At 69.5% G+C, this 53,676-nt stretch carries 48 protein-coding genes; 23 read left to right on the top strand and 25 right to left on the bottom strand.

Annotated elements, in window-relative coordinates; translation table 11 throughout:
- The first annotated feature begins 65 nt into the window (after nucleotides 1-65).
- Nucleotides 66-1,319 (top strand): hypothetical protein, encoded by a 1,254-nt coding sequence (locus tag ACNFOC_RS08990; protein WP_416958488.1) that lies wholly within the window; start codon nucleotides 66-68, stop codon nucleotides 1,317-1,319.
- Between the two features lie 24 nt (nucleotides 1,320-1,343).
- Here the strand turns inward: ACNFOC_RS08990 and ACNFOC_RS08985 are convergent, their stop codons facing one another.
- Complete coding sequence (locus ACNFOC_RS08985) at nucleotides 1,344-2,705, bottom strand: Nramp family divalent metal transporter (RefSeq protein ID WP_416958484.1); 1,362 nt, start codon at nucleotides 2,703-2,705, stop codon at nucleotides 1,344-1,346.
- A 212-nt stretch (nucleotides 2,706-2,917) separates the two neighbouring features.
- On the opposite strand from ACNFOC_RS08985, the gene ACNFOC_RS08980 reads away from it, so the two are divergent.
- Entirely contained in the window at nucleotides 2,918-4,291 is a 1,374-nt protein-coding gene (locus ACNFOC_RS08980; RefSeq protein ID WP_416958483.1) for a M14 family metallopeptidase, read from the top strand.
- On the opposite strand, the gene ACNFOC_RS08975 is transcribed toward ACNFOC_RS08980, so the two are convergent.
- The 5 genes from ACNFOC_RS08975 to ACNFOC_RS08955 all read right to left on the bottom strand — a co-directional run bounded on the left by ACNFOC_RS08975 (nucleotide 4,292) and on the right by ACNFOC_RS08955 (nucleotide 8,923).
- On the bottom strand, nucleotides 4,292-4,954 hold the full coding sequence (locus tag ACNFOC_RS08975; protein ID WP_416958481.1) for a hypothetical protein: 663 nt from the start codon (nucleotides 4,952-4,954) through the stop codon (nucleotides 4,292-4,294).
- An 89-nt stretch (nucleotides 4,955-5,043) separates the two neighbouring features.
- Nucleotides 5,044-6,519 (bottom strand): GntP family permease, encoded by a 1,476-nt coding sequence (locus tag ACNFOC_RS08970; protein ID WP_416958479.1) that lies wholly within the window; start codon nucleotides 6,517-6,519, stop codon nucleotides 5,044-5,046.
- Nucleotides 6,520-6,688: 169 nt separating this feature from the next.
- Nucleotides 6,689-7,099 carry a RidA family protein gene (locus ACNFOC_RS08965; RefSeq protein WP_416958477.1) on the bottom strand — a complete coding sequence of 137 codons (411 nt, stop codon included), beginning with the start codon at nucleotides 7,097-7,099 and terminating at the stop codon, nucleotides 6,689-6,691.
- A gap of 10 nt (nucleotides 7,100-7,109) precedes the next feature.
- Nucleotides 7,110-7,880 carry an IclR family transcriptional regulator gene (locus ACNFOC_RS08960; RefSeq protein ID WP_416958476.1) on the bottom strand — a complete coding sequence of 257 codons (771 nt, stop codon included), beginning with the start codon at nucleotides 7,878-7,880 and terminating at the stop codon, nucleotides 7,110-7,112.
- Nucleotides 7,877-8,923 carry a sugar kinase gene (locus tag ACNFOC_RS08955; protein ID WP_416958475.1) on the bottom strand — a complete coding sequence of 349 codons (1,047 nt, stop codon included), beginning with the start codon at nucleotides 8,921-8,923 and terminating at the stop codon, nucleotides 7,877-7,879. The genes ACNFOC_RS08960 and ACNFOC_RS08955 overlap by 4 nt, the downstream gene beginning before the upstream one ends.
- Before the next feature lie 138 nt (nucleotides 8,924-9,061).
- Between ACNFOC_RS08955 and ACNFOC_RS08950 the strand changes: the two genes are divergently transcribed.
- Nucleotides 9,062-10,345: an amino acid deaminase gene (locus ACNFOC_RS08950; RefSeq protein ID WP_416958473.1), complete on the top strand. Its 1,284-nt coding sequence runs from the start codon at nucleotides 9,062-9,064 to the stop codon at nucleotides 10,343-10,345.
- 59 nt (nucleotides 10,346-10,404) lie between these two features.
- The gene (locus ACNFOC_RS08945; RefSeq protein ID WP_416958471.1) at nucleotides 10,405-12,027 is read left to right on the top strand and encodes an N-acyl-D-amino-acid deacylase family protein; all 1,623 of its coding nucleotides are present in this window, start codon (nucleotides 10,405-10,407) and stop codon (nucleotides 12,025-12,027) included.
- Nucleotides 12,028-12,071: 44 nt separating this feature from the next.
- On the opposite strand, the gene ACNFOC_RS08940 is transcribed toward ACNFOC_RS08945, so the two are convergent.
- Nucleotides 12,072-12,920, bottom strand: a complete 849-nt coding sequence (locus tag ACNFOC_RS08940) for a trypsin-like serine peptidase (RefSeq protein ID WP_416958469.1) — start codon at nucleotides 12,918-12,920, stop codon at nucleotides 12,072-12,074.
- Nucleotides 12,921-13,099: 179 nt separating this feature from the next.
- On the opposite strand from ACNFOC_RS08940, the gene ACNFOC_RS08935 reads away from it, so the two are divergent.
- From ACNFOC_RS08935 to ACNFOC_RS08910, 6 genes are all read left to right on the top strand, one after another.
- A complete protein-coding gene (locus ACNFOC_RS08935) occupies nucleotides 13,100-14,311 on the top strand; it encodes a pyridoxal phosphate-dependent aminotransferase (RefSeq protein WP_416958467.1) in 1,212 nt (403 codons plus the stop codon).
- A 132-nt stretch (nucleotides 14,312-14,443) separates the two neighbouring features.
- Nucleotides 14,444-14,848: an SCO4983 family protein gene (locus ACNFOC_RS08930; protein ID WP_406122682.1), complete on the top strand. Its 405-nt coding sequence runs from the start codon at nucleotides 14,444-14,446 to the stop codon at nucleotides 14,846-14,848.
- Between the two features lie 192 nt (nucleotides 14,849-15,040).
- Nucleotides 15,041-16,120, top strand: a complete 1,080-nt coding sequence (locus ACNFOC_RS08925) for a hypothetical protein (protein WP_416958464.1) — start codon at nucleotides 15,041-15,043, stop codon at nucleotides 16,118-16,120.
- A gap of 17 nt (nucleotides 16,121-16,137) precedes the next feature.
- The gene (locus ACNFOC_RS08920) at nucleotides 16,138-17,355 is read left to right on the top strand and encodes a toxic anion resistance protein (RefSeq protein ID WP_416958462.1); all 1,218 of its coding nucleotides are present in this window, start codon (nucleotides 16,138-16,140) and stop codon (nucleotides 17,353-17,355) included.
- A complete protein-coding gene (locus tag ACNFOC_RS08915; RefSeq protein ID WP_416958460.1) occupies nucleotides 17,352-18,893 on the top strand; it encodes a vWA domain-containing protein in 1,542 nt (513 codons plus the stop codon). The genes ACNFOC_RS08920 and ACNFOC_RS08915 overlap by 4 nt, the downstream gene beginning before the upstream one ends.
- A complete protein-coding gene (locus tag ACNFOC_RS08910) occupies nucleotides 18,880-19,488 on the top strand; it encodes a hypothetical protein (protein WP_416958458.1) in 609 nt (202 codons plus the stop codon). The genes ACNFOC_RS08915 and ACNFOC_RS08910 overlap by 14 nt, the downstream gene beginning before the upstream one ends.
- Before the next feature lie 6 nt (nucleotides 19,489-19,494).
- Here ACNFOC_RS08910 and ACNFOC_RS08905 read toward each other — a convergent pair whose 3' ends face one another.
- The 7 genes from ACNFOC_RS08905 to ACNFOC_RS08875 form a co-directional block, all read right to left on the bottom strand.
- Nucleotides 19,495-20,661 carry a hypothetical protein gene (locus ACNFOC_RS08905; protein ID WP_416958456.1) on the bottom strand — a complete coding sequence of 389 codons (1,167 nt, stop codon included), beginning with the start codon at nucleotides 20,659-20,661 and terminating at the stop codon, nucleotides 19,495-19,497.
- Nucleotides 20,658-21,449: a PP2C family serine/threonine-protein phosphatase gene (locus ACNFOC_RS08900; protein WP_416958454.1), complete on the bottom strand. Its 792-nt coding sequence runs from the start codon at nucleotides 21,447-21,449 to the stop codon at nucleotides 20,658-20,660. The genes ACNFOC_RS08905 and ACNFOC_RS08900 overlap by 4 nt, the downstream gene beginning before the upstream one ends.
- Nucleotides 21,450-21,452: 3 nt before the next feature.
- Nucleotides 21,453-22,214 carry a vWA domain-containing protein gene (locus ACNFOC_RS08895; RefSeq protein WP_416958452.1) on the bottom strand — a complete coding sequence of 254 codons (762 nt, stop codon included), beginning with the start codon at nucleotides 22,212-22,214 and terminating at the stop codon, nucleotides 21,453-21,455.
- A gap of 32 nt (nucleotides 22,215-22,246) precedes the next feature.
- On the bottom strand, nucleotides 22,247-23,155 hold the full coding sequence (locus ACNFOC_RS08890; protein WP_416958450.1) for a hypothetical protein: 909 nt from the start codon (nucleotides 23,153-23,155) through the stop codon (nucleotides 22,247-22,249).
- A gap of 80 nt (nucleotides 23,156-23,235) precedes the next feature.
- Nucleotides 23,236-23,697 (bottom strand): hypothetical protein, encoded by a 462-nt coding sequence (locus tag ACNFOC_RS08885; protein ID WP_416958448.1) that lies wholly within the window; start codon nucleotides 23,695-23,697, stop codon nucleotides 23,236-23,238.
- Nucleotides 23,684-24,667 carry a serine/threonine-protein kinase gene (locus tag ACNFOC_RS08880; RefSeq protein ID WP_416958445.1) on the bottom strand — a complete coding sequence of 328 codons (984 nt, stop codon included), beginning with the start codon at nucleotides 24,665-24,667 and terminating at the stop codon, nucleotides 23,684-23,686. Before ACNFOC_RS08880 ends, ACNFOC_RS08885 begins: the two co-directional genes overlap by 14 nt.
- A gap of 252 nt (nucleotides 24,668-24,919) precedes the next feature.
- Nucleotides 24,920-26,743 (bottom strand): phosphoenolpyruvate carboxykinase (GTP), encoded by a 1,824-nt coding sequence (locus ACNFOC_RS08875; protein WP_416958443.1) that lies wholly within the window; start codon nucleotides 26,741-26,743, stop codon nucleotides 24,920-24,922.
- Between the two features lie 327 nt (nucleotides 26,744-27,070).
- On the opposite strand from ACNFOC_RS08875, the gene trhA reads away from it, so the two are divergent.
- The 4 genes from trhA to ACNFOC_RS08855 all read left to right on the top strand — a co-directional run bounded on the left by trhA (nucleotide 27,071) and on the right by ACNFOC_RS08855 (nucleotide 30,361).
- Nucleotides 27,071-27,784, top strand: coding sequence for a PAQR family membrane homeostasis protein TrhA (gene trhA, locus ACNFOC_RS08870; RefSeq protein ID WP_416958441.1), 714 nt, complete (start codon nucleotides 27,071-27,073; stop codon nucleotides 27,782-27,784).
- Between the two features lie 145 nt (nucleotides 27,785-27,929).
- Nucleotides 27,930-29,516, top strand: a complete 1,587-nt coding sequence (locus ACNFOC_RS08865) for a DHA2 family efflux MFS transporter permease subunit (protein WP_416958440.1) — start codon at nucleotides 27,930-27,932, stop codon at nucleotides 29,514-29,516.
- A gap of 5 nt (nucleotides 29,517-29,521) precedes the next feature.
- A complete protein-coding gene (locus ACNFOC_RS08860; protein WP_521984875.1) occupies nucleotides 29,522-30,145 on the top strand; it encodes a TetR/AcrR family transcriptional regulator in 624 nt (207 codons plus the stop codon).
- Nucleotides 30,146-30,151: 6 nt separating this feature from the next.
- Entirely contained in the window at nucleotides 30,152-30,361 is a 210-nt protein-coding gene (locus tag ACNFOC_RS08855; protein WP_416958436.1) for a hypothetical protein, read from the top strand.
- Nucleotides 30,362-30,595: 234 nt separating this feature from the next.
- Here the strand turns inward: ACNFOC_RS08855 and ACNFOC_RS08850 are convergent, their stop codons facing one another.
- The 5 genes from ACNFOC_RS08850 to ACNFOC_RS08830 form a co-directional block, all read right to left on the bottom strand.
- Entirely contained in the window at nucleotides 30,596-33,010 is a 2,415-nt protein-coding gene (locus ACNFOC_RS08850; protein ID WP_416958434.1) for a galactose oxidase early set domain-containing protein, read from the bottom strand.
- Nucleotides 33,007-34,209 carry a glycosyltransferase gene (locus ACNFOC_RS08845; protein WP_416958432.1) on the bottom strand — a complete coding sequence of 401 codons (1,203 nt, stop codon included), beginning with the start codon at nucleotides 34,207-34,209 and terminating at the stop codon, nucleotides 33,007-33,009. The genes ACNFOC_RS08850 and ACNFOC_RS08845 overlap by 4 nt, the downstream gene beginning before the upstream one ends.
- A complete protein-coding gene (locus tag ACNFOC_RS08840; RefSeq protein ID WP_416958430.1) occupies nucleotides 34,209-35,855 on the bottom strand; it encodes an ArnT family glycosyltransferase in 1,647 nt (548 codons plus the stop codon). The genes ACNFOC_RS08845 and ACNFOC_RS08840 overlap by 1 nt, the downstream gene beginning before the upstream one ends.
- The gene (locus tag ACNFOC_RS08835) at nucleotides 35,852-37,120 is read right to left on the bottom strand and encodes a glycosyltransferase (RefSeq protein ID WP_416958428.1); all 1,269 of its coding nucleotides are present in this window, start codon (nucleotides 37,118-37,120) and stop codon (nucleotides 35,852-35,854) included. The genes ACNFOC_RS08840 and ACNFOC_RS08835 overlap by 4 nt, the downstream gene beginning before the upstream one ends.
- A 193-nt stretch (nucleotides 37,121-37,313) precedes the next feature.
- Nucleotides 37,314-39,344 (bottom strand): thioredoxin domain-containing protein, encoded by a 2,031-nt coding sequence (locus tag ACNFOC_RS08830; RefSeq protein WP_416958426.1) that lies wholly within the window; start codon nucleotides 39,342-39,344, stop codon nucleotides 37,314-37,316.
- A 147-nt stretch (nucleotides 39,345-39,491) separates the two neighbouring features.
- Here ACNFOC_RS08830 and ACNFOC_RS08825 point away from each other — a divergent pair, with 147 nt between their 5' ends.
- Nucleotides 39,492-42,695, top strand: coding sequence for a tetratricopeptide repeat protein (locus ACNFOC_RS08825; RefSeq protein WP_416958425.1), 3,204 nt, complete (start codon nucleotides 39,492-39,494; stop codon nucleotides 42,693-42,695).
- A 19-nt stretch (nucleotides 42,696-42,714) separates the two neighbouring features.
- Here the strand turns inward: ACNFOC_RS08825 and ACNFOC_RS08820 are convergent, their stop codons facing one another.
- Nucleotides 42,715-42,990: a hypothetical protein gene (locus tag ACNFOC_RS08820; protein WP_416958423.1), complete on the bottom strand. Its 276-nt coding sequence runs from the start codon at nucleotides 42,988-42,990 to the stop codon at nucleotides 42,715-42,717.
- Nucleotides 42,983-43,843 carry a mycothiol conjugate amidase Mca gene (gene mca, locus ACNFOC_RS08815; RefSeq protein ID WP_416958486.1) on the bottom strand — a complete coding sequence of 287 codons (861 nt, stop codon included), beginning with the start codon at nucleotides 43,841-43,843 and terminating at the stop codon, nucleotides 42,983-42,985. The genes ACNFOC_RS08820 and mca overlap by 8 nt, the downstream gene beginning before the upstream one ends.
- 147 nt (nucleotides 43,844-43,990) lie before the next feature.
- Between mca and ACNFOC_RS08810 the strand changes: the two genes are divergently transcribed.
- The gene (locus tag ACNFOC_RS08810; RefSeq protein ID WP_416958420.1) at nucleotides 43,991-44,389 is read left to right on the top strand and encodes a DUF4307 domain-containing protein; all 399 of its coding nucleotides are present in this window, start codon (nucleotides 43,991-43,993) and stop codon (nucleotides 44,387-44,389) included.
- Nucleotides 44,390-44,557: 168 nt separating this feature from the next.
- Complete coding sequence (gene greA / locus ACNFOC_RS08805; RefSeq protein ID WP_416958418.1) at nucleotides 44,558-45,058, top strand: transcription elongation factor GreA; 501 nt, start codon at nucleotides 44,558-44,560, stop codon at nucleotides 45,056-45,058.
- Between the two features lie 135 nt (nucleotides 45,059-45,193).
- Here greA and ACNFOC_RS08800 read toward each other — a convergent pair whose 3' ends face one another.
- From ACNFOC_RS08800 to ilvA, 3 genes are all read right to left on the bottom strand, one after another.
- Nucleotides 45,194-46,051, bottom strand: coding sequence for an ABC transporter permease (locus tag ACNFOC_RS08800; protein ID WP_416958416.1), 858 nt, complete (start codon nucleotides 46,049-46,051; stop codon nucleotides 45,194-45,196).
- A complete protein-coding gene (locus ACNFOC_RS08795) occupies nucleotides 46,048-47,064 on the bottom strand; it encodes an efflux ABC transporter ATPase subunit, DrrA-related (RefSeq protein WP_416958414.1) in 1,017 nt (338 codons plus the stop codon). Before ACNFOC_RS08795 ends, ACNFOC_RS08800 begins: the two co-directional genes overlap by 4 nt.
- Before the next feature lie 184 nt (nucleotides 47,065-47,248).
- A complete protein-coding gene (ilvA, locus tag ACNFOC_RS08790) occupies nucleotides 47,249-48,478 on the bottom strand; it encodes a threonine ammonia-lyase (protein ID WP_416958412.1) in 1,230 nt (409 codons plus the stop codon).
- A gap of 163 nt (nucleotides 48,479-48,641) precedes the next feature.
- Here ilvA and ACNFOC_RS08785 point away from each other — a divergent pair, with 163 nt between their 5' ends.
- From ACNFOC_RS08785 to ACNFOC_RS08775, 3 genes are all read left to right on the top strand, one after another.
- Nucleotides 48,642-49,139 (top strand): MarR family winged helix-turn-helix transcriptional regulator, encoded by a 498-nt coding sequence (locus tag ACNFOC_RS08785; protein ID WP_416958410.1) that lies wholly within the window; start codon nucleotides 48,642-48,644, stop codon nucleotides 49,137-49,139.
- A 199-nt stretch (nucleotides 49,140-49,338) separates the two neighbouring features.
- Nucleotides 49,339-49,842: a sigma factor-like helix-turn-helix DNA-binding protein gene (locus ACNFOC_RS08780; protein ID WP_384159273.1), complete on the top strand. Its 504-nt coding sequence runs from the start codon at nucleotides 49,339-49,341 to the stop codon at nucleotides 49,840-49,842.
- 61 nt (nucleotides 49,843-49,903) lie between these two features.
- Complete coding sequence (locus tag ACNFOC_RS08775) at nucleotides 49,904-50,152, top strand: hypothetical protein (protein ID WP_416958408.1); 249 nt, start codon at nucleotides 49,904-49,906, stop codon at nucleotides 50,150-50,152.
- 81 nt (nucleotides 50,153-50,233) lie between these two features.
- Here the strand turns inward: ACNFOC_RS08775 and ACNFOC_RS08770 are convergent, their stop codons facing one another.
- Complete coding sequence (locus tag ACNFOC_RS08770) at nucleotides 50,234-51,388, bottom strand: cystathionine gamma-synthase (protein WP_366489460.1); 1,155 nt, start codon at nucleotides 51,386-51,388, stop codon at nucleotides 50,234-50,236.
- Nucleotides 51,389-51,529: 141 nt separating this feature from the next.
- On the opposite strand from ACNFOC_RS08770, the gene ACNFOC_RS08765 reads away from it, so the two are divergent.
- The 3 genes from ACNFOC_RS08765 to ACNFOC_RS08755 all read left to right on the top strand — a co-directional run.
- Nucleotides 51,530-52,648, top strand: coding sequence for a hypothetical protein (locus ACNFOC_RS08765; protein ID WP_416958406.1), 1,119 nt, complete (start codon nucleotides 51,530-51,532; stop codon nucleotides 52,646-52,648).
- Between the two features lie 73 nt (nucleotides 52,649-52,721).
- Entirely contained in the window at nucleotides 52,722-53,390 is a 669-nt protein-coding gene (gene msrA, locus ACNFOC_RS08760) for a peptide-methionine (S)-S-oxide reductase MsrA (protein WP_416958404.1), read from the top strand.
- Nucleotides 53,383-53,676, top strand: a 294-nt coding sequence (locus ACNFOC_RS08755; RefSeq protein WP_416958402.1) for a DUF4304 domain-containing protein, incomplete at its 3' end; no start/stop codon positions are given. The genes msrA and ACNFOC_RS08755, both read left to right, overlap by 8 nt.

Below are 53,676 nucleotides of genomic sequence, written 5' to 3'. Positions count from 1 at the left end.
CCTTTCACCCCTTCCCCTTCCCCTTCCCCTGCTGCCAACTCCCTTACGCGAAACGGTGGTCCGCCATGCCCGACGCCCAACACAGCGACCTCCTCGACCCGTTCGAGGAACGGCTCACCGCCGGCCTGCACGACGCGGGCAACGCGTTCGAGACCGACCGCGCCGCACTCGTCACCGCCGGTGCCCTCAAGGGACGACGGCGCCTGCTGCGACGCCGGAACGCCGCCGTCATGGGCGGCGCGGCCGGTATCGCCCTCGTCGGCGTGGGCGGCGCACTGCTGCTGCCGAGCGGAAACCCCGGCAAGGCACAGGCCGCGCACGCCACCACCGCGAAGTCCACGGCCACGTCCGCCCCCACCCCCGTCTCCGGCGACGCCCTGATCCGTACGCTCGAAAAGCTGCTCCCGGAGGGCCAGTTCACGAAGGTGGAGGCCCGCGGCACGGACGACGGACTGTCGCCGTACGTCCATCTCGTCTACGACGACGGCAACGGCGCGTCGGCCGTCGAGGTCGGCCTGGGCCGGGTGCAGCCGGGGAGTGATCAGGCGCGGCAGACGACCCGGTGCCCGGGGAAGGCGTTCACGAACTACGACGCGTGCGGCACTAGCCGGCTGGCGGACGGGTCGGTGGTCATGGTCCTTCAGGGGTACGAGTATCCGGACCGCCGGGTGGACACCAAGTTGTGGAACGCCGAACTGGTCACCCCGCAGGGGCAGCACGTCAGCATCAGCGAGTGGAACGCCGCCGCCGAGAAGGACGCGCCGATCAGCAGGAGTCAACCGCCGCTGTCTCCGGCCCAGTTGAGGAAGCTGGCCGCCGCCACGGCCTGGCGGGACGCGATCGACGCGATGCCGGTGGACCCCAACTCGCCGGTCACACAGCCGAGTCCCAGCGAGACAGGCGCCACCCTGTCCGTCACCTCCACCCTGCGGACCCTGCTGCCGAAGGGCCTCACCGTGTCCGAGGCGGGCGACACCGACGACTCCGGGTTCGGCTATCTCGTCGTCGACGACGGCAAGGGCAAGACCCTCGTACAGGTCAACGTCCAGGCGGACATGTCGGATGTCGAGGGCGATCTGTTCGGCGCCGACGCCGAGGTGCTGTCCGACGGCACGAAGGTCGCCACGCATCAGGGGCCGGGCGAGAAGGGCGGTTCCGGTGTCGTGATGTGGACCGTCGACACCATCAGGACCGACGGGCGGCGGGTGGTGATCAGCGCCTTCAACTCCGGTGGCCAGGAAACCGCCGCGACCCGCAAGGCCCCGGCGCTGACCATGAAACAGCTCCAGGAGATCGCGCTCAGCCCCAAGTGGCTCTGATCCGCCGGGAGTTGTTCTCACGGGTCAGAAGAAGTCCGCCCACGGCTGGTCCCAGACCTGCTTCACGCACAGCACCAGGAACAGCACGCCCGCGATCACCAGCATCGCGTTGCTCAGCAGCCCGTTGCGCCATTCCCCGGGCGTACGGGAGGAGTTGAGCAGCCACATCAGGGTCAGCGCGAGGAAGGGCAGGAAGGCGGCGCCCAGCACGCCGTAGAGGATGACCAGGCGGAAGGGCTGGCCCTGGAAGAGGAGCACCATGGGCGGGAAGGTCAGCCACAGCAGATAGGCGCGGAAGGGCCACGACCTCTCGCGTGCGCCGGAGGCGATCTCCTCGCCAGAGGCGATCTCCTCGCCGGCGGCGACTTCCTCGCCGGAGGCGCGGGTGGTGCGGCGCCGCTGCCGGGCCACGAAGTCCGCGAACATCAGGCTCACTCCGTGCCAGACGCCGATCAGGGAGGTGAAGGAGGTGGCGAAGAAGCCGATGAGGAAGAACTTCGCGGTGGCGGTGCCGTATTCGGCCGCCAGGATGTCGCCGAGCTGGATCAGGCCCTTGTCGCCGCTCGCGATGGAGACGTTCGCGGAGTGGAGCATCTCCGCGCCGACGAAGAGCATCGCGATGACGAAGATGCCGGTCGTGGCGTAGGCGACACGGTTGTCGAGGCGCATCATCTTCATCCAGCCGGTGCCGGTCCAGCCCTTGGCGTTGACCCAATAGCCGTACGCGGCAAGGGTGATGGTGCCGCCGACACCGCCGATCAGGCCCAGTGTGTTGAGGATCGAGTCCTTCTCGTCGGGCAGGACGGGCAGCAGGCCCGCGAACGCGTCCGGCAGGTTCGGGGTGACCCTGATCGCCAGGTACACCGTCACCACGAACATGACGCCGACCAGCACCGTCATGACCTTCTCGAAGACGGCGTACTTGTTGAACCAGACGAAGACCAGCCCCACCAACCCGCAGGCGATTCCCCACCACTTGAGGTCCATCACGTCGGGGAACAGGGCCTGTAGCGGCAGTGCGCTCGACGACATCGCCGCCGCGCCGTAGACGAAGCCCCAGACGACGGAGTACACGGCGAAGAAGTACGTCGTCCAGCGGCCGAGGCTCGCCCAGCCGTCGAAGAGGGTGCGGCCGGTGGCGAGATGCCAGCGGCCGGCCGCCTCGGCGAGGGAGATCTTCACCAGGCAGCCGATGACGGCGGCCCACAGGAGCGTGTAGCCGAAGTTGCTGCCCGCGATGAGCGTGGCGACCAGGTCACCGGCGCCGACGCCGGTCGCGGCGACCACGATGCCGGGGCCGATGTGACGCCAACTGGACGTGCGGGGAGCGGGGTTGGGGGCGCCTGTCGCCGCTGCTTCCGTGGTGTTTCCCGTGGTGTCGGCCATATGGCAAAGGAAACGCAAAGCGGCGCGAGTGCGCAAGAGGGCCTGTTTTCGGCGGGTGCGTTTTATTCACCCTTGACCTGACCATGCCAACACTTCAACATAGGCGCCACACAGGAACACCGCGCGGGAACACCGCGCGGGAACACCCACCCGCACGCCGTACCTCACGCACGTCGCACTGAAACACCCCCCAACTCCAGCAAGGAGATTTCATGCGACTCCGGATACGCGGCTCAGGCGCCCGAAGCGGCACCCGCAGCGGCAGACGCACCGCCGCGCTCGCCGCCCTGATGGCCCTCGCCCTCGCCGCCCCCGTCACGGCGGCCACCGCGTCCAAGGCCACCGCCGACAGCGCGGCGCAGGCCGCCCCGGCCGTGGACGACATCCGCCAGTACGAGATCCACGTCGACCACAACACGCCCGTCACTCGCACCGCCATCGCGCGGTCCGGCGTCACCGTGGACGAGGCCGACGAGGAGACCGTGGTCGTCTCCGGCCGCGCCGCCCAGATCAAGCAGCTGCGCCAACAGGGCTACGCCGTCTCGCTGTTGGGCTCCGCTCCGGACCGCTCCTCGGCCGCCGACGGCGCACGGCTCCTCGACTTCCCCTCGGCCGACTCGAAGTACCACAACTACGCCGAGACGAACACGGAGATCGACCAGCGGCTCGCCGCCTACCCGGCCATCATGAGCAAGCGGGTGATCGGCAAGTCGTACCAGGGCCGGGACATCGTCGCCATCAAGGTCAGCGACAACGTGGCGACCGACGAGAGCGAACCCGAGGTCATCTTCACGTTCCACCAGCACGCCCGCGAGCACCTGACCGTCGAGATGGCGCTGTATCTGCTGCGCGAGCTGGGGGCGGGCTACGGCACCGACTCCCGCGTCGCGAACATCATCAACAACCGCGAGATCTGGATCGTGCCCGATCTCAACCCGGACGGCGGCGAGTACGACATCGCGACCGGCGCCTACCGGTCCTGGCGCAAGAACCGGCAGCCCAACTCCGGTTCCAGCTACGTCGGTACGGACCTCAACCGGAACTGGAACTACAAGTGGGGCTGCTGCGGCGGCTCTTCGACCTCGACCTCGTCCGAGACCTACCGGGGCACGTCCGCCGAGTCGGCGCCCGAGGTGAAGGTCGTCTCGGACTTCGTGCGCAGCCGGGTCGTCGGCGGGAAGCAGCAGATCACCGCGGGGATCGACTTCCACACGTACAGCGAGCTGGTGCTGTGGCCGTTCGGGTACACGTACTCCGACACGGCGACCGGGATGACCGCGGACGACGCGGCCGCGTTCAAGGCGGTCGGGCAGAAGATGGGCGCGAGCAACGGCTACACGGCCGAGCAGTCCAGCGACCTGTACATCACGGACGGTTCGATCGACGACTACCTCTGGGGCAGTCAGAAGATCTTCGACTACACCTTCGAGATGTACCCGACGTCCAGTTCCGCGGGAGGGTTCTACCCGCCCGACGAGGTGATCGAGCGGGAGACCTCACGGAACCGGGACGCGGTGTTCCAACTGCTGGAGAACGCCGACTGCATGTACCGGTCCATCGGCAAACAGGCCCAGTACTGCGGCTAGCTAGTCCTCGCGGACCTCTGCCTCCGCCGCGGCGAGCGCCGCTTCGTCCACTTCGGCGGACTCGTCGTCATCGTCCTCGTCGCCGTCCTCGAAGTACGCGTCGAGAACCGCGTCGAGCTGCGTCTCCCACTCGGCGAACCTGCTCCTGGCCGCCGCCTCGATCTCGATCGGGTACCAACGGCGGTCAGGAGTGTGCACCGTGATGGTGAACCGCTTGCCGAAGCGCGGGGTCTCGGTCTCTATCGCGCCGATCTCGTCCCAGCGGAACTCGCAGTTCTGGTCGTCCAGGCGCAGTCGTACGCCCTTCGCGTCCGCGACGATCTCCGCACGACGGTCGGACGCCTCGAAGACGGGACCGCCCTCGGACGACGGCTCCTCCGACTCCTCGGACGAACCCTCGCCGGCCTCATCCGCGTCGGCGTCGTCCTCCTCGTCCTCGGCAACGGCCTTCTCGACGTCGGCCTTCTCGGCCTCGGTCTTCTCGGCCGACGACTCCTCCGGCTCCGCCGCCTCGGCCTTCGCGTCCTCGGGCTCCGCATCCTGCGGCTTCGCGTTCTCCGGCTTGTCGGAGGACACGGCGGGTGCGGTGAGCCCGGGGACGAAGGCCGGGTCGAATCCGGCGCCCTCCAGGGGCTGGCTGCTCGAACCTATGCGCTGCTCCACAGCGGGCAGTATGGTCGACGATCCTGTGTCGGGCACAGCCAGCCCCTACTTCGTTATCAGACGCCTACATAGGGATGCACGAAATAGGACTACACGAACAGGCTGAGCACCGCCGCCACCGCGAACCCCGCCACGGACAGCACCGACTCCAGCACGGTCCACGTCTTCAGCGTGTCCCGCTCACTGATCCCGAAGTACTTCGCCACCATCCAGAAGCCGCCGTCGTTGACGTGCGAGGCGAAGATCGAGCCCGCCGAGATGGCCATGATCACCAGCGCGACGAAGGCCTGCGAGTGGTCGCCCTCCGCCAGCAGCGGGGCCACGATGCCCGCCGTCGTCACGATCGCGACCGTCGCCGAACCCTGTGCGACCCGTAGTACCAGCGAGATCAGGTACGACAGGACCAGCACCGGCAGGCCTACGTCGTGGAAGGTGTCCGAGAGGGCCTGGGCGACCCCGCTCGCCTTCAGGACGGCGCCGAAGACCCCGCCCGCGCCGACGACCAGGATGATGTTGCCGACCGGCTTGAGTGACGCGGTGGAGACGGTCTCCAGGGACTTGCGGGACCAGCCCCGGCGTAGACCCAGGAGGTAGTACGCGAGGAGGAGCGCGATCGTCAGGGCGACGAAGGGGCTGCCGAAGAACTCGACCACCGAGCGGCCGGTCGACGGGTCGAAGGCGATCGACGAGAAGGTGGCCGCGAGGATCAGGACGAGGGGCGTGCCGATGATCGCGAGGACCGTGCCCAGCGACACCGGCTTCTCCTGCGGTACGACGCCGGAGGCACGCTGTTCGTCGACGACCGCCTGCTTCGCCTCGGCCGCCGCCTCGACCATGTCCTGCGGTACGGCGACGAAGATCCGCTTGCCGATCCAGGCGGCGTAGGCCCAGGCGGCGAGCACGGCGGGGATGCCGCAGACGATGCCCATGAGGATGACCCAGCCGAGCTGGACGTGGAGCAGGCCGGCCGCGGCCACCGGGCCGGGGTGCGGCGGCAGGAACGCGTGGGTCATCGACAGGCCCGCGAGCAGCGGCAGGCAGTAGAGCAGGATGGACTTGCCGCCCCGCTTGGCGGCGGCGTACACGATCGGCGCGAGGACGAAGATGCCGACGTCGAAGAAGACCGGGATGCCGAAGATCAGGCCGGTGAGGCCCATGGCGAGCGGGGCTCGCTTCTCGCCGAAGAGATTGAGCAGCCGGGACGCCAACACCTCGGCGCCGCCGCTGACTTCGAGGATCGCGCCGAGCATCGTGCCCAGGCCGATGATGATCGCAACATGGCCGAGGATGCCGCCCATGCCGGACTCGATGGTGGAGACGGCGTCCGAGCGCTGGACCGTGCCGAAGAGTTCGGTGACCGAGAGGCCGGAGAGCAGGCCGACGGTTATGGAGACGGCGAGGAGGGCCACGAAGGGCTGGAGTCTGACCTTGATGATCAGGAAGAGGAGGAGCGCGATCCCGAGGGCGGCGACCGTCAACAGGCCTGCTGTGCCGTCGAGTAGGAGAAGCAGGCCTCCGGTGTGGGGTGGTGTGGCGGGGGCGGTTGCGGCGAGCGGTAGGGACATGGTGGGGGTCCTCGTTGTCGTCGTAAGAGCATGGGTCCGGGGGTCTGGGGGATTTCCCCCAGAGGGCACAGCCGGGCAGGGGGGATCGCGGCGCGGCACCCCGTGAGGTGCCGAACCGTCGTACGGTGTGCGGAAGTTGGGGCAGTACCAGCCCGGTACTAGCCCGGTACTAGCTCAGGACGGCCAGTGCGTCGATCTCGATGAGCAGCCCGGCGGGCAGGCCGACGTAGACCGTCGTGCGCGCGGCGGGAGGAGCCGTCAACTCCTGCTCCTCGAAGTACTCGTTGTAGATCGCGTTCATCTCGGCGAAGTGGTCCACGTCCGTCAGATAGACGCGGATCATCATCGCGTCCTCCCAGCTCGCGCCGCCCTCCTCCAGGATCGCCTTGACGTTGGCGAGGGTCTGGAGGGTCTGTTCGCGCAGGGTCGGGCCGGCGGGCGTCGGCGGCTTGCCCTCCTCGGCGGGGAGGAAGCCGACCTGGCCGGCGACCTGGAGGAGGTTCCCCTTGCGGACGCCGTGCGAGAACCTGGCGGGCGGGGTGGTGTGGGTCTTGGGCGTGAGCGCGATCTTGTCCGTCATACGAGGTCCTTCATGCGGGGTCGTTTGTGGGGGTCACTGGGGTCCTGCCCGAGTACTCACCACTGATGGCGTCCGCCGTGCGGCGGACCAGTGGAAGCAGGGTGAGGAGTTCGTCGGCGGTGACGACGACGTTGGGCGCGGAGACCGACATCGCGGCGACCACGCGTCCGTCGGCGCCCCGGATCGGCGCGGCGACGCAGTTGATGGACTCTTCGTGGCCGCCGAGGTCGGTGGCCCAGCCCTGTTCCCGCACCTTCTCCAACTCCCGCAGGAAAGCTGGGGCGTTGGGGGTGGAGCGGGCGGTGTACATGGGGTATTCGAGCTTGTCGGCGAGGGCCCGGCGCTCGATCTCCGGGAGGTCGGAGAGGAGCAGCTTGGCCACGCCCGCGACCGTGATCGCGACGGGCTTGCCGATCCGCGAGTACATCCGCACCGGGTAGCGGCTCTCCACCTTGTCGATGTAGAGGACCTCGTTCTCCTCGTACACCGCGAGATGGACGGTATGACCGCACTGCTCGTTCAGCCGTACGAGATGGGGGTGGGCGATCTCGCGGATGTCGAGGTTCTCCATCGCCTCCTGGGCGAGGGCGATGAGGCGGGCGCCGAGGCGGTAGCGCTGGTCGGACTGGCGGTAGACCAGGCCGTGTTCGTGCAGGGTGCGCAGGAGGCGCAGGGCCGTCGACTTGTGGACGTCGAGACGCTCGGCGACCTGGCCGAGGTCGGCGGGGCCCTCGGCGAGCAGCGGCAGGATGCTGAGCGCGCGGTCGACGGTCTGACTCATGGCGTACATACCTCCTCGTCGGCCCAGTCGGCGGCGTCGGTCCAGCCGGGGCCGAGTCGAAGTCTCCCCCACGCCCGCTCGTCCAGGGCGACCAGCCGGTCGGCGTGGTCACGGACCGGCGGGGCGGCGAGGTCGCCGGGCACGGTGAGGGCGGCGGCGGCCGTGAGATGCCCGTGCCGCAGCCGGTCCCGTACGGGAAGTCCCCGCAGGGTCGCGGAGAGGAACCCGGCGGCGAAGGCGTCCCCGGCGCCGACCGCGGCCACGACGTCGACGTGCGGCGCGGGCACGAAGGTGACGTCGCCCCGGTGGAAGACGGTGGCCCCGCGCCCGCCCTGCTTGACGACGAGCGTCTCGGGGTCGGGGAACGCGGCCCGTACGGCATCGGCCCCGACGAGCCCCCAGACCTCGGCGGCCTCGTCCTCGCCGACGAACACGAGGTCAGCGCCGCGCGCCAGCTCCAGCAGCACGCCCGGCCCGTCGGCCGAACGCCCCAGCGCGGGGCGGTGGTTGACGTCGAAGGAGATCAGCGGGCGGTGCGCGCGGATCGCGGTCAGCTCACGGACCAGGCCGAGGCAGTCGTCGGACAGCATCGGGGTGATCCCGGACAGATGCAGCACCCGCCCGGCCCGTACGGCGGCCAGGTCCACGGTGTCGACGGCCATCGCGGAGGCGGCGGACCCGGCCCGGTAGTAGGCAACCTCGTGCGCGTCGGTCGCCCGGTCCCCGGCGGTACGGAAGTAGATACCGGTCGGCCGCGCGGGATCACGTCGTACGGCGGAAACGTCCACGCCGTACCCGCCGATGGTCTCGACGAGATGATCGCCGAACCCGTCCGCCCCGACCCGGCTCACCCACCGCACGGTGTGCCCGGCGGCGGCCAGCACGCACGCGACATTGGACTCGGCGCCGCCGATGGCGCGATCGAAGGACGGCACGTCGGCGAGGCGGCCCGGCCGACTGGGTAGGAACGTGACCATGGACTCGCCCAGCGCTACGACGTCCACGACGTCACGGGCGGCGGTGGACTGTCCGTCGGCGGTCACGATGGTGATGGCTCCTCGTCGGTGCGCCGGGTGGCGGCGGCTCCGTTGACCCGGTGTTGGGCGAGATGTTAGACAGCGGTAAGCGATATACGCAATGAATGTTGCAGGGATTGCAACACTCCAGCTCAGGGAGGCCCCATGGTCCGCGACACCGGTACCGAAGCGCTCGCCCGGCTCGCCGAGGAACGCGTCGACCACCGTTTCAAGGGCCTCCCCCCGAACGCGGACGGCCTCACGGTCACCGAGTTGTCGGCCCAGCGCCGCAACCTCTTCACCGGCGGCTTCACCACCCCCGTCCTCGCCCTCTCCGCCGAGCGCCTGGACCACAACCTCCGCCTCATGGAGACCTACGCGACCCGCCACGGCCTCGCCTTCGCCCCGCACGGCAAGACCTCCATGGCCCCCCAGCTCTTCCACCGCCAACTCACCCACGGCGCCTGGGGCATCACCCTCGCGGTCCCCCACCAGGTGCGCGTGGCAAGGCAGTTCGGCATCGACCGCATCTTCCTCGCGAACGAACTGGTCGACCCGTCCGCCCTGAAGTGGATCTCGTCCGAGCTGGACACCGACCCCGCCTTCCGCTTCATCTGCTACGTCGACTCCGTGCGCGGCGTCGAGTTGATGGACGCGGCCCTGCGCGGCGCCGCCCGCCCGCTGGACGTCGTCGTCGAACTGGCCGCCGGCGAGGGCGCCCGCACCGGCGTGCGCACGGAGGAGGAGTGCGCGGCGGTCGCGGACGCGGTGGCCGCCGTAGGGACGCTGCGGCTGGTGGGGGTCGCCGGGTACGAGGGGGAAGTGCCGCGGGCGGATCCGGAGCGGGTGCACGCGTGGCTGCGCCGACTCACCGCGCTCGCCGTGGAGTTCGACAAGGCGGGGCGGTTCACCGGCTTCGGGCTCGACGAGATCGTGGTCAGCGCGGGTGGCAGCGCGTGGTTCGACGCGGTGGCCGACGTCTTCGCCGAACTGCCCGAACTCTCGCTGCCCGCCCTGAAGTTGCTGCGCTCGGGCGCCTACGTCTCGCACGACGACGGCCACTACCGCGAGATCACCCCCTTCACCCGTGTCCCCGAAGAGGGCGCCCTGGAGCCCGCGTTCCGGCTCTGGGCGCAGATCGTCTCCCGCCCCTCCCCCGAGCAGGCCTTCGCCAACGCGGGCAAGCGGGACGCGGCCTACGACCTCGACCTCCCCCTCGCCCAGGTGGTCCGCCGGGACGGCGCCGAGCGCCCGGCGACCGGTATCGAGGTCACCGGGGTGTCCGACCAGCACGCCTGGCTGCGGACGGCCCCGGAGGCGGACCTCGAAGTGGGTGACTGGATCGGGATGGGGCTGTCCCACCCCTGCACGTCCTTCGACAAGTGGCAGTTGATCCCGGTGGCGGAGGCGGACGGGACGGTCGTCGACTACATCCGCACGTTCTTCTAGAGGCACGTTCTTGTAGAGGCCGCACAGAGGCCGTATCGGACCCCGCTGGAGGCATGGGCATGGAAGAGCTGGTGATCCGGGACGCGGACGTCGTCGACGGCGGTGGTGGGCCGTCGTACCGCGCCGATGTGGTGATCGACGGCGGACGGATCGTCTCGATCGTGCAGGAGGCCGCGGCGGCGGGCTGTCAACGCCCCAAGGCGCGGCGGGAGTTGGACGCGGAGGGCCTGACCCTCTCCCCCGGCTTCATCGACATGCACGCCCACAGCGACCTGGCGTTGCTGCGCGACCCGGACCACAGCGCCAAGGCCGCGCAGGGGGTGACCCTCGAAGTCCTCGGCCAGGACGGGCTGTCGTACGCCCCCGTCGACGACCGCACGCTCGCCGAGGTGCGCCGGGCGATCACCGGGTGGAACGGGTACGGCGACGACATCGACTTCGACTGGCGGTCGGTGGGCGAGTACCTGGACCGGCTGGACTCCGCGTTCGGTGGGCGCGGCATCGCGGTCAACGCGGCCTACCTGATCCCGCAGGGCACGGTCCGGATGCTCGCCGTCGGCTGGGAGGACCGGGAGGCGACACCCCAAGAGCTGGACCGGATGCGGCAGTTGGTAGCCGAGGGCATGGAACAGGGCGCGGTCGGCATGTCGTCCGGGCTCACGTACACCCCCGGCATGTACGCCAAGGACGCCGAACTCACCGAACTCTGCCGGGTGGTGGCGTCGTACGACGGCTACTACTGCCCCCACCACCGCTCGTACGGCGCGGGCGCGCTGGAGGCGTACGAGGAGATGGTGGAGCTGACGAGGGAGGCCGGCTGCCCCCTCCATCTGGCCCACGCCACCATGAACTTCGGCGTGAACGAGGGCCGGGCACCGGAGCTGCTGACGCTCCTGGACGAGGCCTTGGCTTCCGGCGCGGACATCAGCCTCGACACCTACCCCTACACCCCCGGCTGTACAACGCTCGTGGCGATGCTGCCGAGTTGGGCGAGCGAGGGCGGTCCGGAGGAGATCCTGCGGCGCCTGGCGGACGACGGGATCGCCGACCGTATCCGCCACCACCTGGAGGTGCTCGGCTCGGACGGCTGCCACGGGGTGCCGATGGAGTGGGACACGATCGAGATCTCGGGGGTCACGGACCCCGCACTGGCGGACCACGTCGGCCGTCGCCTCGACAGCTGGGCCACGGCCCGCCATCTCCTCCTGGCCGACCGGCTCGCCCCGTCGATCCTCCAGCACGTGGGCCACGAGGAGAACGTCCGGCAGATCATGCGGCACCGCGTCCACACGGGCGGCTCCGACGGCATCCTCCAGGGCGCCAAGCCGCATCCACGGGCGTACGGCACGTTCCCGCAGTATCTGGGCCGGTATACAAGGGAGTTGGGCGTGCTCTCCCTGGAGGAGTGCGTGGCCCACCTCACCTCCCGCCCGGCAGCGCGTCTGCGCCTGCCCGACCGGGGCCTGGTCAAGGAGGGGTACCGCGCGGACCTGGTGTTGTTCAACGCCGCGACGGTGGCGGCGGGTTCGACGTTCGAGGAGCCGCGAACGCTCCCGACCGGCATCCCCCATGTCCTGATCGACGGCCGTTTCGTGATCGAGGACGGTCGGCGGACGGACGTACTGGCGGGGCGGTCGGTCCGTCGCAGTCCCGTGCGACGGAACGCCAACTCCCGCTCCTGAACTACACCTTGAGCGCCTTGGACACCTTGGGGAAGACCCCTGCCCTACGGCTTGGGGAGCGTGCAGGTGGACGCGCTGAGGGCGAGCACGTTGGCCGAGGTGAAGCAGGCCGGGATGTTGTAGGTCTCCTCGGCGTAGTTGATGCCCTCGCGGACGGTCACCGTGCCGTTCTCGGAGACCTCGCACGGGTTGTTCTCCGTGCAGGTCTCGCCGTCCTCGTTGCCCGTGTTGTTGACGGCGACGACCTGGCCGGTGCTGGTGTCGATGACCGGGGAGCCGGAGGTGCCGCCGATGGTGTTGCAGGCGGAGGTGTAACGGACCGAGTCCTTCCAGGTCCAGTCGCCCTCCTTCAGCCGGTACACGAACCCGTCGATGCTGCAGCTGTAGATCGTCTTCCAGTAGCCGGAGACGACCTTGATGGCGGTGCCGGCGGTCGGGTGCGTGGCGCTCACGGTGAGCGGGCTGATGTTGTACGCGCTCTTGATCGCCGCGTACGTGGTGGTGGTGCGGTAGATCGTCACGTCCGTGTCGGTCATCGTCGAGTACACGACCTGGTTGGCGCGGAGCGTGGCGACCTTGGTGCCGGCCGAGTTCAGCAGCCCGAAGGTACGGCTGGAGGACTGACCGGTGATGACCTCACCGGGCTCCGGGAAACCGGTCTCCAGGCAGTGCCCGTTCGTCATGACCAGCGCCGGGGCGGTGTCGGTCGAGTTCGGGAACCTGATGACCGAGCCGGAGCAGTTGCTGAGCGAGACGATGCCGGCGAAGTCGACGGTCACCGCGGCGGCCTTCGGCGCCACCTCCGGCGCCACCTGGGGCGCGGCGACCGCGGGAGCCACGCCCGCCCCGGCTATGGCCAGGGTGGAGAGCGCGGCAAGGAGAGGCTTGTTCATGTGGGGGTCCCCTCTTATGACGAGGCGACCGGAGATCTTCCGGCCGCCGTCTTTTTGTCATGGGCATTGTGATCGCCGAGGGGCTGGGGAGCAAGGAGCGGTTTCCGGCCGTTCGCGGCGCGTCTCATGTGGCGGAAAGCACGAGCCAAGTCTCGTTACCCCGCCGTAAGCTCACCGACATGCAGGTGATCCAGTCGACCAAGCTCTCCAATGTCTGTTACGAGATCCGGGGCCCGGTTCTCGAAGAGGCGATGCGTCTGGAAGCGGCAGGGCACCGCATCCTCAAGCTGAACACCGGGAACCCGGCGGCATTCGGGTTCGAGTGTCCGCCCGAGATCCTGGAGGACATCCTCCGGAACGTGTCGTCGGCGCACGGGTACGGCGACGCCAAGGGGCTGCTCGCCGCCCGGCGCGCGGTCGTCATGCACAACCAGACCCTGGGCATCGAGACGGACGTAGAACACGTCTTCATCGGCAACGGCGTCTCCGAGCTGATCGTCATGGCGATGCAGGGACTGCTCGACGACGGCGACGAGGTCCTCGTACCGTCGCCGGACTACCCGCTGTGGACCGCCGCCGTCTCGCTCTCCGGCGGAACCGCCGTCCACTACCGCTGCGACGAGCAGTCCGACTGGATGCCCGATCTCGCCGACGTGGAGCGGAAGGTCTCCGACCGCACCAAGGCGATCGTCATCATCAACCCGAACAACCCGACCGGCGCCGTGTACGACGAGGAGATGATCAAGGGCCTCACCGACATCGCCCGCCGTCACAATCTGCTCGTCTGCTCCGACGAGATCTACGACAAGATCCTCTACGACGGCGCCACGCACACCCCGACTTCGAAGGTCGCCCCGGACCTGCTCACCCTCACGTTCAACGGGATGTCGAAGGCGTACCGGGTGGCCGGATACCGGGTCGGGTGGATGTCGATCTCCGGGCCGCGCGCGCACGCCGACTCCTACATCGAGGGTCTGACGATCCTGGCCAATATGCGGCTCTGCGCCAACATGCCCGGGCAGCACGGGGTCGTCGCCGCGCTCAGCGGGCGGCAGACCATCAACGACCTGGTGCTTCCGGGCGGGCGGCTGAAGGAGCAGCGGGATGTCGCGTACGACCTGCTGACCCAGATCCCCGGCGTGACCTGCGTGAAGCCCAAGGGTGCGCTGTATCTGTTCCCCCGGCTCGATCCGCAGGTGTTCAAGGTCAAGGACGACCGGCAGATGGTGCTCGACCTGCTGCGCCAGGAGAAGATCATGGTCGTCCACGGCACCGGGTTCAACTGGGCCGAGCCCGACCACTTCCGGGTCGTGACGCTGCCGTCGGTCGGGGATCTGCGGGACGCGGTGACGCGGATCGGGAACTTCCTGGACGGGTACAGCCAGCCGTAAACGGCGCTGGAGCCGCCGTAAACCTCGCGGGGCGGTTTTCTTGGGGTTCTTCCGGCCAATTTTTCGGCCAGCATAACTTTAGACGAGATCTAAGCTAGGATGGTTTCCTGTCTGAGCACAGGAGACCATGCCATGTACGAACCGATCCGCACGAAGTCGGTCCACAGCACGGTGGCCCGCACCCCTTCCTCCGACTTTCCGCATCGGTCGCGTGAGGAGGAGCTGGATATTCAGCTCGCGGGGCACCTCGCCGCGCTGCTTGCGGTGACCGATGAGTTGCGGGCGCTGGAGCCGTCCGACGAGCTGGATGTGGCTGCCGAGCGGCTTGCCGGGCAGCTGACGCGGTTGCGTGGGGGTGCGTCGCCGAGCCGGGCGTCGGCTGCGGCCGCTTCTACGTCCCGTTTGGATGCGCTGCACTTGAAGGCTCATGCGCTTGCCGGGCGGGCGTTGGTTGTCGCTGCGTCCCGTGCGGATACTGCGGCGGCGATTTTGTCTGCCGAGCGGATGGATGCACATGCGGTGACTGTGGTCGCCTGAGCTGCGGTGCCTATTCGCCGTAGGGGTTCTGTGTTCTTGCGGGTGCGCGCCCGTCGTGGCTGGTCGCGCAGTTCCCCGCGCCCCTAAAAGAAGGGCGCCGCCCTGAGCCCGTGTTGATCCGGGACCCGTCCGACACCTCCCGTTCATCCCTTTCCTCGGGGAATGTTGGGTTCCGCGAGCACGCTGCCTCTCGTGAGACGTATCGCGGGAATCGTCCTCGCGGTGTTGCTGATCGGCGGAGTGGTGGCAGCCGTCGTAGCGGGCCGGGACAACGGGGACAAGGGCACGGCAACGAAGACCGTGCGTGGTGTGATCGGTTCGGAGAAGGCGGACTTCTTCGCCGATCCCGATGTGGTGAAGGCCCTCGCCGCCAAGGGCTTCACCGTGAAGACGGAGACCTCCGGGTCCTGGGCCATGGAAGGGCTCGACCTCAAGGGGTACGACTTCGCCTTCCCCTCCAGTCAGGCGCCGGCCGACGCGCTCGCCGGCAAATACAAGGTCCAGCAGCCCTTGCCGCGGCCCTTCTACTCGCCGCTCGTCGTCGTGGCCCATCGCAGTGCCGCCCAGGTCCTCGCGGACAACGGGCTCGCCACGCTGGACAGGAGCCAGGACCGCGGCACGCTGAAGATGGGCGCCTATCTCGGTGCCACCAAGCGGGATCTGACGTGGCAGCAGCTCAAGGGGGCCTCGAAACACGGGGAGTTGACCGGCACCCTCTACATCGCGACCACCGACCCCGAGACCTCCAACTCGGGTGCGCTGTACCTCGCCGCCGCTTCCTACGTCGCAGGCGGCGGGCGGGTGGCGGCCAGTAGCGCCGATGTGGACCGCACCGCGCCCCTGATGCACAAGCTGATCAGCGTGCAGGGTGCCCAACAGTCCAGCTCGGACGCGCCGTTCAGGGATTTCATCAGCGGCGCCGGCAATCCGCTGGTCCTCGTGTACGAGTCGCAGGTGGCCTCGCTGCTCCTCGACAAGCAACCGGTCGGCGACCTCGTCGTGCTCTACCCGGACACCACGGCCAACAGCGACCACACCGTCGTACCGCTCACTCCGGAGGGCCGTGGACTCGGTCAACTCCTCAGCAGCGACCCGACGTTGCGCAAGCTCGCCGTACGGCACGGGTTCCGGCCGCAGGGCGACACCGCCGAGTTCGTCGCGGCCACCGCCGCCCACTCCAGCTATCTCAACCAGACGCTGACCGGCGTCCGGCAGGCGCCCGTGCCCACCTCGAAGGTGCTGCACGACATGGCGCGCCGGGCGCGCGGTTGAACGGGGGGGGGACCGATATGAGCAGCAGCTTCAACACCAGCCAGAACAGCAGTGAACACACCCTCAGCGGTGACGACGTCTTCACCCTCACCCCGCCGGAGGCCGTCGCGCCGGTGCCGAGGGAGAAGGCCGGCGGGCTCGTGCCCGTGGACGAGAGCGTCCGTACGGACATGGCTCAGAAGGCCGTCGCCTACGTGGAGGGGCTCGCCTCTCTCGACGCCCGCTCGCCCGAATTCGCGGGCAAGGTCGGCGAGATCACCGCGCTCGGCGCCGGTGAGATGCGCACCGCGACCGCCCAGTCCAACCGCACGCTGGAGCGGACCGTGCGCAGCCTGCCGTCGAAGGGCGGGGACGCGCAGTCGCAGGTGGCGGGCTCGCTCGTCGAACTCCGGCGTGTGGTCGAGGACTTGGACCCGCGTGACCTGTCCGCCGCCAAGGGACGGAAGTTCCTGTCCCGGCTCCCGGGCGGCAACAAGCTGCGCGACCACGTCGCCAAGTACGCCTCCGCGCAGGGCACGTTGAACAAGATCGTGGGTTCGCTGCGCGGCGGTCAGGACGAACTCCGGCGCGACAACGCGGGGTTGCAGACCGAGCGGGTCCGCCTGTGGGAGACCATGGGCAAGCTCCAGGAGTACGTCGTCCTCACCCAGGCCCTCGACACGGCCGTCGAACAGCACATCACCGGCGTCGGCTCCACCGACCCGGGCCAGGCCGACACCCTGCGCGCGGACGTCCTCTTCCCGGTCCGCCAGAAGCACCAGGACCTGCTGACCCAGCTCGCGGTGTGCGCGCAGGGCTACTTGGCGATGGATGTCGTACGGCGCAACAACGACGAGCTGATCAAGGGCGTGGACCGGGCTGCCACGACCACGGTCTCCGCCCTCCGCATCTCGGTCATGCTCGCCTCCGCGCTCGACAACCAGCGCAAGGTCGTCGACCAGGTCAACGCCCTGCGCGGCACGACCGAGGACCTGATCCGGGGCAACGCCGAGATGCTCTCCACGCAGAGCGGTGAGATCCAGCGCATCGCGGCGGACCCGGCGGTGGGCGCGGAGACCCTCCGTACGGCCTTCCAGCAGATCTACCGCACGCTCGACGCGATCGACACCTACAAGGTCCAGGCGACCGAGGTGATGGCCGCGACCGTGGAGTCCTTGACGTCCGAACTCCAGAACGCCAGCACATACTTGGAGCGCAGCCGGTCCCAGAGTGCGCTGGAGGGTGGCCTCGGATGAGACGCCTTCTCGCCCTCGCGCTCGGTACAGCCGCACTGTTGACCGCGTGCACGTCGGCGGCACAGGACACGAAGGCCGAAACCGACAACGCGCCCCGTCCCGGAACCCTCCGCATCCTCGCCTCCAGCGAACTCAGCGACATGACCCCGGTGTTCGACCAGGTCCGCAAGGACACGGGCATCACCATCCGCCCCACCTACATGGGCACCCTGGACGCGGTGGACCTGCTGGCGAAGGGCAAGGCGGACGGTCGGTACGACGCGTTGTGGCTGTCGTCCAACGACTATCTGCGGCTACGGCCCGACGCGGCGAAGAAGATCGTGTCCGAGACCCCGATCATGTCCAGCCCGGTCGCGATCGGCGTGAAGACGACCACCGTCACGGCACTGGGCTGGACGCCGGACGACGTCACCTGGTCGCAGATCGAACAGGCCGTCCAGGACGGCAGGTTGACCTACGGCATGACGGACCCGGCGCGCTCCAACTCCGGTTTCTCGACCCTCATCTCGGTCGCCTCCGCCCTCTCCGGCGCCCAGTCGGCGCTCACCGGCGCGGACGTCACCAAGGCGACTCCCCGGCTGAAGGAGTTCTTCAAGGGGCAGAAGCTGACCTCGGGTTCCTCGGGCTGGCTGGCGGCCGCTTACCAACGCCGGGGAAACGTCGACGCGTTGCTCAATTACGAGTCCGTCCTCAAGGGCATCCCGGGCCTGACCGTGATCCGCCCGAGCGACGGAGTCGTCACCGCCGACTACCCGTTGACGTCCCTCGCCTCGACGGACGCCACGACCCGGGAGAACGTCCGGCGCGTGACGGCCGACCTGCGCACGGACGCCCTCCAGAAACTGATCACCACCCGCACGCACCGCCGCCCGGTCGTCCCCTCCGTACCGCCCGCGTCCGGCCTGGACACCAGCCGACGGCGTGAACTCCCCTTCCCTGGCAGCCAGTCGGTCGCCGACGGGCTCCTCGACTCGTACGAGAACAAGCTGCGCCGGCCGTCGCGGACCGTGTACGTGCTCGACACCTCGGGCTCGATGGAAGGCGACCGGCTGTCCCGGCTGAAGAAGGCCCTCACTGATCTGACCGGGGACTTCCGGCAGCGCGAGGAGGTCACGCTGATGCCGTTCGGGTCGGCCGTGAAGAGCGTCAGGACGCACGTGGTGAGCCCGAGCGATCCGCGGGCCGGGCTCGATGCCATCCGCGCGGACACCAAGGGGCTCAGCGCCTCCGGCAACACCGCGATCTACACCTCGCTGGAGAAGGCGTACGAGCATCTCGGCACCGGTGGCGACACGTTCACGTCGATCGTGCTGATGACCGACGGCGAGAACACGACCGGCGCCAAGGCGAAGGAGTTCGACGGCTTCTACCGGCAACTCCCCGCCGCCCAGCGGGAGATACCCGTCTTTCCCATCCTCTTCGGTGATTCGGACAAGGCGGAGCTCCAGCACATCGCCGACCTGACCGGCGGCCGGCTCTTCGACGCCCAACAGGGCTCACTGGACGGCGCCTTCGAGGAGATCCGTGGCTATCAGTAGGAGGTTCCTGGGCTACTTGGAGTCCCGCAAGAACCTCACCGGCAGCGCGGGCGGACTCGTCGGGCTGGTGCTGACGTTCGTGGGCGTCGCGGGGCCGTACTGGCCGGTCGTGGTCGTCGGTCTGTACGGCGCGGGTGCGCTGATCGCCCCGCCGGAGCGGCCGCCGCTGCCCGACTTCCCGGACCCGTCGGCCCAACTGGAGGAACTGCGCGACGACTTCGAGAAGTTGGGCGGCTATCTCACCGGCGTCGAGCTCCCGCCCGCCGCCGCGGGCCGCCTCACCGAGCTGACCCAACTCCTCGCCGGGCTCCTCGATCCGCAGGTCACCCACGACCTCGCGCAGGACCCGGAGGGCGTGCACATCCTGTCGCGGGCGATCCGACAGGACGTACCGGAGGCGGTCGACACGTTCGTACGGACGCGGTGGTGGACGCGGTTGGCGCCGGGTGCCGAACCCCCTGAGCGGCATCTGGAACGGCAGTTGACGGTGCTTCAGGAGGAGGCGCAGGGGTTGGCGGCCAGTCTGCGGGAAGTCGAGGCGCGGCGGCAGGAGTCGCACACGCGGTATCTGGAGGACCGGGGGCGCTCCACCTGACGTGGGTCAACGGTTGCCCAGCGCGCCCAGCACGATGAGCACCAGGACGAGCGCGGACAGTACGCCCACCACCTTCAGGGGGCCGAACCGGGAGCCCTGTGTGTCCCCCGGCGGCGCCGGTACCGGCACAGGCGGCCGTACCGGCAGGTTGAACACGTCATGTCCCGTCACCGCGGCCCGCGTGCACCACGGGCAGGTCGGGAGGTGGGAGCCGTAGGAGTGCAGGGGGCGTTGCGGGCAGACCTGGACGCGGGAACGCTCCTGGTCCAGGGCGCGGAGCCAGACCTCCGGGGTGGGACGGGCGGACGGTGCGTGGACGCCCGCGCCGAACGCCGTGTGGGCCAGGGTGAGGAGGCCGGGCGGGAGGACCGAGGGGTCGACGGTGCCGCGTGGGATGACGACCGCCTCGGGGCGGACGACGTAGGAGACGCTCGCGGCGATGTTGTCCTTGACCGTCGACTCGGGGGTGCTGTCGTGCGGGACGCCGCCGAAGGGGTGGTTGCCGGCCGTGAGGAGTTGGTAGATCAGCACCGCCAGCGCGAAGTTGTCGCTCTCCTCGGTGGCCGCAGCGCCCGACTGGCGTTCCGGTGAGGAGTAGTCGGTGGTGTGCATCAGGCAGGGGAAGGGCTCGGCGGTGACCGGGTCGGTGAAGGCGATGGAGTCGCAGTCGAGGAACGTGACGAAGCCGTTGGCGTCGACGACGACGTTGCTGCTGGAGAAGTCGCCGATGACGAGCTGGTCGTAGTGCATGCGGGCGGTCATGAAGGCGAGGTTCCAGGCGACGCCCAGCAGGAAGCGCCAGTCCGCGCGGTCGCCGAAGAGGCGCAGGCGCTGGGCGCGGGTGAACAGGCCCACCAGCTGGACGTGTTGGGGCTCGCCGAAGCGGCGCATGGCGTAGCCGAGGAACTCGCCCTCGGGGCTACGGGCCATGGCGGTGGGCCAGGCGAGTTCGGGGGGCTGGTTGGCGTCGGTGGGGCGGGCGGCCAGGGGGGACATCGTGAGCATGCGGGCGAGGCGGCGTTCCAGGTCCGGGCCGGGGCGGTCGCGGTAGAGCTTGACGACGATCGTGTCGTCGCCCTCGACAGGGAAGACGGCCGCCTGGCCGCCGCCCTTGAGCGGGAGTTCGGCGAGGGTGACGGGTTTGCCGTCCAGGTGGACCGTGCGGCCGGTCACGGTGTCACCACGCGCACGGCCCGCAGGAGGGTCTTGTCGTCGGCGTTGAGGCTGGTCAGCCGGTCCGACCTGAGGAGGGCGGCGAGGCTCTCGTGCGCTTTGTCGGTGACCGGTCCCGGGGTGTCGAGGGAGCCCAACACCGCCTCCACGAAAGAGGTGTTGGGCTGGGGCGGGCCGCCGCCGGAGAGCGACAGGGCGGCCTGCGCGAGGCCGTCGGTGGACAGCAGCACGCCATCGACGCGCGGGTCCGCCACGCAGTCGGTGCGCAGTCGGCGGGGTGCGTCGGGCGAGGTGAGGAAGACGGTCTCGTTGCTGTACTCGCTGACGGCGGGCGGCTGCGGGAGGAGGTGGAACTGCCGTTCCCCGTCCTCCGTTCCGGCGCGTACGACGACGAAGCCGTCGCCGACGCTGAGATGGCCGAGCCAGCCGGGGGTGAGGACCACGACGGTGAGGGTGGTGGCGTAGTCGGGGGCGGTGGCGCCGTAGGTGTCCAGGAAGATCTTCGCCACGTCGTGGAAGGCGTCGGCGAGCAGGTCGTGGACCTCCTCGCCGGGCGGGCAGCCGGAGGCGGCGGCCGCCCGGCGCCGGAAGTGCTCGGCCGCCAACTCGACCGCGTGCAGGGCCCCTTGGTCGGAGTGCGGGCGGCTGCCCGCGCCGTCCGCGACGGCGAGGACGGACACGGACGCGGAGGCCGTGTAGGTGCAGGCGTCCTGGCAGGGCGTGCCGGTACGGCGGTGCCGGTAGCCCTCGACGCTCAGGCCGTGGATGCGCCAGGGCGAGTCGGCCACCGCTCAGCTCTCCCAGGCCGGGCGCTGCGTCTTGAACTGGCTGAAGATCTTCTCGAAGACCTCGTCGCCCGCGCCCTTCTGCTCGGCGTTCGCGCTGGCCGACATCATCTGGAGCAGCTCGCGGAACGGGAAGCCCTGGATGCGCGCGTTGAACTTCGGCGCGAAGGCCTGGAGCACCTGCTCGCCGCGGTCGGTGATGCCGCCGACGCCGATCGCGTACAGCCGGAAGCGGCGGGCCTGTTGCTCCTCCGCGAGGACGGGCAGCAGCCGGTGCCAGGAGTCGGTCATGTGGCCGGTGCCGTCGGTGGGGAGGCCGTCGGTGACCAGGCAGATCTGCGGGCGGTAGTACTGGAGTCCGGAGGCGCGCAGCTCGGCCTTGCGGGCGGCGACGACGTGCATGGCGAGTTCGAGCGCCTCGGTCATCAGGGTGACGCCGGACGCGGTGAACCGGGGTGCCTGGAAGGCGTGCGCGGGCACGAAGGGGCTCATCGGGGCGCGTGGGTCGAGGAGTTGGGGTCCGCGCCAGGCGCCGACGCCCTGCCCGCCGAAGGTGATGACGGCGACCTCGACGCTGTAGCTGAGGGAGACGTCGTCGTGGAGTTCCCGGGTCCACTCGGCGAGCGCGTCGTTGAGCGTCTGGATCGGCGTACCGGCCATGGAACTCGACGTATCCAGGCACAGGACGAGCGGCAGCCGTTGCGCGTTGTTCTCGAACTCGATGTCGGCGTACTCCGCCGGCATCGTGGGCGGGTATTCGCTGTGCATGGCGTCTCCTGGTCGGCCGGGCGGTACGGGGGTCACGAGGTGCCGCGCGCGTGATGCCGGGCGGCGGGCGGGAAGGCGTACAGGACGTCGGAGTCGGCTTCGTGGGCGTCGGTGACCTCGACGTACGCGCCGGGCACGGGCGGCGTCCGGTCCGGTTCGGCCCACACCGCGCGGTACAGGACGTGATCGAGTTCGACGTAGCCCTGCGGGTGAAGTGCCGTGCGGACGACGGCCGTTCGGGACGGGCCGGTGCGGGGGCCGACCCGGCGGCCGTAGGAGGAAGGAGCCGGTGCGGGCGGGACGGGGCGGAGTCGGGCGGTGGTCTCGGCGCCGGTCTCCTCGGAGCGGGACTCCGTGACGCCCGCCACGGCCGGGGTGCGGGAGCGGCGGACGGCGAGGAGGAGGGCCAGGAGCAGGAGGAGGAGTACGGCGGTCAGGGCGATGAGCAGGACTCGTGTGTGGTCCGTGGACTTGTCTCCGCCGAGTTCGGCGACGCCGACCTTCTTGTCGATCAGCTGGCCGCCGCTGAGCGAGGACTTCTTGAGCGCCTTGCACAAGTCGCTGGTGCATGCGGGGAGTTCGCTGAGCGTCTTGTCGTCCAGCCGGTCGATCCGGGCGTCCCGGTCGACGAGTGCGCGGCCGGCCAGGATGAGCAGCGCGGTGCCGCCCTGCCCGGTGTGGACGTCGGCCGGTACCTGAACCCGAAGGTTCTTGAGGTCCCCGCGCACGGCGGCCCCGCTGCCCTGCTGGCCGGCGTCGAAGCCCAGCGGCTTGTTCAGCGTGAACGTGACCACGGCCCCGTCGTCCAGCGCGTCCTGCCAGCACCCCAGCCGCGTCGGAAAGTTCTTGCCGCAGTCCGCGCCGGCCGCGGCCGCCGGCCCCGCCGGAATCACCGCGATCAACAAGCCGAACAGCAGGACAGTGAACAACGTATGTCTCATGACGACCCCCCGTTGGCGCCCATAGTGGAGGCAACAGGGCGGTGGCCGAAAGGGGTTGACTGAGAATGCTCAATTCACTTCTAAAGCTGGAAAACCTGATGACAACGGGTGAACATCTGTCGCGCCCGTTCCACCCAATCACTGGCCAGAACATCGAAATCGGACTGGGAGATCCGGCAGGTCAGCGGGAGATCGCAGACCCCGGCGAGGCACGGTCTCGGTCCGCGCACGTCCCACACCGAGAGCATGGGATTCAGCTGTTCGGTGTTCCACGCGTTCGACGCGGCGGCGGCGATCGCCAATTGATCCTTGCGCAGAGAATGACCGTCGGTGACAAAGGCGACGAGGAGTCTTTTCGTGGTCATGAAACGCACGGTGAGCGTGCGCCCGGACGCCTCTAGATCGAATTGCAGGGAGACGGAATCGACATCGCTCTCGACGTGGTAATTCCGGCGAGCGCCCCAATTGTGCACCAACTGCCGCCAGGACGAACCGATGTCGTAGTCCCGGCCGGGCGGGATCGAGGCCTCAGGCGTCGCCACGGACCACCGCCCGCGTGATCATGTCGTCGGTGAGGCCCGCGTCGAGCAGGGCCTGGGCGTGCAGCAGCAGACAGGACGGCACCGGCAGACTGGTGCCGCCCCCGCGCCGGGCCTCCAGCTCGCCGCGGCGGACCTCGATCGTGCGGGCCACGGCGGGCGGCGGCCAGGTCGCGGGGCGCGGCTGCGCGAGCAACTCGCCCAGCAGGGCGGCCAGTTGGGGCCGGTCCTCGGGGCGCTTGGCCAGACACCGGGCGAGCAGCGGCCGTAGACCCGGTGGTACGCCGTCCAGTTCGGGGTCGCGGTGTACTACCCGCAGGCTCACCGCCTCCCCCGCGCCGAACGGCGGACGGCCCGTCAGCGCGTACACCAGGACACCGCCGAGCGAGAACACGTCGCTGGGCGGACCGATCTGACCCGCCGTCATCTGCTCCGGCGACATGAACGGCGGGGTGCCCACCACGATCCCGGCCTGGGTGAGGCTCGGGGCGCCCTCCACGCGGGAGATGCCGAAGTCGATGACGCGGGGGCCGTCGGAGGCGAGCAGCACGTTGGCCGGCTTGAGGTCGCGGTGGACCAGGTTGGCCGCGTGGATCGCCTGCAAGGCCTCGACGAGGAACGCGCCGAGGCTGCGGACCTGGGCCTCGGGCAGCGGGCCGTCCGATCCGACGGCCTCGGCGAGGGAGGGCCCGGGCACGTACATCGTCGCCAGCCAGGGGAGTTCGGCCTCGGTGTCGGCGTCGACGACGGCCGCGGTGTAGGCGCCGCTGACCAGCCGGGCGGCGGCGACCTCGCGGGCGAAACGCTCGCGGAACTCCGACTCCGCGGCCAGTTCGGGCCGTACGACCTTCACCGCCACCTCGCGGCCGGCCGGTGAACGGCCGAGATACACCCATCCCATCCCGCCGGAGCCGAGCCGCCCGGTGATCCGGTACGGCCCCACGCTCAGGGGATCGCTGACCGGAGTGCGCACCCCGCTCACCTCACTTCGGGGTTCGTTACAGGTTGTCCCGAGTGTCCCCCGAAATCCCGTCTTGGGCAGGGGGATGCGCGAAATGACGGCGAGGACCGCGCGGTGGAGCCCCGGTGGTGTAAAGGGCAACGGGCAGGGCCCCGCACGCCGTTGTGCGGGGCCCTGCCCGTTGTGCTGCCACCGCGGCCGGCCTGTGACGACATTGCTGGTCAGGGCACAATCGGCGGCCGGCCGCGGAGTTTTCGGCAGGTTCTAGCCCAGGCGCTGCACCAGCGCGCGGTACTCGTCCCACAGTTCCTTCGGCGTGTGGTCGCCGAAGGTGTTGAGGTGGTCGGGGACCAACGCGGCTTCCTCGCGCCACACGTCCTTGTCGACGGTGAGCAGGAAGTCCAGGTCCGCCTCGGACAGGTCGAGGCCCTTGGTGTCGAGGGCACCCTTGGCCGGCAGCACGCCGATCGGGGTCTCGACGCCCTCGGCGCGGCCGTCGAGGCGGTCCACGATCCACTTCAGGACCCGGCTGTTCTCGCCGAAGCCGGGCCACACGAACTTGCCCGCGTCGTTCTTGCGGAACCAGTTCACGTAGTAGATCTTCGGGAGCTTCGCCTGGTCCCGGCCCTTGGCCACATCGACCCAATGGCCCATGTAGTCACCCATGTTGTAGCCGCAGAACGGCAGCATGGCGAAGGGGTCGCGGCGCAGTTCGCCGACCTTGCCCTCGGCGGCGGCGGTCTTCTCGGAGGCCACGTTGGCGCCGAGGAAGACACCGTGGTTCCAGTCGAAGGACTCCGTCACCAGCGGTACGGCCGAGGCGCGCCGGCCGCCGAACAGGATCGCCGAGATCGGCACGCCCTTGGGGTCCTCCCACTCGGGCGCGATGATCGGGCACTGCGAAGCCGGCACGGTGAAGCGGGCGTTGGGGTGCGCGGCCGGAACACCCGACTCCGGCGTCCAGTCGTTGCCCTTCCAGTCCGTGAGGTGGGCCGGAGTCTCCTCCGTCATGCCCTCCCACCAGATGTCGTTGTCGTCGGTCAACGCCACGTTGGTGAAGACGGAGTTGCCCCACAGCGTCTTCATCGCGTTGGCGTTGGTGTGCTCACCGGTGCCGGGCGCGACGCCGAAGAAACCGGCCTCGGGGTTGATCGCGTAGAGCCGGCCGTCCTCCCCGAACCGCATCCAGGCGATGTCGTCACCGATGGTCTCGACGGTCCAGCCGGAGATGGTGGGCTCCAGCATCGCGAGGTTGGTCTTGCCGCAGGCCGAAGGGAAGGCCGCCGCCACGTACTTGGACTCTCCCTGCGGCGGGGTCAGCTTCAGGATGAGCATGTGCTCGGCGAGCCAGCCCTCGTCCCGCGCCATCACGGAGGCGATGCGCAGGGCGTAGCACTTCTTGCCGAGCAGCGCGTTGCCGCCGTAGCCGGAGCCGTAGGACCAGATCTCGCGGCTCTCGGGGAAGTGCGAGATGTACTTGGTGGAGTTGCACGGCCACGGCACGTCCGCCTCGCCCTCGGCCAGCGGTGCTCCGAGCGTGTGCACAGCACGCACGAAGAATCCGTCGGTACCGAGTTCGTCGAGGACGGGCTGTCCCATGCGGGTCATGGTGCGCATGGAGACGGCGACATAGGCGGAGTCGGTGATCTCGACGCCGATCGCGGAGAGGTCCGAACCGAGGGGGCCCATGCAGAACGGGACGACGTACATCGTCCGGCCCTTCATGGAGCCGCGGAAGATGCCCTTCTCTCCCGCGAAGATGTCCCGCATCTCGGCGGGAGCCTTCCAGTGGTTCGTCGGTCCCGCGTCCTGCTCCCGCTCGGAGCAGATGAACGTCCTGTCCTCGACCCGGGCGACATCGGTCGGGTCGGAGGCGGCGTAGTACGAGTTGGGGCGCTTGATCGGGTCGAGCTTCTTGAAGGTGCCCTTTTGGACGAGCTCCTCGCTGAGCCGCTCGTACTCCGCTTCGGATCCGTCACACCAGACCACGCTGTCCGGCTGCGTCAGTTCTGCGATCTCGTTCACCCACGAGACCAGTTCTTTGTGCTCGGTTGGGATGACGGGGGGAGCCGCGATGTCGCGCGCCACGATTGCTCCTATGGTGAGGGATTTTGTCCTGTCTGCCCCGTGGGGGCCGCGACCCGGATGCTTCACGATGGTCGATCTTGGCGCTCATCCGGTGCCGACCGCACTCATTTGATCATCCGACGCGTCCGCCCATATGTCCAGAGGGCCTCACAGACGAGCGACGTGAGGATCGCCACGTATCCAGATGTTTTCCGTGCGTCACCATCGCTTCACCCCGGGTACCCGGATGCCGGGTAGGGATGGGGGACATGAGAGAGTGGCCACTTCCGGCCCCTCATCTCGCCGCACTGACACGTAACTTACGGTTCCGTAGGTACGATTGCGCGCATGACTGCGTCCGTCCCCGACGCGCCCACGGACACGCCGACTGATGGCCACGGTCCCTCCGCGCTCTCGATTCCCGACCATGTGAAACCGAAGCTGCGCGGCTGGCTGCACCTGGGCATGTTCCCGGCCGTCCTCGTCTCGGGCCTGGTGCTCACCGCCCTCGCCGACACACCCCGGGCCCGTATCGCCTGCGGGATCTTCGCCCTGACGGCCTGCCTGCTCTTCGGGGTCAGCGCGCTGTACCACCGGGGCGACTGGAGCCCGCGCATGGACGGTGTCCTGCGCAGACTCGACCACGCCAACATCTTCCTGATCATCGCGGGCACGTACACGCCCCTGACGATGCTGCTGCTGCCGGGCGCCAAGGGCGAGTGGCTGCTGTGGAGCATCTGGGGCGCGGCCGCGGCCGGCATCGCCTTCCGCGTCTTCTGGGTCGGCGCACCGCGCTGGCTCTACACCCCCTGCTACATCGCGATGGGCTGGGCAGCGGTCTTCTTCCTGCCCGACTTCATGCGCACGGGCGGCATCGCCGTCCTGGTCCTGGTGGTCGTCGGCGGGCTGCTCTACAGCGCGGGCGGCGTGATCTACGGCATCAAGCGCCCGAACCCGTCACCGCGCTGGTTCGGTTTCCACGAGGTCTTCCACTCTCTGACGGTGGCCGCGTTCCTCGTGCACTACGTGGGGATCTCACTGGTGGCGTACCAGCACGGGTAGCACCTGAGGCACCTCCCGTTCATGGCCACGGCTTTCGAGCCGTGGCCATTTTTCATGCCCTGTTTCCGGCCTTCCGCCCGGCCGACACGTCCTGACAGTAGATACCGGTTGACATCAACCACCTTTTGAGAGCTACTCTCATTTCATGGCTACTGTCACTCAATCCAACGCCGTGCAGCGCGATCCGCGCCGCTGGTGGGCCCTCGGGGCCCTGGTCGCGAGCATGCTCACGCTCGGCTTCGACACGACGATCCTCAATGTCGCCCTGCCCACGATGGCGGGCGAGCTCGGCGCCACCACCGGCCAGCAGCAGTGGATGGCGGACGCGTATGTGATCGTCTTCGCCGCCCTGATGCTCCCGGCGGGACTGCTCGGCGACCGCTTCGGACGGCGCCGCATGCTGATCGTGGGGCTCGGCATCTTCCTCGCCGGTTCCGTGGCGGGCGCCCTGGCCGGCGACGTCACCTGGGTCATCGTGGCCCGCACGGTGATGGGCGTCGGCGCGGCCCTGGTCACCCCGCTCGCCCTGTCCGTGCTGCCCTCCCTCTTCGGCCCCGACGAGCGCACCAAGGCCGTCGGCGTCATCTCCGCGGCCTCGTCGCTCGGGCTGCCGCTCGGCCCGATCATCGGCGGCTGGCTGCTCAACCACTTCTGGTGGGGCTCGGTCTTCCTGGTCAACATCCCGATGGCCGCGATCGGCATAGCGGCCTGCGTCTTCCTGCTGCCCGAGACCAAGGACCCCGCCTCGCCCCGGGTCGACACCATCTCCACCGCGTTCACGGCGGCCGGCCTCGGCGCCCTCATCTACGCGATCATCGAGGCGCCCGGCCGCGGTTGGGGCGACCCGCTGATCGTGGGCATGCTCATCGGATCCGCGATCCTGCTGGCCGCGCTCGTGCTGCGCGAGCGGCGCATGGAACGCCCCATGCTCGACATGACCCTGCTCGCCCACCGCGGCTTCCTGTTCAGCTCGATCGCGGCGACCCTGGTGATGTTCGTCCTGTCCGGCCTGCTGTTCGTGCTGCCGCAGTACCTCCAGGCGGTGCTCGGCCACGACGCGCTCGGCACCGGCGTCCGGCTGCTGCCCATGATGGGCGGCCTGATCGTCGCGGCCCGGGCCGCGCAACCGCTCGTCGGCAAGTTCGGCTCCCGTGCCGTGGTCTGCGCCGGCCTGGTGGTGCTGGCCTTCGCCGCACTGCTCGGCAGCCGTACGACGGTCGACTCCGGCTACGGCTTCACCGCGCTGTGGCTGTCCATCACCGGCTTCGGCTTCGGCTTCTCGATCGTCCCCGCGATGGACGGCGCCCTCGGCGCACTCCCCCGCGACCGGGCCGGCAGCGGCGCCGGGCTCCTCATGACCATGCGCCAGGTCGGCGCCGCGATCGGCATCGCCCTCCTCGGCAGCCTGCTCGCGAGCACCTTCCGCGACCGCCTCGACGTCACCGGCCTGCCCGCGAAGGCGGCCGACACGGCCGGGGAGTCCGTCGTGGCGGCACACATGGTCGCGCAGAAGGCGGGCTCGACGGACCTCATCTCCTCCGCGAACAGCGCCTACGTCCACGGCATGGGCCTGGTCCTGCTGGTGTGCGGCGTCGCGGCGCTCGTCACCGCCCTGCTGTCCGCGGCGTTCCTGCCGAACACGCCGGCCGCGCCCACCGAGAAGGAGGAGGGCGACGAGGACGAGGACACCGCCGCAGCCGTGGCCATCGCTCTGGCGGATGCCGGACAATGAACACCATGACGGCCGCACCCTCCCCCTTCAGCCCCGCCGAACGCCCCCAGCTGGGCCTCCGCGAGCGCAAGAAGATCAAGACCCGCGAGGCGATCCGCACCGCGACGTACGCCCTGGTCAAAGAACAGGGGTACGACGCGACCACGATCGAGCAGATCGCCGAGCGCGCCGAGGTGTCGCCGTCGACCGTCTTCCGCTACTTCCCCACCAAGGAAGACATCGTCATCACGGACGAGTTCGACCCGATCATCATGGAGGAGCTCCGGGCCCGGCCCGTCGACGAACCATGGATGGTCACCCTGCGGTACGTGATGCGCAAGGCCATCCAGTTCGACCTCAAGGAGAACCAGGAGATCTCCCGCCTCCGCTCCCACCTCATGGTCCAGGTCCCGGCCGTGCGCTCGCGGATGATGGAGAGCATGTCGGTCACCGGCAACATGCTCTGCCAGGCCATCGCGGAACGCACCGGCCGGGACCCGGAGAGCCTGGAAGTGCGCGTCTACGCCATGTCCCTCATCGGCGGCCTGATGGAGGCAAGCCTGTACTGGGCGGAGAACGGCCACCAGGGGCAGCTCTCGGACCTGGTGGAACGCGCGATGGATGTCCTGGAGCACGGGCTTTCCGAGTGAACCCGGGTGCGTGTCCGGCACGTTCGTGGCCTGAGCGAGCCGGCGATCGAGAAGGAGGCCGCCGACATCGACGAGTACGGACGCCTGCGCGAACGTGAAGAGCAGGCCGAGGACGCCTGGTTGAACAGCTTGGCGGACGAGGCCGAGGCCGAGGGGCGCGACGGCTCCGTCTCCCTTGAGGAGATGTTCGCCGTGCTCCGCTCCGACGGCGCCTGATTCGGACGGGGTACGTCAGCCGGTTCGGACCACACGCCCAGGAGACCTGCTCAAGACTCACCGACCCGACACCTCGCGCATCCTCCACCAAGCGCACCGAAGGACAGACAACTGGTCGTGTGGGTGCTGTCCGCCGGTCATCGCCGCGACGTCTATCGAAACCTGTGAGCCAGGCGTAGGCGAGGGCGCACACCCCCAACAGGGTGGCGCCCTCGCCGAGTTCGTAGGCGGCGACTACCCCTTCTTCTTCACGGTCTTGACGTCACCCTTTCCGCAGGCCACCCCGTCCTTGTTCGGGTCGAGCCGCAGTGGGTCGTCCTTGCCGTTGACCTTCAGGCGGCCGTAGTCGTTCTGCTGGAGCCATGAACAGCGGGCCGCGGTGGTCGACTTGACCTCGGACGGGAACACCGTCGGGACGCAGACGTTGATCGTGCCGTAGTGCCGGTCGCAGCCGGAGATGGTCGTGCTGACCTTCTGCGAGGCGCGCTTCTTGGCGGGCTCGGTGACCGTGCCCTCCAGGGAGTCCGCGAAGGAGTGGACGTGGGCGGAGGCGTCGGAGGCGGTCAGTGCCGAAGGGCCTTGCAGATGGACCCACTTGGCCACCGACGGGACGCCGTTGGCGTCGACCGCGAAGAGCATGTACCAGCCGGGCGGTGCCAGGTTGGGGTTGCTCGTCACGTTCAGGTCCACGGTGTTGCCGTTCACCGACAGCGGCAGGTCCACGAACCGCTGGTTCGGGTCCGAGGAGTGGGTGACCGCCGCCGGGCGGATCAACTCCGCCTTGGCGATGGGCCGGTCGACGGTGATCGTCTGGGTGTCGCCGTACTCCCACTCGTTGTCGATGACCGAAGTGATCGTCGGCCGCGTGCCCTTGAGGAGATACGGCGGGGTGTAGATCGACACGTTGTGGTTCCAGGTGCCGTTGCCCGGGTTGTCACCGGTCGACATCACCCGGCCGTCCGGCAGCAGGAACGACGACGAGTGGTAGCCGCGCGCCTCCGGGTCGGCGGCCACCGGGTCGAACGTCGTGGTCGCCGGGTCGAAGATCGACGCCTCGAACACCGGGTTCGCGCGGTTGTGCAGCCCACCGCCCGTCTCCAGCACCGTGCCGTCCGGCAGGATCACCGCGGACACATACATCTTGCCCTGAGCGCCGGTCTCGGCCACCTGACCGTTCCCCAAGTCGACTGTCCCCTGCGGGATCTGGGGGCCGACCGTGTACGTCGGGTTGGCGGCCTTGAGGTCGATGATGTCGGTCAGCCGGTTCGCGTCCGGGTTGGAGTCGATGTTGCCGCCGCCGATGGTGAGGACCTTCTGGTCCTGCGCCGGAGGCAGCAACACGCTTGCCGACTGGTCGCGTTGGTCCTTGTTCTGGAGCCCGGAGACCGAAGTGATCGTGTTCGCGCCGTAGTCGTAGATCGCCGAGCCCGTGCCCGGGATGTTGTTCCCGAAGACGTGGCTGCCCGTGTAGAAGAGCCGGCCGTCCTGCATCAGGACCATCGACGGGTACAGCCCCCAGTACGACCACGTCTGGTTGACCTGCGACAACGGCAGCCACTGCTGCTGGGCGTCCGACCAGTACTCGGCGGTCACCGAACCCGTCGAGTCCTCGCGCAGCCCGCCGAAGGAGATGACGTCACCGTTGCCGAGCTCGGTCGCCGACGGGTACCAGTGACCGTCGTTGAGGTCGTTCGTCTTGCTGTAGGTCTCGGTCGCCGGGTCGAAGATGTACGAGTCCTTGTACCCCTCGTACCCGTGCCCGCCCGCGACCGGGAACGCCTTGTTGCCGCTCAGCACCAGCACCCGGCCGTCCTGCAACTGGATGTGCCCCGAGCAGAACATGTCCTTCGGCGTCGGGATCACCTTGTACGTCCCGGCGACCGGGTCGTACACCGCGCTCGTGAACGTCCCCGCGTCGAACTGCTCCTCGCTGTTCCCGGAGCCCGCGATCAGCAGCACCTTGCCGTTGTTGAGGACGACGGAGTGCATCGAGCGCACCGGGTTCTGGGTCGGGAGCACGTCCCAACGCCCGTTCGCGCACTGCTCAGCGGTCGCCGTGCAGGTCGCGGGCGGAAGCGTGTCCGGGACCTGGTCCATCGTGTAGTCGTCGGTGGTCGCGGACCCGGTGCCGTACACCGAGACACCCCAGGTGATCCGGTCGGTACCGGCGGGCACTTCGGGTGTGCGGACCGTGGCCTGGGTCCAACTCCCCTGCATCTCCAGGGTCTTGAGATCGGACCAGTACTGCCAGCCGGCCGTCGCGTCATGCCGGAACAGCGTGATGTTCGCGTCCGGCGTGGTCGTCTTGTACCAGAGCCCGAGGTCGTACTGCTTGCCCGCCGTCACCACCGGCGCGCAGGTCGTCGACTCGGTGATCAGCGCCTTGCGGTCACCGTCCACCCGCCGCGTCACGGAGACCTTCATCGCCTTCGAACCCGAGTGGGCATCCGAAGTCGTAGTGAAATCAAAGTCGTTGTCGCCCCACCCGGACTTCTCCCAGCAGTACGGCATCCCGTCACTGCCCGCCGTCTCGAAGCCCGGGTTGACGACGAGGTTCGCGGCCTCGGCGGACTGCGGCGAGGTGAGCAGCAGTCCGGCGGTCAGGGCGCCCACCCCGGCGAAGGCGGTTCTTCTGCGGTACTTGTTCACACGGCTCTCCTCGGTGCTGTACGGCTCTCCTTGCGGCTCCCTTTGCGACTCGGGAGGTAGACCAACGCCTCTGTGCCCACGAAGCGCAGGACGAAGGTGGTGATGAGCGCCAGCGCGGTCGCCGACAGCGCGCCCATGCCGAACTTGTGGATGAACAGCGCGATCAGCGGGATCCGCAGCACCAGATCGGCGTTGGCGAGCAGCGCGAACCGGCCCGCCCGGTCCCACCAGTTGCGGTGCCGGCGCCGGTCGCGGAACAGCAGGTGCTCGATGAGGTAGAAGTTCCAGGCCACGCCCAGCTGGTTGGCGAGGATCTCGGCGGGGACGTAGTGCATGCCCGTCTTGGTGAGCGCCCACAGGCCGACCAGGTTCGGCAGGAAGCCGGTGGCGCCGATCAGGCCGAACACCACCATGCGCGCGACCGGGGAGGCCGTACGCAGTCCGAGGAGGTGGCGCAGGAAGCGAAAGCCTTCCTGCGCCGTCGACTTGGACTCGCCGGCGAACCGGTCCTGGAAGACGAACGGCACCTCGGTGACCTCGCGCGGACGGCTGCGTACGGCGAGTTCGAGCAGGATCTTGTAGCCGAGGGGCTTGAGCGCCTCCGCCGTCACCGCGCTGCGCCGGATCGCGAAGAAACCGCTCATCGGGTCGCTGATGCCGCGGAGTTTGCGCGGGAAGAGCGTCTTGGTCAGCCAGGTCGCCCCGCGCGAGACGGCGATGCGGTATCCGCCGGCGAGTCCCTCGCGGCTGCCGCCCTTGATGTACCGGGAGGCGACGACGAGCCCGGCGTTCGCGCGCTCGCCGGTGCCGACCAACTCCGGTACCAGGGACGGCGGATGCTGGAGATCGCCGTCCATGACGACGATCCAGTCCGACGTCGCCGCCTTGATCCCCTCGACGACCGCGCCGCCGAGCCCGCCGACCGGCTCCTCCCGGTGCAGCACGGTGACCGGGAACGGGCAGTCCTGCGCCGCCTCGGAGATCACCTCGGGGGTGTCGTCGGTGGAGTCGTCGACGAAGACGACCTCGCAGGGCAGGCGGGTGGGCACCGACTCGGTGATGCGGTGCAGCAACTCCCGTACATTTGCCGACTCGTTGAAGGTCGGTACGACGATGGTGACGGCACCGGGCTCGGCGATCTCCGCGCCGCGTACAGCCGGATCGCCCAACTCCCCGGGGACCATGGACTCTTGGCTCATCACTGGGCTCCCACGGTCTCGGACTGGATCTGCCGGATCTCGATGCGGTCGTCGCCGGTGCCGAAGGTGGCGACCGGGGTGGAGTGCTCGATCGCCGCCTTGACGTTGGGCAGGTCGACCGCGTCGCGCCGTACCGTCGGGGAGGCCACGACGTAGTCGATGTCCTTCCAGCCGTGCGGCATCGTCTTGGTGACGGCGGGGTCGAGGTCGGCCTTGTAGAACCAGATGACCCCGAGTCCGGGCCGGTACCCGGCGTGCACCAGGTCCAGCCAGAGCGCGTCGTCGACGAGGACGCGGGTGTCCTTCGGGTCGGCGACCTCGGTGGACAGCCACTTCGAGGCGGCCCGGTAGGGGGCGTTGGCGTCGGTGGTCATGGCGGTGCGGTCGCCGTCGTACCACTTCGGTACGACATAGGCGCCGGCGGCGATCGCCAGGACCACGGCGAGCGTGTACCGGCCCCCGGTGACGTACCGTCTCTCCCCCTCGCGCCGCCATCTGCGCAGCACCGCGTGGGCGACGGAGGCGGTGCCCCCGGCCAGCACGAGCGCGAGGAAGGGCAGCGCGCCGATGATGTACATCGCGGGCAGGTAGCCATTGGGGCGCATCGAGACCAGGGCGAGGATCGCCACGGTCATGGCCGGTCCGGCGAGCGAGCGGGCGGTGACCGACCAGCGCCAGGTGACCAGCAGGAGCAGCGCCCCGGCGAGACCGCCCAGCGGCAGGACGCGGTCGTAGTACAGCCAGGAGTGGAGGACGCCGTAGGAGCCCGTGCCCTGGTCGAGGATGAAGCCCGAACCCGGTCTCGTCATCTGGTACTTGAGGCCGTCCCACAGGGAGACGTGGCCGCTGCCCGGCAGCAACTCGCCCTTGAGCAGGGCGAAGAGGGGGTACGCGAAGCCGATCAGGACGCAGGCGGTGATGGCTCCGGTGAGCGCGAACTTGCGGGTGTCGCGGTGTCCGTGGCGCCACATGGTGAGCAGCAGCGCCGGAAGGATGACGAGCATCGTCTCCTTGGTGAGGACAGACGCGGCGCCGGCCAGACCTGCTCCAAAGTGGTGCCAGAGATGGCGACTTGGGGACGCGGCCAGGCAGAACGCGAGCAGCATCCACATCACGGCGATGTTGTCGAGGAAGATCTCCCGCTGGAGGATCACGGACAGCGGGGACAGCCCGAAGAGCACCATGCCGAGTCCGGCCGCCCAGCGCGGGAGCGAGAGCCGGCGGGCGAGGACGTAGACGAGGATCGCGCTGATCGCGCTGATGACCAGCATCGCGATGCGCATGGTGCCGACGGTCATCGAGCCGGGGCTGAAGTGCGCGGGGATCCAGGTGAGCAGGGCGATCTGGATCCAGCCGAGCGGCGGGTGGTCGTACCAGTAGGTGTAGTGGGCCAGCCCGGTGCCCTGTTGGACGGCCCAGGCCTGGGCGAGGTAGGTGCCCTCGTCGTCGCTGAGCGTCGGGTAGTCGGCGATGTTCCAGCCCTGCACGACGAGGATCGCCACGAGGAGGAGACCGCAGAGGAGGAGGTCGGAGCGGGAGGAACGGAGTCTGCCCGGGGGCTCTGTTCGACCCGCCGAACCGGTTTCAGGCGCAGGCTGCCGCTGCGCGGGGACCGTGGTGGCCACCGCGGGAAGTGTGGAAGTCACGCAGGAACGTCCTCTCGGATCACTGCGGTTTCGGTGAGGTGCGCGCCGACGTGGGAGGTCAACTCCCAGTCGTTCCGGCCGCGTTGCTCACGCCAGACGGCGCGGATCGCGGCTCCGGCGAGCAGGACCTGGTAGAAGGGGCCGCCGACGACGAGCTTCAGATAGTGGACGGCGCGGACGCGGAGTCCGTACTGCTTGCCGAAGTCGTGCAGTCCGACGATCTCGAAGACGAAGGTGACGGCGGCGGTGACCAGCGGCAGGAAGGTGAGGAAGGCGATGCCGACCGGCACGTCCAGGAAGAGCGCGACCGCCGCGTTGAGCGGGATGATGACCCCGGAGAAGGCCTGGAGGAACGGCGTCATCAGCGTGTAGCGGGCGAGCAACCGCTGCCCGAATCCCGGGAGTTGCTTCCAGTCCTTCTTCCGGTAGACCTGAAGGAAGCCCTGGTTCCAGCGGGTTCGCTGCTTCAGCAACGACATCAGCGAGCCGGGGGTCTCCTCCCGGGTCACCATGTCGGAGTCGTAGGCGACGACGACCTTCTTGCCGACACTGGACAGCCGCACGCCCAGGTCGCAGTCCTCGGCAAGGCAGTTGGGGTCCCAGCCGTCGGCCTCGCGCAGGACGTCGGTCCGCACGAAGACGGTGTTGCCGCCCAGCGGGATGAACCCCTTCTGCGCGTGCAGGTGCAGCCGGGACCGGAACCAGAAGAAGTACTCCAGGCAGTTGCGCAGGCTGTACCAGCTGGAGTTGAAGTTGATGAGCTGGACGCCCCCTTGGACGACGTCCGCTCCCGTCGTGCGGAACGCGTGGTCGACGTGGGCGAGCAGCGCCGGATGGACCTGGTCCTCGGCGTCGAAGACCCCGACGACATCGCCGCGGCAGTGCGGCAGCGCCGTGTTCATGGCCTTCGGTTTGTTCTTCTTCTCGTGCGTGTCGACGACGACCCGCACGCGCGGGTCGCGCTCGGCGGCACTGTTGGCCACCGCCGCGGTCTCGGGGTCGTCGTGCCCCACGATCACGATGATCTCGAAGTCGGTGTGCGTGGACTCCAGCAGCCGCTGGATGGTGTGGTCGAGCACGGCCTGTTCGTGCCGGGCCGGCAGCAGCAGGGAGAACGAGACGTGCTCGTCCCCGTCCGGGCTGCTGAATCGGGTGGAGGCGAGCACTTCGGGCGTACGCCACGCGTGCATCTGCCACCACAGGGTGAAGGCGGCCATCCAGAACAAGGCCAGCGAAACGACAGCGATGAAGACAGACGTCAGCAAGACAGATCCCCCCAGATCCCAATACCCCCTGGCGCGACGGGGAGTTACATCCGTCGCGTCACGGGGCCGAGACTATGGGTGATCTGTGAAGTGGACAGGTGATTTCAGTGAAGAGCGTGTTTCATCACAATGAGGCTCCCCCGTGAGCATTTCTCGCACTGGTCTCGTTTGAGACGGTTACGACTATGACATTTCACCTGTTCAGCGCGGTGCGCAGCCGCTCGGGGTCGGTCGTCGGAGCGTCACAGGTAAAGTTACGGCAAACGTACGCGGCCGGTCCACCGTCGACCAAGGGCCGGTCGGCGAGCAACGGCAACTCGTCACTCCCCGCAACCCCGAAGGCGACCACGGCCCCGGGCGCGGTACCCAGAAGTGCCGTACGGTGCAAGGCTTTTGCGCCTTCGTCGATGAGGGACGCTCCTACGACGGCCACCTCGCGCGGCCCGTCGAGATGGGCCTCGGCGACCGCGAGCCCCCACCCGATGAACCGCGGCACGCGCGGCCCGAGTGCCTTCACGACCCCCAACGCCCGCTCGGCGGCGGTGCGATGGGGCTCGGCACCGGTCTGCGCGGCATAGCTCAGCAGCGCACCGGCGGCGGCCGTCCACCCGGACGGGGTGGCGTTGTCGGTCGGATCCTGCGGCCGCCGGATCAGCTGCTCGGCGTCGACGGCGGTGTCGTACAGCGCCCCCGATTCATCGACGAATCCGGCGAGCACGTGGTCGAGCAGGAACCCGGCGAACTCCAGCCAGACCCCCTCCCCCGTCACCGACGCCAGCGCGAGGAAGCCCTCCGCGACATCGGCGTAGTCCTCCAACACCCCGGCGTTCGCGCCGACTTGGCCGTCCTTGCTGGTGCGGGCCAGCTTGGCGTGCTCGTCCAGATGCAGGCGTACGAGGAGATCGGCGGCGGAGACGGCGGCCTCGACCAGGTCGGGGCGGTCGAAGTAGGCGCCGGTCTCGGCGAGTGCGGCGATCGCGAGGCCGTTCCAGGCGGCGACCACCTTGTCGTCGCGGCCGGGGGCGGGCCGCTGCGAACGGGCGGCGAGGAGACGGCTCTTGACCGACTCGACCTTCTCGGCGTCGAAGACCCCTTCGGTCTGCGGGAGTTGGAGGACGGACTGCCCTTCCTCGAAGGTCCCGTCGTCGGTCACGCCGAAGTACTGGGCGGCGAGTCCGCCGTCCTTCTCACCCAGAACCCCGGTGAGCTGCTCGGGCGTCCAGACGTAGTAGGCGCCCTCGACGTGCTTGCCGGTCCCGTCGTCGCTGTCGGCGTCGAGGGCGGAGGCGAACCCGCCCTCGTTCGTGCGCAGTTCACGCACGATGAAGTCGGCGGTCTCGACGGCCACGCGCCGGGCGAGTTCGGAGCCGGTACTGCGCCACAGGTGCGCATACACACGACACAGCAAGGCGTTGTCGTAGAGCATCTTCTCGAAGTGCGGGACGATCCACTCGCGGTCGACGGAGTAACGGGCGAAGCCGCCCGCGAGCTGGTCGTAGACGCCGCCGCGTGCCATGCGCTCGCAGGTGTCCCGGGCCATCTCCAGGGCGCCCTCGGAGCCGGTGCGGGCGTGGTGGCGGAGCAGGAACTCCAGTGCCATGGACGGCGGGAACTTGGGCGCGCCGCCGAATCCGCCGCGCTGCGGGTCGTACTCCCGCGTGAGCCCGAGGAGCGCGCCGGACAGCTCCTCCTCGCCGGGGGCCTCGGTGCTGCCGTAGTCGATCTCGCGCTGGGAGAGGTCCCGCGTGATCTTCCCGGCGACCTCGGCGACCTCGTCCCGCCGGTCGGTCCAGGCGCTGCGCACACCTTCGAGGACCTGGCGGAAGGAGGGCATGCCGTGGCGGGGCGCGGGCGGGAAGTACGTGCCGAAGTAGAAGGGCTCGGCGTCCGGCGTGAGGAAGACGGTCATCGGCCAGCCGCCCTGGCCGGTGGCCGCCTGCACGGCCTCCATGTAGACGGCGTCGACGTCGGGGCGTTCCTCCCGGTCGACCTTGACGCTGACGAAGTGCTCGTTGAGGTAGTCGGCGGTGAGCTGGTCCTCGAAGGACTCGTGGGCCATGACATGGCACCAGTGACAGCTGCTGTACCCGACGCTGAGCAGCACCGGCCGGTTCGTCCTCCGCGCCTCGTCGAAGGCCTCGGCCGACCAGGGCCACCAGTCGACGGGGTTGTCGGCGTGCTGGAGCAGATAGGGGGAGGTCTCATGGGCCAGTCGGTTCGGCATGCCCCCATCGTGCCCGACCGGAGCCGATGACCGCGGGACCGCCTCCCGCTCCCGTACGGCCGGCGGATGATCGTCGCCCTCTCGCGCTCCCGCCTCCGCCGAAGGACACTCATAGGCCAAGGAGTTGCCGCCGGAGGGGGACGTGTCATGCGGGACGGCCATCGGAGCGATGCCGAGCGGCTGTTGGCTCGGGCCGTGGAGGAGGAGGTGCGGCGCTCCGGCGGGCGCACGGACGGGCAGGTGCTGCTGACGCGGTCCCGGGCCGCTCTGGACGCCATGGCCCAGACGGCGGCCGAGGAGTACGCGGCCTATACGGGGGCTCTCGACGAGGCGTCGGCGGGGCAGCTCACCTTCGGGCAGCGGTATGCGCAGGAGGGCGGCCGAACTCCCTTGCTGGTGGCGGGTGTTGGCGCAGTCGCCGCCGTGGTGGCCGACCTCGCCCTCGGCACCGGTACCGGCGCCGCGTTCGGCGCCGGCGTGACCGTCGGCGTCGTGGGCGCGGCGGCCACCGTCGTGAAGGTGACCGCCTCGCATCTGCCGGCCGCGCATCACCGCGCCGGTGCCGTGAGCCAGCCCGGCGGCCCCGAGCAGCTGCGGTTGCAGTGGCTGACGGCGCTGGAGGTACGGGGCATCCGGCCGTTCCTGGACCAGCAGCGGGTGCTCGCCGCGTCCACCGGGCCGACGCGGAAGCCGGGGCCGCGGTTGCGCGGCGCGGACAAGAGCGCGGCGGCCCGCAGGCGGAGTGTGCTGGAGCAGTCCTTCGGTCAACTTCCGGACGCGGTGGGCGCGTTCGCCGGTCGGCGGGTGGAGCTGGCCCGCATTCGGCAGCTGGTACAGGCGGCCCGTGCGAGTACGGAGACCCGGCCGACCGTGGTCGTCCTGCACGGCGCGCCGGGCTCGGGGCGCACCAGCCTCGCGGTGCGGGCCGCGCACGATCTGCGGGACCACTTCCGCGGCGCCTGCGTGGTGGATCTGCGCGGCGACAGCCCGGGCGAGCCGCCGCTGCCCACCCGCGACGCCCTGCTGCACCTGCTGAACCGGCTCGGCGCGCCCCGCGAGCAACTGCTGTTCCGCGAGCGCTCCTCCCCCGACCAACAGGTCAAGCGGCTGGGCGAGTTGTACCACCAGCACCTGACCGGCCTGCCGGTGACGATCGTCCTGGACGACGCCTCCGACGTCGCGCAGGTGGCGACCCTGATCCCGGAGCGCTCGGACAGCCTGGTCGTGGTCACCGCCCGCAAGCCCCTCGACCTGCCCGCCGAACTGGCCGCCTGGGTCCACCAGTTGCCGGTGGAGTCGCTGGACGCGGCGGGCGCGGAGGAGCTGCTGGGCGCGGCGGCGCAGGACGGTTCGGAGCCCTACGACGCCGAATCCGCCGACCGGATCAGGGAGTTGTGCGGCGGGCTGCCGCTGGCGCTGCGGATCGCGGGCTCGTCCCTCGGCCCGCGCTCACCGCGCCGGCTGGCCACGGATCTCGCCGCGTACGGCCCGGTTGAACCGGTCGAGCGGGCCCTGTGGCTGCGCTACACCGACCAGTCGGACCAGGCCCGCAGGCTGCTGCGCCGACTGGCGCTGGCCGGCCGGGCCTCGCTGGGCGCGGCGGCCGCGGCCGCCCTGCTGGCCACCGACCAGACGGAGGCCACCCGCCAACTGGAGGCCCTGTCCCGGGCGGGCCTCATCGACCACGTCCGCGGCACCCGCTACCGCCTGCACGACCTGGTCCGCGCCTTCGCCCAGGCCCGCCTCCTCGACGAGGAGGAGTCCTCGGAACGTACGGCCGCGCAGGAGCGGTTGATCGTGAACTACGGCGAACTGGCCGACTCCGTACTGCGGTTGGTCGACGGCAACATGTCGACGCGCTCGGACCGGTTCGGCCCGCACGGCTTCACCTCGCTCGACGAGGCGCTGCGCTGGCTGGACGACGAGTCGAGCTTCATCACCTCGACGCTGCGGCACGCGGAGGGCGTCGACCAGGGCGCCGTACTGAATCTGCTGGGCGCGCTGTGCGACTACTGCCTGCTGCGCGGCGACCTCTACCGCCTGGGCGAGATCAGCGAGTTGGCGCAGGCCGTCGACCAGGGGCTGCTGGTCCGCTCGGTGCAGTGGCGCACCGGTATCGCGGCCCGGCAGCTCGGCGAACTCGACAAGGCGCGCACCACCCTCACCTCCGTCGTCGACCTCTACATGGAGGCCCATCACGACGCGGGCGCCGCGCGCGCCCTGTGCTCGCTCGGCATCACCCTCCACCACCAGGGCAACCTCACCGAGGCGGCGGCGAAACTCCGCGAGGCCCTCGACCTCCAGGCCCCGCCCCAACTGGCCACGGACCGCGCCTGGACGATGCACGCCCTGGCCGCCGTCGAACGCGACCGCGGCCGACTCCCCGAGGCCATGCGGCTGTTGACCGACTCCCTGGTCCTGCACCGCGCCGGCGAGTCCGTCCACGGCGAGGCCTGGGCCCACTTCCAGCTCGGCCAACTCGGCCTGCGCATGGGCGACATCCCGCGCGCCGAGTCCGAACTCACCACGGCCCTCGGCCTCTACCGCCGCACCCGCGACGCCCGCGGCGAGGCCTGGGCCCTGACCCAGCTGGCCCGCGCCCGACTCGTCGCCGGCGACCCGTCCCCGGCGGTCGACGGCCTGCGCCAGGCGGCCGCCCGGCACCGCGACAACGAGGACGCGCGCGGCGAGGCCTGGACCGTCTACTACCTCGGCCAGGCCCTGGAGGAGACCGGCAACCTGGACCTCGCGGTGCGCGAACTGGAACGCTCCCGCACGATGTTCTCCCGCATGCGCGACGTCTACGGCCTGGCCTGCGCCCGGCACCACTCCGCACGCGTGACCCGCGACCAGCGCGCGGCCCAGACGGGCTCGCTGCGCAACTCCGGGTTCGCCCGCCAGCTCCTGGTCGACGCCCGCGCCGACTTCCAGCGCATCGGCGTCGCCCACGGCGAGGCCTGGACCTGCCTGGAGCTCGCGGTCGTCGACGCGGGCAACGCCCGTACCCAACAGGCACTGACGCTGTGCGACGAGGCGGTGGGCCTGTTCACCTCGTACGGCGACCACCGCGGCGAGGACTGGGCCCGCTTCCTGCGCTCCACGCTCCTGCCGTACGCGGCCCCCGGCGGGGTCGAGGTCGGCACGGCGGTCGCCCAGGAGGAACTGGCCCAGCTGTCCCGCACCGGCCACCCGCACCGCGACGAGAAACTCGACGACTACGTGGAGGCGTACCAGCTGCTGCTGGAGCGGGGCGTGAACCTGGAGGCGGGCTGGCAGGCTTGGCGGCTGGGCATGGTGCCGAGCCGGCATGCGCGGGAGGTGATGGGGGTGACGGTGTCCGGCACCCCCTGACCTCCCCGCACCGGCCGGGTCAGCCCTGCTTGGCCTTGGAATCGGCCGGGGCGGCCCCGGACTCGGACTCGGCCCTCGACTCGGCGGCCGACTCGGCCTTCGGGTCCGCGCCCTCCTTGAAGTCGACCTTGTTCATCTGCTTGCTCATGGACTTCATCAGTCCCCAGACGGCCAGGGCCATCACCGCGAACACGATGAAGCCGAGGACGCCGGGGGTGACCTTGTTCTCGTCGACCTCGGCGAGGGGGACCAGGTGCGTCATTGCCAGGGCTGCGCTTGAGCTCATGTCAGGCATTGTCGCGGATGCCCGCAAAGAGGTCGTCCTCGGGGAGGGAGGTATCGACGAGGGACTTCGCGAGCTCGTACTCCTCGGTCGGCCAGACCTCCTTCTGGATCTCCATCGGGACCCGGAACCAGCCGCCGTCGGGGTCGATCTGCGTGGCGTGCGCGAGCAGCGCCTTGTCGCGGATCTCGAAGAACTCGGAGCACGGGATGTGCGTGGTGAGCGTGCGCTCGGTGTGCCCCGACTCGTTCCACCGCTTGAGCCACTCCTCGTACGGCGACTCCATGCCGCGCGCCAGCAGCGCCTTGTGCAGGGCCTCGGTGCGCTGACGGTTGAAGCCCTGGTTGTAGTACAGCTTCTGCGGCTGGTACGCCGGGCCGTACTCCGACTCCGGGTACTTCTCGGTGTCCGCCGCGCCCTCGAACGCCACCATCGAGATCTTGTGGGTCATGATGTGGTCGGGGTGCGGATAACCGCCGTTCTCGTCATAGGTGGTGATCACCTGCGGGCGGAACGAGCGGATCTGCTTCACCAGCTCGCCGGCCGCCTTGTCGACGTCCTCCAGCGCGAAGCAGCCCTCGGGCAGCGGCGGCAGCGGGTCGCCCTCGGGCAGCCCCGAGTCGACGAAACCGAGCCACTCCTGCTTGATGCCGAGGATCTCGCGGGCCTCGTCCATCTCCTTCTTGCGCACCTCGTGGATGTGCTCCTCGATGTACGTGTCGCCCTGGAGCTTCGGGTTGAGGATGGAGCCGCGCTCCCCGCCCGTGCAGGTCACGACCAGCACGTCCACCCCCTCGGACACGTACTTCGCCATGGTGGCCGCGCCCTTGCTCGACTCGTCGTCGGGGTGCGCGTGGACGGCCATCAGTCGCAGCTGGTCAGTCAAGACTCAATCCTCAGTAAGTCGGCGCCCCGGTGTCCTGGGGTGCGATCGGCGCTTCTATAGTGACCGAATCCGGGGGCGAATAATTCCGGGGGCCGGTTTGAAGGGCCCCTTGCCGAAAGGACGATCATGAGTACGGCGAGTACGCGACTGCCCGAGGGCCGCTACGGCCGCTCGTCGGACGAGCGTGCCGACCACAAGCTCAGGATCGCCGGTGCCGTCCTCGCGGCGATGCTGCTCGCCCTCGTCGGGTACTTCGCCTACCACTACGTCATCGAGGCCAAGATCAGCGCCGAGGTGATCACCTTCCAGGCCTCGGGCAACGAGGTCAAGGTGCATCTCGAGGTCCACAAGGACTCCGGGACCACGGGCTACTGCACCCTGCGCTCCCAGGCCGCCGACCAGTCCGAGGTGGGCCGCGCCGACTTCCACTTCGGCGGCTCCGCGACCCGCATCGACAGGGTCGTCACCCTGCGCACCACGGCCAGGGGCACCACGGCCGAGCTGCTGGGCTGCCACTCCGACTGACGTCACCCTCGTTACGTAGGCGCTGACCAGCGTTGACGTATGTCTGACGGCTTATGTCCTCCCCCTGACGCCGTTGAATTGTTAGGCTCGTGGTTTCGCCCTTCCATGAAGGAACATTCTTCTGGGTAGGGCGATGCTTTGTATTCCCAGTACCTACGAGGAGCACCTGTGACCCAGACCAGCGAAGACGTCACCTGGCTCACGCAGGAGGCGTACACCAAGCTCAAGGACGAGCTGGAGTACCTGTCTGGTCCCGCGCGCGCCGAGATCACCGTGAAGATCGCGGCCGCTCGCGAGGAGGGCGACCTGCGCGAGAACGGCGGGTACCACGCGGCCAAGGAGGAGCAGGGCAAGCAGGAGCTCCGCATCCGCCAGCTGACCCAGCTTCTGGAGAAGGCCAAGGTCGGCGAGGCTCCGACGTCGACGGACGGCGCGGTCGCGCCCGGCATGGTCGTCACGATCGCCTTCGACGGCGACAAGGACGACACCACGACCTTCCTGCTCGCCTCGCGCGAGTACGCGAGCGCCGACATCGAGACCTACTCGCCGCAGTCCCCGCTGGGCTCCGGCGTGCTCGGCCACAAGGTCGGCGAGGAAGCGCAGTACGAGCTGCCCAACGGCAAGAAGGCCTCGGTGACGATCCTCAAGGCCGAGCCGTACAACGGCTGACCTGAGGCATCTGGCTTCGGCCTCCTTGGGCTTCTTTGGGATATCGGCTTTCGGCTTTTGGCTTTCGGCGAACCCCCGGCGACCTTGCGGCGCCGGGGGTTTCGTCATGCTCGGGCCGGCGCCTCGCGTGCCTCGTCAGGCCGTCGCCGAGCGGTACTTCCGCACCGCCAGCGTCCGGAACACGACGATGATCAGCAGCGAGTAGATCAGTGAGGCCCACACCGGGTGCACCATGGGCCAGGCGTCCGAGGGCGACTGTCCCGGGTTAGCGAAGAGCACCCGGCAGGCCTGCACGGTGGCGCTGAACGGGTTCCACTCGGCGATGTGGCGCAGCCACGGGGTCATGTTGCTGGTGTCCACGAACGCGTTCGAGATGAACGTCACCGGGAAGAGCCAGATCAGCCCGCCGGAGGTGGCCGCCTCGGGTGTACGGACGCTGAGCCCGATCAGGGCGCCGATCCAGGTGAACGCGTACCCGAGCAGAAGCAGCAGCCCGAAAGCACCGAGGACCTTCCCGGCGTTGGTGTCCCCGTCCGAGCCGACCCGCCAGCCGACCAGCAGGGCGACTATCGCGAGGACCAGCAACGTCAGCGCGGTCTGCACGAGGTCCGCGAGCGTCCGCCCGGTCAGCACCGCACCGCGCGCCATGGGCAGCGAACGGAACCGGTCGATGAGGCCCTTGTGCATGTCGTCGGCGATGCCCGCACCGGAACTGGCGGTGGCGAACGTGACGGTCTGCGCGAAGATGCCTGCCATCAGGAAGTTCTTGTAGTCGGTGGCGCTGGTGCTGCCGCCGATCTGCATGGAACCGCCGAAGACGTAGGTGAACAGCACCACGAACATGATGGGTTGGATCAGCCCGAAAATCACCATTTCGGGAATCCGGGACATTCTGATCAAGTTCCGCTTGGCGACGACCAGTGAGTCGTGCACGGACTGGCCCAGCGCGCTGCTCGGCGCCGCGATCGGCGCGGCATCGGTGACGGCACTCACTTCGCGGCCTCCTTCTTGTGCTTGCGGTCCTTGGGGTCCTGGCCGGCGTCCGTGCCGTTCTCCTCGGCCTTCTCCTCGGCCAGGTGGCCCGTCAGGGACAGGAACACGTCGTCGAGGGTGGGGCGGCGCAGGCCGATGTCGTCGATCTCGATGCCGCGGGAGTCGAGCTCGCGAATGACCTCGGCGAGGAGCTTCGCGCCGCCGGTGACGGGCACGGTGAGCTTGCGGGTGTGCTCCTCGACGGTGGTCTCGCCCTTGCCGAAGCCGAGGAGGACCTCAGAGGCGATCTGGATGTGGTCGCGCTCGTGCACGACGACCTCGACGCGCTCGCCGCCGGTGCGGGCCTTGAGCTGATCGGAGGTGCCGCGGGCGATCACGCGGCCGTGGTCGACCACCGCGATGTCGTGCGCGAGATGGTCGGCCTCCTCCAGATACTGGGTGGTCAACAGCAGTGTCGTGCCGCCGGAGACGAGCTGCTTGATGACCTCCCACAGCATCTGGCGGTTGCGGGGGTCGAGGCCGGTGGTCGGCTCGTCCATGAACATCACGGGCGGGGAGACGACGAGTGCCGCCGCCAGGTCGAGCCGGCGGCGCATACCTCCGGAGTAGGTCTTGGCCGTACGGTCGGCAGCGTCCGCGAGGTTGAACTGGTCGAGCAGCTGGTCGGCCCGGGCCTTCGCGTCCTTGGCCTTCATCTGGTAGAGCTGGCCGACCATTTGGAGGTTCTCCCGGCCGGTCAGGTACTCGTCGACCGCGGCGAACTGGCCGGAGAGGCCGATGGAGCGCCGCACCTCGTTCGGCTGCTTGAGCACGTCGAGGCCGGCGACGACCAGCTTGCCGCTGTCGGGGCGCAGCAGCGTGGTCAGACAGCGGACGGCGGTCGTCTTGCCCGCGCCGTTGGGCCCGAGCAGGCCCAGCACGGTGCCCTCGGGGACATCGAGGTCGACGCCGTCCAGAGCTTTCACATCGCCGAAGGTTTTCACCAGGCCTTCGGCATAGATGGCGCCTGGCATATCAGTCTCCACGTCGTCGGGGATTCTTCGAAAAGCCTAGATTTGCGCATGTTGTTGCGCCTCCCGTTTTTCACAGGAAGGGCGACACGAGACACACCATAACGCGATGTATCGCGTCCCTCAACGGATTTCTCGAACGAGTGACAGGACAGGTGACGGGGGGAGCGGCGGACTGCCTCTGACCTCAGTCGATGACCGTGTAGCCCGCGTCGCGCAAGGCTTGGCCGACCTCGGCGCAGTGCACCGGCCCCTTCGTCTCCAGATGCAGCTCGACCTCCGCCTCCGTGAGTCCGAGCCGCGGATCGGTCCGGACGTGGCTCACATCCAGGACGTTAGCGTCGACCACTGACAACACCCCGAGAAGCGTCGCGAGGGCCCCCGGCCGGTCCGTCAGCCGCAGCGTCACGGCCAGGTAGCGGCCCTGCGCGGACATGCCGTGGCGCAGGATGCGGTTGAGCAGCAGCGGGTCCACGTTCCCGCCGGACAGCAGCGCGACGACCGGTCCCTCGAAGCCCCGCGGATCGCTCAGCAGCGCCGCGACCGGACTGGCACCGGCCGGCTCGACGACCAGCTTGGCCCGCTCCAGGCACAGCAGCAGCGCGGCGGACAGCTCGTCCTCGCTGACCGTGCGGACCTCGTCCACCAGCTCGGCGACGATCCCGAACGGCACCTCACCGGGGCAGCCGACCTTGATGCCGTCGGCCATCGTCGCCGGGTTCTTGATCGACACCGGGCGCCCGGCCGCCAGCGAGGGCGGGAACGCGGCCGCGCCCGCCGCCTGGACGCCCACGATCCGTACGTCGGGCCGCAGCGCCTTCACGGCGACCGCGACACCGGCCGCGAGCCCGCCGCCGCCGATCCCGACGACGATCGTGCGCACCTCGGGGCACTGGTCCAGGATCTCCAGGCCGACCGTGCCCTGGCCCGCGATGATGTCCGGGTGGTCGAAGGGGTGGATGAACACCGCGCCCGTCTCATGGGCGTACTCCTGCGCGGCGGCCAGCGTCTCGTCGACCACGTGGCCGTGCAGGCGCACCTCCGCCCCGTACTCCTTGGTGGCGCTGATCTTCGGCAGGGGCGCGCCCTTGGGCATGAACACCGTGGAGCGCACGCCCAGGAGCGCGGAGGCGAGGGCGACGCCCTGGGCGTGGTTGCCGGCGCTCGCGGCGACGACACCGGCGGCACGCTCCTCGGGGAGCAGTCCTGCGATACGGACGTAGGCGCCGCGCAGCTTGAAGGAACCCGTCCGCTGGAGGTTCTCGCACTTGAAGTGCACCGGCGAGCCGACGAGCTGGGTCAGATGCCTGCTGCCCTCCATCGCGGTCACCCGCGCCACGCCCATGAGCATCTTCTGGGCGCCGCGCACATCGTCGAGGGTGACGGGTCGCAAGGAGTCAGCCGTGCTGTAGCTCATGACTCAAGCATCGCAGTTCACAGGCGCACGCCACGGTTGTGACCAAGCTCCGAGACTGGTTTGCGCAGCCCCGGTACGGCCTGCCTTCCGGCCGCGTACTCTGTCCCCCAATCCAGCACCCCCTTCATGAAGCGAGCCCCCGGCCATGCCCACAACACCTGAAATGTCGATGGACATGACGACCGTCGGTGAACCCGGTCTCCTCGACGCGCTGCAGCACGAGGTGGCGGTGTTCGCGCGCCGTGCCGAACAGACCCGGCTCGGCGGAGTCGGCCAGGTGCGCAACTCCATGGACCGCGCCGCGTATCTGCTGCTCAACCGCCTGGACAAGGAAGGTCCGATGGGCGTCAAGGCGCTCGCCGCGAGCATGGGGATCGACTCCTCGACGGTCACCCGGCAGGTGGCCCCGCTCGTCGACACCGGGCTCGTGAAGCGCACCTCGCACCCCGAGGACGGCCGCGCGGTGGTGCTTCAGCTGTCCCCGCGCGGACAGTCGCGGCTGGAGGAAGTGCGGTCGTCCCGGCGTCAGTTGATGGACGAGCTGACACACGACTGGGCGCCGGAGGAGCGCGAGGCGTTCTGCACGCTCCTCACACGCTTCAACAGCGCCCTCTCCGCACGGATGGCGGTCCCGGGCGGAGAGACACCGTCGGCTTCTTGAGGACGCGGGTCCCTCAACAGCATGGATCCCTGAAGAGCGCGGGTTCCTGAAGAGCACGGCTTCTTGAAGAGCGCCGGTTCCTGAAAGAACGCGAGCACACGCGCGTGGCGCCCGACTCCCGCCTTTCGTACCGAACTCTTGACCTCGCGACGGCCCTGGCCTCATATGAAACCGGGTCCTTCAGGGGGGAGACGGCGCGGTGCGAGAACGGCAGGCGTCCCAAGGCGCCCGCCGGGCCCGGGAGTTCGAGGCGTTCGTCGCGGGCGCGGCAGGGCGGCTGCTGCATGCCGCCACGCTGCTCACCGCCGAGGCCCCGGACGACAACCCGCGCGCGCGGCGCCTGTTGACGCTGTCCCTGGCACACACGTACGCGTGCTGGGACCGGCTGCGCGGTGAGGACCCGTACGACCGCGCCCGCCAGTACCTGGCCACCCGTTTCGCCCGCGCGGCCTGGCACCAGTACGGCGGTCTCGGCCGGGCCCGCCCCCACCCCGACAGCCCTCTGGGCGCCCTCGTGCCCCAGGAGCGGCTGATCCTCGTCCTCAGGTTGTACGAGGGGGTCGCCGAGGAACAGGCCGCCGCGCTGCTCGGCCTCCCCACGGAACGGGTCCGGACGATCTGCGAGCGGGCGACGGCGACGCTGCTGCACCCGCCGCGCGGTCCGGCACCGAAGGTGGGCGGGGCCAAGGTGGTGCCGTCATGAGGCCGATAGGGCCCATGAGGTCTATGGGGCCTATGAGGCCGTGGGGCGGAGGTACGCGCGCGTGAACAGACCCCAGCGGGAGGCTGCCGTACGGCAGATCATGGAGCGGACTCCGCCGCAGGTGCCGCCGGAGCTGTACGCGGACATCGTGCGGCGCGGCGGCCGCATGCTGCGCCGCAGACGGGCCGCCCGGCGGCTGATGTGGATGCTGCTGTGGGCTGCGCTCGTGGCGTTCACCGTGTGGGCACTGATGGTCCATCCCTGGGTGGAGCCGCCGTCGGAGACGACTCCACCGCTGACGGGTTGGTGAGGACCCGGCTGCCCTGGCCCTGGCGGGCTGGACGGGACCTCTGGCCCGCTGTCGGCCGGCCCAGTGCCGGCCGCGGGTCCTCTAGCCCAGCGCCTGCTGAAGGTCCTCCAGGAGGTCCTGCACGTTCTCGATGCCCACGGAGAGGCGTACGAGGTCGCCGGGGACCTCCAGGGCCGAACCGACCACGGACGCGTGCGTCATGCGTCCCGGGTGCTCGATCAGCGACTCGACGCCGCCCAGGGACTCGCCGAGCGTGAACACCTTGGCGCGGTTGCAGACCTCGACGGCCGCTTCCTCGCCGCCCTCGACCTGGAAGGAGATCATGCCGCCGAAGGCCCGCATCTGCTTGGCGGCGACCTCGTGGCCGGGGTGCTCCGGGAGGCCCGGGTAGAGAACGCGCGTCACGCGTGCGTGCCGGGTGAGCATGTCGGCGATCTTGGTGGCGTTCTCGCTGTGCCGGTCCATGCGCACCGACAGCGTCTTGGCGCCGCGCAGCACCAGCCAGGAGTCGAAGGGCCCGGCGACCGCGCCCATCGCGTTCTGGTGGTAGGCCAGTTCGTCGCCGAGCGCCTCGTCGGCCGCGATCAGCGCGCCGCCGACCACGTCCGAGTGACCGCCCATGTACTTCGTCAGGGAGTGCACGACGACGTCCGCGCCGAGGGCCAGCGGCTGCTGGAGGTACGGCGTCGCGAAGGTGTTGTCGACGACGAGCTTCGCGCCCGCGTCCCGGGCGATCTGCGCGACGACCGCGATGTCGGTGATGCCGAGCAGCGGGTTCGAGGGGGTCTCCACCCAGACGACCTTGGTCTTCGGGGTGATGGCGGCCCGTACCGCCGCCGGGTCGCTGGTGTCGGCGACCGACCACTCGACGCCCCACCGGGAGACGACCTTCGCGAAGAGACGGAAGGTGCCGCCGTACGCGTCGTTCGGGATGACGACGTGGTCGCCGGGGCTGAGCAGCGTACGCAACAGGCAGTCCTCGGCCGCCAGTCCGGACGCGAACGCGAGGCCGCGGCGGCCGCCCTCCAGGGCGGCGAGGTTCTCTTCCAGGGCGGTCCTGGTGGGGTTGGCGCTACGGCTGTACTCGTAGCCGCCGCGCAGACCGCCGACGCCGTCCTGCTTGTAGGTCGAGACCTGGTAGATCGGCGGGACGACCGCGCCGGTCAGGGGATCGGCGGTATTGCCCGCGTGGATCGCGAGGGTCTCGAAGTGCTGACTGATGTGCCTGTCGCTCATGAGCCCCGAGCGTAGTGCGCCTGGGGGGTGGACGACGATCCGGAGGTTTTCCACAGGGTGGTGCGCCGGGGCAGCGGCGGTTTTCCACAGGGTGGTGGGCCGGGTTCGCCAATTGTCGGACGCGTCTGGTTCGCTTGAGGCATGGAGATTCTCTGGGTCCTGATGGCGCTGGTCATGATGGGCTTCGTGCTGGTCCCGTTCCTGCGGCGCAGGCGCGGGGCGATCGAGCAGGTCTCGCCGGGCCACCCGGACGCCGCGGACCCGGCGACCTACGGCTTCGTGCGCGAGGAGGAGCTGGACATCCGCATGCCCGGCCCCGACCAGGACCTGCTGGACGTCCTCGACCTGGTGCAGCGCACGCACGACTACCGCGCGGCGATGCAGCTGCTGGCCGGCACCGAGATCACGGGCGAGCTGCGCTGGCAGCGCGTGCAGGCCTTCGCGGGTGCCGCGTCGCTGGAGCTTCAGCAGCGGCCCGGCGGGGTCAGCGAGACACCGGGCGGGCAGTGGCTGCGGGTGTGGCGGCTCGAGCACCCGAAGGACGCGGGCGGCGCGGCCGTCCACGCGGAGTTCCTGGTGCAGCAGGCGTGGCGTACGGCGACGCGGGGGACGGACGAGTTCCGGATCATCATGGAGGAGGCGCGGGACGCCTGCGGGCAGGCGGCGCTCCTCTCCCCCGGTGACCCGGTGCCGTACATCGTCGAGCTGTCGGTGGCCCGCGGACTGACGTATCCGCAGCCAGAGTTCGAGCTGCTGTGGCTGAAGATCCTGGACCGCGCGCCGGCCCACATGGGGGCGCATCTGGCGGCGCTGCACTACTGGTGCGAGAAGTGGCACGGTTCGCGCGAGCTGGCGAACTCGTTCGCGGAGGCGGCCGCCGCGCGGGCTCCGCAGGGTTCCCTCCTCACGGCGATGCCGCTCTTCGCGGTCTTCGAGCACCTCCCCGAGGTGAACCTGGTCCGCAGCTTCTACCAGAGCGAGGTCGTCGAGAAGGCGATCCACGGCGCGCTCTTCGCCGTCCACGCGGCCCGCCCCGACGACCCGATGCTGGCGCACGTCCGCCATCTCCTGGTCTTCTTCCTGGTCCGCGCGGAGCGTTGGTCCGAGGCGATGAACCAGCTCATACACATCGACGGCCACGTCGGGGCGCTTCCCTGGACCCTGTCCCCGGACCCGGCGGCGGAGTTCGCGGTCTACCGGGCGCTGGCGGTGGCGGGGTACGAGGCGAACGGCGGGAGTCCGGCGAGCCTGCCGCACTGACCGGGCGGAATTCTCGGAGGGTCTCGCCCGTTCAGCGGGTGCGGACCCTCGTTGCGGCCCGATTGGAGATCGTATGTTCCTGCACAGTCGTACGCCCCAACTGCCAACCCCCGAACAGGCTTTGCAGGGCCGGCCCGAGCCGGTGTTCACGGTCCCCGATCGCCATGCCGTTCTCGGCACCCCGCTGCTCGGCCCCTATCCCGGGCACCTGGAGGTCGCCGACTTCGGAATGGGCTGCTTCTGGGGTGCGGAGCGCACGTTCTGGCAGCTGCCGGTCGGTGTGTGGACGACGCTGGTCGGTTACCAGGGCGGCTACACGGAGAACCCCACGTACGAGGAGGTCTGCTCGGGCCTGACCGGCCACACGGAGGCGGTCCGGGTGGTGTACGACCCGAAGCTGATCTCGTACGACAGGCTGCTGAGGACGTTCTGGGAGGCGCACAACCCGACCCAGGGCTTCCGCCAGGGCAACGACGTGGGCACGCAGTACCGTTCGGCGATCCACACCCACACCCCCGACCAGGCAGCCGCGGCGGAAGCGTCCCGCACGGCCTACCAGCGGGTCCTCACGCGGTCGCGCTACGGCACGATCAGCACGGAGATCCTCCCGGCGGAGGGGCGGGTGTTCTATCCGGCCGAGGGGTACCACCAGCAGTACCTCGACAAGAACCCGGCGGGTTACTGCGGGATCGGCGGCACCGGGGTGTCCTGCCCGATCGGCGTGGTGCCGTCCGATGGCTGACGGCTCCGCGCCCACCGCGCAGCAGGCGTTCGCATCGCTGATGCGCGCACGGATAGCTCCCGGTCTGCGCGCACTCGGCTTCAAGGGTTCGGGGCAGACGTACGAACTGCCGCATCTCGAGACCTGGGCGCTCATCGGCTTCCAGAAGGCGGCGCACAAGACGGCGGGGCAGGTCGAGTTCACCCTGAACGTCACCGTGGCCGACAAGGCCGACACCGGCCAGCGCCAGGACCACCCCGGTGACGACGGCCAGGCCGATGACGACGGGCGTCGCGCGGTGCTCGGT

Origin of the sequence: Streptomyces colwelliae, assembly GCF_048158785.1 — a bacterium.
GTDB lineage: Bacteria > Actinomycetota > Actinomycetes > Streptomycetales > Streptomycetaceae > Streptomyces.
Note: the sequence above shows the minus strand (reverse complement) of the source record. Positions and strands in the feature narration are given on the sequence as shown.

Bases quoted from the DNA above. Each gene is read 5' to 3' on its own strand.
- ACNFOC_RS08990 (WP_416958488.1), top strand. From the start codon at position 66: ATGCCCGACGCCCAACACAGCGACCTCCTCGACCCGTTCGAGGAACGG.
- ACNFOC_RS08895 (WP_416958452.1), bottom strand. From the start codon at position 22,214: ATGCACAGCGAATACCCGCCCACGATGCCGGCGGAGTACGCCGACATC.
- ACNFOC_RS08985 (WP_416958484.1), bottom strand. From the start codon at position 2,705: ATGGCCGACACCACGGGAAACACCACGGAAGCAGCGGCGACAGGCGCC.
- ACNFOC_RS08830 (WP_416958426.1), bottom strand. From the start codon at position 39,344: ATGCCGAACCGACTGGCCCATGAGACCTCCCCCTATCTGCTCCAGCAC.
- ACNFOC_RS08770 (WP_366489460.1), bottom strand. From the start codon at position 51,388: ATGAGCGACAGGCACATCAGTCAGCACTTCGAGACCCTCGCGATCCAC.
- ACNFOC_RS08945 (WP_416958471.1), top strand. From the start codon at position 10,405: ATGGAAGAGCTGGTGATCCGGGACGCGGACGTCGTCGACGGCGGTGGT.
- ACNFOC_RS08810 (WP_416958420.1), top strand. From the start codon at position 43,991: ATGAGTACGGCGAGTACGCGACTGCCCGAGGGCCGCTACGGCCGCTCG.
- ilvA (WP_416958412.1), bottom strand. From the start codon at position 48,478: ATGAGCTACAGCACGGCTGACTCCTTGCGACCCGTCACCCTCGACGAT.
- ACNFOC_RS08960 (WP_416958476.1), bottom strand. From the start codon at position 7,880: ATGAGTCAGACCGTCGACCGCGCGCTCAGCATCCTGCCGCTGCTCGCC.
- ACNFOC_RS08820 (WP_416958423.1), bottom strand. From the start codon at position 42,990: ATGCCTGACATGAGCTCAAGCGCAGCCCTGGCAATGACGCACCTGGTC.
- ACNFOC_RS08920 (WP_416958462.1), top strand. From the start codon at position 16,138: ATGAGCAGCAGCTTCAACACCAGCCAGAACAGCAGTGAACACACCCTC.
- ACNFOC_RS08890 (WP_416958450.1), bottom strand. From the start codon at position 23,155: ATGAGACATACGTTGTTCACTGTCCTGCTGTTCGGCTTGTTGATCGCG.
- trhA (WP_416958441.1), top strand. From the start codon at position 27,071: ATGACTGCGTCCGTCCCCGACGCGCCCACGGACACGCCGACTGATGGC.
- ACNFOC_RS08865 (WP_416958440.1), top strand. From the start codon at position 27,930: ATGGCTACTGTCACTCAATCCAACGCCGTGCAGCGCGATCCGCGCCGC.
- ACNFOC_RS08980 (WP_416958483.1), top strand. From the start codon at position 2,918: ATGCGACTCCGGATACGCGGCTCAGGCGCCCGAAGCGGCACCCGCAGC.
- ACNFOC_RS08950 (WP_416958473.1), top strand. From the start codon at position 9,062: ATGGTCCGCGACACCGGTACCGAAGCGCTCGCCCGGCTCGCCGAGGAA.
- ACNFOC_RS08965 (WP_416958477.1), bottom strand. From the start codon at position 7,099: ATGACGGACAAGATCGCGCTCACGCCCAAGACCCACACCACCCCGCCC.
- ACNFOC_RS08795 (WP_416958414.1), bottom strand. From the start codon at position 47,064: ATGCCAGGCGCCATCTATGCCGAAGGCCTGGTGAAAACCTTCGGCGAT.
- ACNFOC_RS08765 (WP_416958406.1), top strand. From the start codon at position 51,530: ATGGAGATTCTCTGGGTCCTGATGGCGCTGGTCATGATGGGCTTCGTG.
- msrA (WP_416958404.1), top strand. From the start codon at position 52,722: ATGTTCCTGCACAGTCGTACGCCCCAACTGCCAACCCCCGAACAGGCT.
- ACNFOC_RS08930 (WP_406122682.1), top strand. From the start codon at position 14,444: ATGTACGAACCGATCCGCACGAAGTCGGTCCACAGCACGGTGGCCCGC.
- ACNFOC_RS08940 (WP_416958469.1), bottom strand. From the start codon at position 12,920: ATGAACAAGCCTCTCCTTGCCGCGCTCTCCACCCTGGCCATAGCCGGG.
- ACNFOC_RS08825 (WP_416958425.1), top strand. From the start codon at position 39,492: ATGCGGGACGGCCATCGGAGCGATGCCGAGCGGCTGTTGGCTCGGGCC.
- ACNFOC_RS08915 (WP_416958460.1), top strand. From the start codon at position 17,352: ATGAGACGCCTTCTCGCCCTCGCGCTCGGTACAGCCGCACTGTTGACC.
- mca (WP_416958486.1), bottom strand. From the start codon at position 43,843: ATGGCCGTCCACGCGCACCCCGACGACGAGTCGAGCAAGGGCGCGGCC.
- ACNFOC_RS08860 (WP_521984875.1), top strand. From the start codon at position 29,522: ATGACGGCCGCACCCTCCCCCTTCAGCCCCGCCGAACGCCCCCAGCTG.
- ACNFOC_RS08785 (WP_416958410.1), top strand. From the start codon at position 48,642: ATGTCGATGGACATGACGACCGTCGGTGAACCCGGTCTCCTCGACGCG.
- ACNFOC_RS08845 (WP_416958432.1), bottom strand. From the start codon at position 34,209: ATGAGCCAAGAGTCCATGGTCCCCGGGGAGTTGGGCGATCCGGCTGTA.
- ACNFOC_RS08935 (WP_416958467.1), top strand. From the start codon at position 13,100: ATGCAGGTGATCCAGTCGACCAAGCTCTCCAATGTCTGTTACGAGATC.
- ACNFOC_RS08970 (WP_416958479.1), bottom strand. From the start codon at position 6,519: ATGTCCCTACCGCTCGCCGCAACCGCCCCCGCCACACCACCCCACACC.